The sequence below is a fragment of the Paraburkholderia dilworthii genome, assembly GCF_000472525.1.
In the GTDB taxonomy this organism is placed as follows: domain Bacteria; phylum Pseudomonadota; class Gammaproteobacteria; order Burkholderiales; family Burkholderiaceae; genus Paraburkholderia; species Paraburkholderia dilworthii.
Map to the genome: position 1 here is coordinate 112,299 of NZ_AWZT01000011.1, position 40,634 is coordinate 152,932.

General features: G+C 64.2%; 38 protein-coding genes. 25 read left to right on the plus strand and 13 right to left on the minus strand.

Going from position 1 to position 40,634, the window contains the following annotated elements; translation table 11 throughout:
• Positions 1-47 precede the first annotated feature (47 nt).
• Together F759_RS0112730 and F759_RS0112735 are read right to left on the minus strand one after the other, a co-directional pair.
• Positions 48-1,595, minus strand: coding sequence for a sensor histidine kinase (locus F759_RS0112730; RefSeq protein WP_027800199.1), 1,548 nt, complete (start codon positions 1,593-1,595; stop codon positions 48-50).
• A gap of 9 nt (positions 1,596-1,604) precedes the next feature.
• Entirely contained in the window at positions 1,605-2,384 is a 780-nt protein-coding gene (locus F759_RS0112735) for a response regulator transcription factor (RefSeq protein ID WP_027800200.1), read from the minus strand.
• Positions 2,385-2,618: 234 nt separating this feature from the next.
• Here F759_RS0112735 and recA point away from each other — a divergent pair, with 234 nt between their 5' ends.
• The 8 genes from recA (at position 2,619) to F759_RS0112775 (ending at position 11,235) form a co-directional block, all read left to right on the plus strand.
• Positions 2,619-3,695, plus strand: coding sequence for a recombinase RecA (gene recA / locus F759_RS0112740; RefSeq protein WP_027800201.1), 1,077 nt, complete (start codon positions 2,619-2,621; stop codon positions 3,693-3,695).
• A 7-nt stretch (positions 3,696-3,702) separates the two neighbouring features.
• Positions 3,703-4,479, plus strand: a complete 777-nt coding sequence (recX, locus tag F759_RS0112745) for a recombination regulator RecX (protein WP_027800202.1) — start codon at positions 3,703-3,705, stop codon at positions 4,477-4,479.
• Positions 4,480-4,638: 159 nt separating this feature from the next.
• Positions 4,639-5,376, plus strand: coding sequence for a DUF2889 domain-containing protein (locus F759_RS0112750; protein ID WP_027800203.1), 738 nt, complete (start codon positions 4,639-4,641; stop codon positions 5,374-5,376).
• Positions 5,373-6,542, plus strand: coding sequence for an ADP-forming succinate--CoA ligase subunit beta (gene sucC / locus F759_RS0112755; protein WP_020069250.1), 1,170 nt, complete (start codon positions 5,373-5,375; stop codon positions 6,540-6,542). Before F759_RS0112750 ends, sucC begins: the two co-directional genes overlap by 4 nt.
• A gap of 126 nt (positions 6,543-6,668) precedes the next feature.
• Positions 6,669-7,550 carry a succinate--CoA ligase subunit alpha gene (gene sucD / locus F759_RS0112760; RefSeq protein WP_008920420.1) on the plus strand — a complete coding sequence of 294 codons (882 nt, stop codon included), beginning with the start codon at positions 6,669-6,671 and terminating at the stop codon, positions 7,548-7,550.
• A 147-nt stretch (positions 7,551-7,697) separates the two neighbouring features.
• Positions 7,698-8,402 carry a TerC family protein gene (locus F759_RS0112765; RefSeq protein WP_027800204.1) on the plus strand — a complete coding sequence of 235 codons (705 nt, stop codon included), beginning with the start codon at positions 7,698-7,700 and terminating at the stop codon, positions 8,400-8,402.
• A 283-nt stretch (positions 8,403-8,685) separates the two neighbouring features.
• Positions 8,686-9,309 (plus strand): pilin, encoded by a 624-nt coding sequence (locus F759_RS0112770; protein WP_027800205.1) that lies wholly within the window; start codon positions 8,686-8,688, stop codon positions 9,307-9,309.
• 141 nt (positions 9,310-9,450) lie between these two features.
• On the plus strand, positions 9,451-11,235 hold the full coding sequence (locus F759_RS0112775; protein WP_027800206.1) for a PglL family O-oligosaccharyltransferase: 1,785 nt from the start codon (positions 9,451-9,453) through the stop codon (positions 11,233-11,235).
• 52 nt (positions 11,236-11,287) lie between these two features.
• On the opposite strand, the gene moaC is transcribed toward F759_RS0112775, so the two are convergent.
• Positions 11,288-11,764, minus strand: a complete 477-nt coding sequence (gene moaC / locus F759_RS0112780; RefSeq protein ID WP_027800207.1) for a cyclic pyranopterin monophosphate synthase MoaC — start codon at positions 11,762-11,764, stop codon at positions 11,288-11,290.
• Positions 11,765-11,937: 173 nt separating this feature from the next.
• Between moaC and F759_RS0112785 the strand changes: the two genes are divergently transcribed.
• Entirely contained in the window at positions 11,938-13,713 is a 1,776-nt protein-coding gene (locus tag F759_RS0112785) for a M48 family metalloprotease (RefSeq protein ID WP_027800208.1), read from the plus strand.
• A gap of 103 nt (positions 13,714-13,816) precedes the next feature.
• Here F759_RS0112785 and F759_RS0112790 read toward each other — a convergent pair whose 3' ends face one another.
• From F759_RS0112790 to F759_RS0112815, 6 genes are all read right to left on the minus strand, one after another.
• Entirely contained in the window at positions 13,817-14,389 is a 573-nt protein-coding gene (locus F759_RS0112790; RefSeq protein ID WP_027800209.1) for a DUF2946 family protein, read from the minus strand.
• Positions 14,382-15,494 (minus strand): YheT family hydrolase, encoded by a 1,113-nt coding sequence (locus F759_RS0112795; RefSeq protein WP_027800210.1) that lies wholly within the window; start codon positions 15,492-15,494, stop codon positions 14,382-14,384. The genes F759_RS0112790 and F759_RS0112795 overlap by 8 nt, the downstream gene beginning before the upstream one ends.
• A gap of 40 nt (positions 15,495-15,534) precedes the next feature.
• A complete protein-coding gene (locus tag F759_RS0112800) occupies positions 15,535-15,981 on the minus strand; it encodes a nuclear transport factor 2 family protein (RefSeq protein WP_027800211.1) in 447 nt (148 codons plus the stop codon).
• A 168-nt stretch (positions 15,982-16,149) separates the two neighbouring features.
• Positions 16,150-17,175, minus strand: a complete 1,026-nt coding sequence (gene waaF, locus F759_RS0112805; protein ID WP_027800212.1) for a lipopolysaccharide heptosyltransferase II — start codon at positions 17,173-17,175, stop codon at positions 16,150-16,152.
• Between the two features lie 292 nt (positions 17,176-17,467).
• Entirely contained in the window at positions 17,468-17,662 is a 195-nt protein-coding gene (locus tag F759_RS0112810; protein ID WP_020069238.1) for a zinc-finger domain-containing protein, read from the minus strand.
• A gap of 89 nt (positions 17,663-17,751) precedes the next feature.
• Positions 17,752-18,675: a branched-chain amino acid transaminase gene (locus tag F759_RS0112815; RefSeq protein WP_020069237.1), complete on the minus strand. Its 924-nt coding sequence runs from the start codon at positions 18,673-18,675 to the stop codon at positions 17,752-17,754.
• A gap of 283 nt (positions 18,676-18,958) precedes the next feature.
• On the opposite strand from F759_RS0112815, the gene F759_RS0112825 reads away from it, so the two are divergent.
• The 9 genes from F759_RS0112825 (at position 18,959) to F759_RS0112865 (ending at position 29,000) form a co-directional block, all read left to right on the plus strand.
• Positions 18,959-19,705 carry an AzlC family ABC transporter permease gene (locus tag F759_RS0112825; protein WP_027800213.1) on the plus strand — a complete coding sequence of 249 codons (747 nt, stop codon included), beginning with the start codon at positions 18,959-18,961 and terminating at the stop codon, positions 19,703-19,705.
• Positions 19,702-20,025, plus strand: a complete 324-nt coding sequence (locus F759_RS0112830) for an AzlD domain-containing protein (protein WP_027800214.1) — start codon at positions 19,702-19,704, stop codon at positions 20,023-20,025. Before F759_RS0112825 ends, F759_RS0112830 begins: the two co-directional genes overlap by 4 nt.
• A gap of 270 nt (positions 20,026-20,295) precedes the next feature.
• The gene (locus tag F759_RS0112835; protein ID WP_027800215.1) at positions 20,296-21,489 is read left to right on the plus strand and encodes a phosphoglycerate kinase; all 1,194 of its coding nucleotides are present in this window, start codon (positions 20,296-20,298) and stop codon (positions 21,487-21,489) included.
• Between the two features lie 496 nt (positions 21,490-21,985).
• The gene (gene pyk / locus F759_RS0112840; protein WP_027800216.1) at positions 21,986-23,422 is read left to right on the plus strand and encodes a pyruvate kinase; all 1,437 of its coding nucleotides are present in this window, start codon (positions 21,986-21,988) and stop codon (positions 23,420-23,422) included.
• 347 nt (positions 23,423-23,769) lie between these two features.
• Complete coding sequence (fba, locus tag F759_RS0112845) at positions 23,770-24,834, plus strand: class II fructose-bisphosphate aldolase (RefSeq protein ID WP_006049976.1); 1,065 nt, start codon at positions 23,770-23,772, stop codon at positions 24,832-24,834.
• Between the two features lie 142 nt (positions 24,835-24,976).
• Positions 24,977-25,867, plus strand: coding sequence for a phosphoribosylaminoimidazolesuccinocarboxamide synthase (locus tag F759_RS0112850; RefSeq protein ID WP_006049977.1), 891 nt, complete (start codon positions 24,977-24,979; stop codon positions 25,865-25,867).
• 36 nt (positions 25,868-25,903) lie between these two features.
• The gene (gene purE, locus F759_RS0112855) at positions 25,904-26,422 is read left to right on the plus strand and encodes a 5-(carboxyamino)imidazole ribonucleotide mutase (protein WP_027800217.1); all 519 of its coding nucleotides are present in this window, start codon (positions 25,904-25,906) and stop codon (positions 26,420-26,422) included.
• 306 nt (positions 26,423-26,728) lie between these two features.
• Positions 26,729-27,925, plus strand: a complete 1,197-nt coding sequence (locus F759_RS0112860) for a 5-(carboxyamino)imidazole ribonucleotide synthase (protein ID WP_027800218.1) — start codon at positions 26,729-26,731, stop codon at positions 27,923-27,925.
• A 10-nt stretch (positions 27,926-27,935) separates the two neighbouring features.
• Positions 27,936-29,000: an L-threonylcarbamoyladenylate synthase gene (locus F759_RS0112865; RefSeq protein ID WP_027800219.1), complete on the plus strand. Its 1,065-nt coding sequence runs from the start codon at positions 27,936-27,938 to the stop codon at positions 28,998-29,000.
• Between the two features lie 151 nt (positions 29,001-29,151).
• Here the strand turns inward: F759_RS0112865 and F759_RS0112870 are convergent, their stop codons facing one another.
• The 3 genes from F759_RS0112870 to dacB form a co-directional block, all read right to left on the minus strand.
• Positions 29,152-30,399 (minus strand): SGNH/GDSL hydrolase family protein, encoded by a 1,248-nt coding sequence (locus F759_RS0112870; protein WP_027800220.1) that lies wholly within the window; start codon positions 30,397-30,399, stop codon positions 29,152-29,154.
• Positions 30,400-30,493: 94 nt separating this feature from the next.
• A complete protein-coding gene (locus tag F759_RS0112875; protein ID WP_027800221.1) occupies positions 30,494-31,447 on the minus strand; it encodes a sterol desaturase family protein in 954 nt (317 codons plus the stop codon).
• Positions 31,448-31,596: 149 nt separating this feature from the next.
• Positions 31,597-33,294: a D-alanyl-D-alanine carboxypeptidase/D-alanyl-D-alanine endopeptidase gene (gene dacB / locus F759_RS0112880; protein WP_027800222.1), complete on the minus strand. Its 1,698-nt coding sequence runs from the start codon at positions 33,292-33,294 to the stop codon at positions 31,597-31,599.
• 345 nt (positions 33,295-33,639) lie between these two features.
• On the opposite strand from dacB, the gene F759_RS0112890 reads away from it, so the two are divergent.
• From F759_RS0112890 to F759_RS0112915, 6 genes are all read left to right on the plus strand, one after another.
• Positions 33,640-34,302 (plus strand): response regulator, encoded by a 663-nt coding sequence (locus F759_RS0112890; protein WP_027800224.1) that lies wholly within the window; start codon positions 33,640-33,642, stop codon positions 34,300-34,302.
• Between the two features lie 4 nt (positions 34,303-34,306).
• Positions 34,307-35,608 carry an ATP-binding protein gene (locus F759_RS0112895; protein ID WP_027800225.1) on the plus strand — a complete coding sequence of 434 codons (1,302 nt, stop codon included), beginning with the start codon at positions 34,307-34,309 and terminating at the stop codon, positions 35,606-35,608.
• A 141-nt stretch (positions 35,609-35,749) separates the two neighbouring features.
• Entirely contained in the window at positions 35,750-37,261 is a 1,512-nt protein-coding gene (locus F759_RS0112900; protein ID WP_027800226.1) for a DegQ family serine endoprotease, read from the plus strand.
• Between the two features lie 265 nt (positions 37,262-37,526).
• Positions 37,527-38,024 carry a hypothetical protein gene (locus tag F759_RS0112905; protein WP_027800227.1) on the plus strand — a complete coding sequence of 166 codons (498 nt, stop codon included), beginning with the start codon at positions 37,527-37,529 and terminating at the stop codon, positions 38,022-38,024.
• Between the two features lie 128 nt (positions 38,025-38,152).
• Positions 38,153-38,545, plus strand: coding sequence for a DUF427 domain-containing protein (locus F759_RS0112910; RefSeq protein ID WP_027800228.1), 393 nt, complete (start codon positions 38,153-38,155; stop codon positions 38,543-38,545).
• Between the two features lie 31 nt (positions 38,546-38,576).
• On the plus strand, positions 38,577-39,311 hold the full coding sequence (locus F759_RS0112915; RefSeq protein WP_027800229.1) for a CoxG family protein: 735 nt from the start codon (positions 38,577-38,579) through the stop codon (positions 39,309-39,311).
• 225 nt (positions 39,312-39,536) lie between these two features.
• Here the strand turns inward: F759_RS0112915 and F759_RS0112920 are convergent, their stop codons facing one another.
• Positions 39,537-40,481 (minus strand): helix-turn-helix domain-containing protein, encoded by a 945-nt coding sequence (locus F759_RS0112920; protein ID WP_051377228.1) that lies wholly within the window; start codon positions 40,479-40,481, stop codon positions 39,537-39,539.
• Between F759_RS0112920 and F759_RS43630 the strand changes: the two genes are divergently transcribed.
• A partial coding sequence (locus F759_RS43630) for a hypothetical protein (protein ID WP_152530622.1) occupies positions 40,453-40,634 on the plus strand: 182 nt, incomplete at its 3' end. The two genes, F759_RS0112920 and F759_RS43630, sit on opposite strands and share 29 nt — an antisense overlap.

The following is a 40,634-nucleotide window of genomic DNA, read 5'->3' on the forward strand; positions in this document are numbered from 1 at the left end:
AATTCACCGCGAACGGCGTCTATCACGGTATGCGTTCGGAGTCGCCCTCAGTCCGCGTTAGGGTAAGTCCCGCCCCGCTCCAGCACATGCAAACTGACGCGCACAAGCGTTCCCGCGAGCCGCGGCGAGCTCTGATAGACGTTGTCGTCGATAGTCAGATTGCCGCCGTGCATCGTCGCGATTTCGCGGACGATTGCGAGCCCGAGTCCGCTGCCGTCGCCCTCGCGGCCCAGAATCCGGTAAAAGCGCTCGATCACCCGCGAACGTTCGGCCGCTGGAATGCCCAAGCCGGTATCTTCCACCTCCAGATGCACGAGCCGCGCGGCGGTGTCTTGCCTCACCCTGACCGTGATACGGCCGCCCGCCGGCGTATAGCGAATTGCGTTGTCGATCAGATTCGACAGCATTTCGCGCAGCATGACCGGATTACCTTCGACTTCAACTGGCTCTTCCGGCGCTTCGTAGCCCAAGTCCATCTGCTTGGCGAACGCGGCCTGCACCCAGTCGCGCACGGCGCTGCGTGCGACTTCCGTCACTTCGACCGGCGTGAAAATCTGGCCGGACATGCGGTTTTCCGCGCGAGCCAACGCCAGCAACTGCGTGACGAGGCGCGCGGCATGTTCGGAACTCGTCGCGATCTGTTCCAGCGAGCGGTGCACCTCTGCCGACGCGTCCTGCCGCAGCGCCAGCTCCGCCTGGGTGCGTAGGCCGGCAAGCGGCGTTTTCATCTGATGCGCGGCGTCGGCGATGAAGCGCTTTTGCAGCTCCATATTCTGTTCGAGGCGCGTCAGCAGATCGTTGAACGACGTCACGAGCGGCTCGATTTCCGGCGGCGCGCGACGCGCTTCGAGCGGCGACAGGTCGTCGGGGCGCCGCGCGCGAATGTGGGCCTGGAGCGCGTGCAGTGGCGCGAGACCGCGCGACAGACCGAACCACACGAGCAGGATGGCGAGAGGCAGGATTACGAACTGCGGCAGGATCACGCCTTTGATGATGTCGTTGGCGAGCTGGCTGCGTTTATCGAGCGTCTCGGCGACCTGCACGAGCACGGGCTCCGCGCCCGGCGTCTGCGGAAACTCGACCGTCGTATAAGCCACGCGGATGTCGTTGCCGCGCAGCATGTCGTCGCGGAACGCGACGAGCCCCGGTTGCGGCCGGTCGTCCTCGTGCGGCAGCGGCATGTCGCGCTCGCCCGCCACCAGTTCGCCCCGCGTGCCGAGCACCTGATAGAAAACACTGTCCACGTTATCGGTGCGCAGAAAGTCGCGCGTGGAATCGGGCAGCGTCAACTCAGCCACGCCGTTGACCGGATGAATCTGGCGCGCGAGCACGTAAGCGTCGGTTTCGAGCGCGCGGTCAAACGGCCCGTTCGCAATCGACTTCGCGACCAGATAAGTGACCGCGAGGCTCATTGGCCAAAGCAGCAGCAGCGGCGCAAGCATCCAGTCGAGAATTTCCCCGAACAGCGAACGCGGGCGGGCCTGCGCGGCGGCTTCGGTTTCGTCGGGCGGGGCGAACGGATTGGCGTAGCGCTCGTCGCGCGCCTCGTCGAGATCCGCCGCGCGGGCCGTCGCGCGATCAGCGCGTGCGGACATGGATGTGCTCTATTTGTAGTGGTGGCTCGCCGGCATCCCGCCGGACTGCGGCGATGATGGCGGCTCGGATTCGGGCTCGGCGGGCGTTGGCGCGGCGGCATTCGCATTCGCGTTCGCCGGCGCCACCGCCTTCTCGAGGCAGTAGCCAAGTCCGCGCACGGTGATGATGCGCACGCCGCTCGGCTCGATCTTCTTACGCAGCCGGTGAACGTAGACCTCGATTGCGTTGTTGCTGACTTCCTCGCCCCATTCGCACAGATGATCGACCAGTTGCTCCTTCGAAACCAGCCGGCCGATTCGCTGCAGCAGCACTTCGAGCAACCCGAGTTCACGCGCCGAGAGCTCGATCACCTGTTCGTTGATATAGGCGATCCGGCCCACCTGATCGAACGACAGCGAACCGTGCCGCACGACCGTCGGGCCGCCGCCCGCGCCGCGCCGCGTCAGCGCGCGCACGCGGGCTTCGAGTTCGTTGAGCGCGAACGGCTTGGCCATGTAGTCGTCGGCGCCGAGATCGAGGCCTTTGACGCGTTCGTCGACGCTGTCCGCGGCGGTCAGGATCAGTACCGGCAGATTGGAATTGCGGGCGCGGAGGCGACGCAGCACCTCGAGTCCCGACATGCGCGGCAGGCCGAGATCGAGAATCAGCAGGTCGAAACTTTGCATGGACAGCGCGGTGTCGGCCTCGACTCCGCTCTTCACGTGATCGACGGCATAGGCCGATTGGCGGAGTGATCGAACCAGACCGTCCGCGAGTATGCTGTCGTCTTCGGCAATCAGAATTCGCATGGTGCGCCAGCTCAAGGCTTGGCCGGCACCTCGGGTGTCCCCGCGGCGCACAGCGGTCTCCGAAATTATTGTGGGTAGTTGGGCAGCGCGACGATAAAAATGCGCGTTCGCATGAGAATCGCGCTTGCCAAAACTACTGTTTTTTTATACAGTGTCTGGGTTTCGTGTGCTGTCCTTCAAAAGGTGGGCCGCACATCTGCCTCAGACGCCGTTCATCATAGCAAAGGACGATTCATGGAAGAAAGCAAGAAAGGCTCGGCTGGACTGACTGCTGAAAAGAGCAAGGCACTCGCTGCCGCCCTCGCGCAGATCGAAAAGCAGTTCGGCAAAGGGTCGGTCATGCGGCTCGGCGCAGGTGAGGTAGTCGAAGACATCCAGGTCGTTTCAACGGGATCGCTCGGCCTCGACATCGCACTTGGCGTCGGTGGTTTGCCGCGTGGCCGCGTGGTCGAAATTTACGGTCCGGAGTCGTCGGGTAAGACCACGCTGACACTGCAAGTCATCGCCGAAATGCAGAAGCTTGGCGGCACGGCAGCGTTTATCGACGCGGAACACGCGCTGGACATCCAGTACGCGGGCAAGCTCGGCGTGAACGTGAACGATCTGCTGGTTTCGCAACCGGACACGGGTGAACAGGCGTTGGAAATCGCTGACGCGCTGGTGCGTTCGGGCTCGATCGACATGATCGTGATCGACTCGGTCGCGGCGCTCGTGCCGAAGGCTGAAATCGAAGGCGAAATGGGCGACTCGCTGCCGGGTCTGCAAGCGCGTCTGATGTCGCAAGCGCTGCGCAAGCTCACCGGCACGATCAAGCGTACCAACTGCCTCGTGATCTTCATCAACCAGATCCGCATGAAGATCGGCGTGATGTTCGGCAATCCGGAAACCACCACGGGTGGTAACGCGCTGAAGTTCTACGCGTCGGTGCGCCTGGACATTCGCCGCATCGGTTCGATCAAGAAGAACGATGAAGTGATCGGTAACGAAACGCGTGTGAAGGTGGTCAAGAACAAGGTGTCGCCACCGTTCCGCGAGGCGATTTTCGACATCCTGTACGGCGAGGGTATTTCGCGTCAGGGCGAAGTCATCGACCTGGGCGTGCAGGCCAAGATCGTCGACAAGGCCGGCGCGTGGTACAGCTATAACGGTGAGCGTATCGGCCAAGGCAAGGACAACGCGCGCGAATTCCTGCGCGAAAATCCGGACATCGCTCGTGAAATCGAAAACCGTATCCGCGAATCGCTGGGCGTGAATGCAATGGCCGAGGCAGTGACCGGCGCAGGCGCAGAAGTCACGGGCGAAGAAGAGTAACCACTACGTGATACGCAAGGGCCGGCCATTGTCCGACACCGGACGCAACGCGGGCGGCCCGCGTAATGACGCGAACGATCCGTTCGATCCATCCGAATCGTTCGAAGCACATGATCGCGCTGCGGGCCGTCGCCCGCGGCGCACGCAGTTCAAAACACCGCAGTTCAAAACACCGCCTGCCGGCTGCGATCCTTTCGAGAATACTGAAAGTAGCGCTGCAGCCACTGAGCCTACCCAGCCCACCGAGCCTACCTACACGCGCTCACGCGACTCACGCCGCACATCCGGCGACGCGAAGCCCGGGCAAAACGAAGCAAAAAAATCTCAACGTCCCGCACGTTCGCTTAAAGGTCGCGCGATGGGCTATCTATCGCGTCGCGAATACAGTCGCAGCGAACTCGCGCGCAAGCTGAAGCCGTTCGTCGAAGAAACCGATTCGCTCGATACGCTGCTCGACACGCTACAAGCCGAGAACTGGCTGTCCGATTCGCGCTTCACTGAAAGCCTGATCCATCGCCGCTCGTCGCGATTGGGCGCGAGCCGGATCGTCGGCGAATTGAAGCAGCATTCGGTCGACCAGACGCTCGTCGAAGAGGCAAGTGCTCAATTGCGTGAAACGGAACTCGCGCGAGCCCAAGCCGTGTGGCGCAAGAAATTCGGCCAGCTTCCCGAGACGCCGGCCGAGCGCGCCAAGCAGGCACGGTTTCTGGCTTCACGCGGTTTTTCGGGCGCCACGATCGGCAAGATTCTTAAAGGCATCGACGAAGAGTGGGGCGGCGAATAGCGGCACGCAGGGTGCTTGTCAGCGGCTCGCGAGCAATCCGGCTGCGATCGCAAAACCGGCTCGGAGCGGCGCGCAGGCCGTCCCGCCGCATTCCGGGCTGTCTCAAATACCCAGTATGCTAAAATTCACGCGTTTTCCAATTCGGCCTTTCCTTTCCGCATGCCGCTTTCCTCGCCAGTGCCCCGTCAATTGCGCCATCGCCGCGCAATCAGAGCGGAAGCTTATGAGCGAGCCGATGGCCTGTGGGATGTGGAAGCGTGCCTGACCGACGAAAAGCCACGCGATGTGGTCCTTGCGTCGGGCGTCCGGCCCAATGGTCAACCGATCCATGAACTCTGGCTTCGCATCACCATCGATCGCAAGCTCAATGTCGTCGACGCCGAGGCGTCGTCCGACTGGGTGCCCTATCCTGGGCTATGCCAAGCCAGCAATCCCGCCTACCGTGCCCTCATCGGGCTCAATCTTTTCCACAACTTCCGTCGCGATGCTGCCCGTGTGCTGGCAGGCACGGCTGGTTGCACGCATCTCACCGAGTTGTGCGCGATCCTGCCGACCGCCGCGATCCAGGCGTTCGCCGGTGACGTGTGGGATACCGGTGACAAGGCGGCAGGCGCGAGCGCCAGTTCCGAAAACGAGTCGGCTGACGGTACCGCCGAACCTTTAAACGACAAACCGCCATTCCAGTTGGGACGCTGCCACGCGCTGCGTTTCGACGGGGAGGCAGTGCAGAAGTTTTACCCGCGCTGGTATGGCCATGCGCCACGCCCAGCTGACCGCCCGGCATCGCCAGACAACGGGGCGGCCCGCCACGAAGGCAGGGGCAATGCGCCCGGCATGTTGGACGGTAGCGGAAACGAAGTTCAATCCAACTCTCAGACTGAAGGGAATCACGCATGAAGATTCACGAGTACCAGGGTAAGGAAATCCTGCGGAAATTCGGCGTCGCGGTACCGCGCGGCAAGCCGGTCTTCTCGGTGGATGATGCGGTCAAGGCCGCGGAAGAGCTCGGCGGCCCGGTGTGGGTCGTGAAGGCTCAGATCCATGCGGGTGGCCGTGGCAAGGGTGGCGGCGTGAAGGTTGCCAAGTCGCTGGAACAGGTTCGCGAATACTCGAACCAGATCCTCGGCATGCAGCTCGTCACGCACCAGACTGGTCCGGAAGGCCAGAAGGTGAATCGCCTGTTGATCGAAGAAGGCGCAGACATCAAGAAGGAACTGTATGTCGGCCTCGTGATCGATCGTGTTTCGCAGAAGATCGTCGTGATGGCATCGAGCGAAGGCGGCATGGACGTTGAAGAAGTCGCGGAAAAGACGCCCGAGCTGATCCACAAGGTCGCAGTCGATCCGTCGACGGGCCTGAAGGACGCCGAAGCTGACGACCTCGCGAAGAAGATTGGCGTGCCCGACGCGTCTATCCCGCAAGCGCGCGCGATCCTGCAAGGCCTGTACAAGGCGTTCTGGGAAACCGACGCATCGCTCGCCGAAATCAACCCGCTGATCCTGACGGGCGACGGCAAGGTCATCGCGCTCGACGCCAAGTTCAACTTCGATTCGAACGCACTGTTCCGTCATCCGGAAATCGTCGCGTATCGCGATCTGGACGAAGAAGATCCGGCTGAAGTCGAAGCGTCGAAGTTCGATCTCGCGTACATCTCGCTCGACGGCAACATCGGCTGTCTGGTGAACGGCGCGGGCCTCGCGATGGCAACGATGGACACCATCAAGCTGTTCGGCGGCGAACCGGCGAACTTCCTCGACGTGGGCGGTGGCGCCACGACCGAGAAGGTCACGGAAGCGTTCAAGATCATGCTGAAGAACCCGAACCTGACGGCGATTCTGGTCAACATCTTCGGCGGCATCATGCGCTGCGACGTGATCGCGGAAGGCGTGATCGCGGCGTCGAAGGCTGTGTCACTGAAGGTGCCGCTCGTGGTGCGCATGAAGGGCACGAACGAAGACCTGGGCAAGAAGATGCTCGCTGAATCCGGTCTGCCGATCATCGCGGCTGACAGCATGGAAGAAGCGGCTCAGAAGGTCGTCGCGGCCGCTTCGGGCAAGGCGTAAGCCTAGTCCACAGCGCGTTCACCAGGATTAACCAGGATTACGAATGGCGGCGCGTGAGCGACGCTGGCGAAGAACATTTCGTCCAGTGGCGCCACCGCGCGACGCCAAACGAACAGAGGTCAATACATGTCGATTCTGATTAACAAAGACACCAAGGTCATCACGCAGGGCATTACCGGCAAAACCGGTCAGTTCCACACGCGTGCTTGCCGTGAATACGCAAACGGCCGCGAAGCGTACGTGGCAGGCGTGAACCCGAAGCGTGCCGGCGAAGACTTCGAAGGCATTCCTATCTACGCAAGCGTCGCTGAAGCCAAGGCTGAAACGGGCGCGACCGTGTCGGTGATTTACGTTCCGCCGGCAGGCGCTGCTGCTGCAATCTGGGAAGCAGTCGAAGCCGATCTGGATCTCGCCATCTGCATCACGGAAGGCATTCCTGTTCGCGACATGATCGAGATCAAGGACCGTATGCGTCGCGAGAACCGCAAGACGCTGCTGCTTGGACCGAATTGCCCGGGCACGATCACGCCGGACGAGCTGAAGATCGGCATCATGCCGGGTCACATTCACCGCAAGGGCCGCATCGGCGTCGTGTCGCGTTCGGGCACGCTGACGTATGAAGCAGTCGGCCAGTTGACGGCGATCGGCCTCGGCCAGTCGTCGGCAGTCGGTATCGGCGGCGACCCGATCAACGGTCTGAAGCACATCGACGTGATGAAGATGTTCAACGACGATCCGGATACGGACGCCGTCATCATGATCGGCGAGATCGGCGGTCCGGACGAAGCGAATGCTGCTGAGTGGATCAAGGGCAACATGAAGAAGCCGGTGGTTGGCTTCATCGCTGGTGTGACGGCGCCTCCGGGCAAGCGCATGGGCCACGCCGGCGCGCTGATCTCGGGCGGTGCCGATACGGCAGAAGCGAAGCTCGAAATCATGGACGCTTGCGGCATCAAGGTCACGAAGAACCCGTCGGAAATGGCGCGTCTTCTGAAGGCCATGCTGTAAATCGAAACTGGCGCCCAGTCCGGGCGCCTTTTTTGATACGCTTACGAGATCCTTTCGTTAGCGCGCGGTTCCAAAGCGGGGGAGTTAAACACTCCTCCGCTTTTTTGTTGGCCGTGCATCTCGTTCCCCCCTTCTATTCTTTCGCTCATGTTCGAGTTCCTCGCCACGCTCCATTGGGGCGCAGTCATCCAGATCATCGTCATCGACATTCTGCTGGGTGGCGACAATGCCGTCGTGATCGCGCTTGCCTGCCGCAACCTGCCGCCCGCACAGCGCACGAAGGGCGTGCTCTGGGGCACCGCGGGTGCCATCCTGCTTCGTGTCGTCCTGATTGCGTTCGCGGTCGCGCTACTCGACGTGCCGTTGCTGAAGTTCGCGGGCGGGCTGTTGCTGCTGTGGATCGGCGTACGCCTGATGGCGCCGGCGCACGACGCGCATGAGAACGTGAAGCCCGCCGACAAACTGATTTCGGCGATCAAAACGATCATCGTTGCGGACGCGGTCATGAGTCTCGACAACGTGATCGCCATTGCGGGCGCGGCCGAAGCCGCCGATCCGGAGCATCGCCTCGCGCTTGTGATCTTCGGTCTGGTGGTGAGCATTCCCTTGATCGTGTGGGGCAGCCAGTTGGTGCTCAAACTGCTGGACCGTTTCCCGATCGTGATTACGCTCGGCGCGGCGTTGCTGGGCTGGATCGCGGGCGGGCTGATCATCAACGATCCGGCCGGAGACCGTTGGCCGGTCCTCGATACGCCGGCCGCCGAATATGGGATGAGCATCGCCGGTGCGCTGTTCGTCGTGATCCTGGGTTATGTGATCAAGCGCCGCAACGCGAATCGAGCGGCGGCGTGAGCCACGCACAAGAGGTTGGCGAAGCGGCGTGCAAGCGGCCATGAACACGGTCCGATGCGCCGTTAGCGGGACCATCCACGCGCCATCCATGCACCGCCAACACGCCACCTGCGGGCCACTTTTTCGCCACCAGCGCACCGCGCTCATACCACCCACGCGCAACAGGCAGTGCGGCTCAACGTTGGCCATTCGGCTGACTGTGTGACACGAGCGCCGCTCGCTACGATGGAAGCGCCTGTTCCCGATCCGTGGAGCAGGCGCTTTTCGTTTCAGGAGCCTGCCGATGATCGTCACTTTGCCTTATTCCCCCTATTCTCAGTCCGCACTGGCTGCATCATCGCGTTTTGCGCGAGCGCGCTGGTCAGCAACGCTCGCGCGAGCGTGCCAGCGCCTCGGCCTGGGCTTCACGCTGATCGAACTGATGATCGTGCTCGCGATTGTCGGCGTGATCGCGGCCTACGCGATTCCCGCGTATCAGGACTATCTGGCGCGCAGCCGCGTGGGCGAGGGCTTGTCGCTCGCGGCGTCGGCGAGACTTGCTGTGTCGGAAAACGCAGCGAGCGGCAACGCGTTCAGCGGCGGCTATGCGTCGCCGCCCGCGACGCGCAACGTGGAGTCCATCCGGGTCGACGACGACACCGGTCAGATCACCGTCGCCTTCACGACGCGAGTGGCGCCGGCCGGTTCCAACACGATCACGCTCGTGCCGTCGGTGCCGGACAACGTCGATGCGCCCACTGCACGCGTCGCGCTGGCGAAAGGTTCGGTGCAGGCAGGCGCGCTCGCATGGGAATGTTTCGCTGGGGGTAAAACGGCGTCGTCGTTACCCGCACCGGGCGCGGGGCCGGCTCCTGCGCAGGCGTCCACGTTGCCGTCGAACCTTGCACCGCCCGAGTGCCGTACTTAATGCAGGATGGCACGATGACCGAACGAACGGTAGTGGTTCGAGCGTAAATCGCTGATTTTCGGGATATTTCAGCGGGGCCGGCGCACAGCACAAGGATTTTTTTGTATAGTGCGCCGGTTGCCGACGCCCTCCGCTTACTCGATGCCCACCCCATTCGCGCGCTATCTTTCTCTCTTTCTGTTGGCTCTCGCGTTGGTGCTGCCTTATGCAGTCGTCAACCATACGTATCCGATCCCGACGTTCTACGCGGAATTCACCGCACTCGCGTTGTACCTGTTGACGGGCGCTGGCGTCGTCTTCCTGATCGCGAACTCGCGGCCGCGTGTCGGTTTTGCATCGCCCGTCGTGGCGCTCGTGCCGTTGCTGTTCGGCTTGCTGCTGGTCGCGCAATCGGTGTTGCTGCCGGTTACCCAGCCGTCGATGAACTGGCTCGGCGGCGGCTTCCTGCTCGCCGCTTTCATGGCGACGCATGCGGGCTACGGCTTTGCGCGCGCGAAGCTCAGTGAAACGGCACTTCGTTGGGCTGCCTCCGCGCTGATTATCGGCGGTCTCTATGCGGTGTTCTGCCAGGTCATTCAGCTTTTTCATCTCGAGGCGCGAGTGTCGCCGCTGGTCGTCGCGTATAACGTGACCATCGAGCGCCGGCCGTTCGGCAACATGGCGCAGGCGAACCACCTCGCCACTTATATCGCGTTCGCGATGGCGGGCGCGCTGTTCCTCGTGCAGACGCGCCGGATCGCTGTCGCGATCTGGGCGTTGGTGTCGACGATTTTCGCGGTCGGACTCGCGCTGACTGTCTCGCGCGGTCCGTGGCTGCAAATGGGCGTGATTGTCGTGGCCGGCTTCTGGATGGCGTTCGCGCAGACGCGCGCCGAACCGCAGATGCGCCGCAGCCATAGTCAGTGGCTTGTTCCCATCGCGCTCGCGGTGCTGTTCTTCGTCGTGAACGCGCTGATTCGCTGGGCCAACGTGCGCTATCACCTCGAGTTGGGGCAATCCGCGGCCGATCGTTTCAAGGACGCCGGCCAGATCGCGCCGCGGCTCGCGTTGTGGAAATACGGCTGGACCATGTTCAGGACGCATCCGCTGATGGGCGTCGGCTGGGGCGAGTTTCCGAGCTTCCAGTATCAGTTTGCGAAGACGCTTGGCGGCGTGGAGATTGCCAACAACTCGCACGACATCTTTATCGATCTGCTTGCAAAGACTGGCTTGATCGGGCTCGCGATCGTGCTGTTCGGTCTGATTACCTGGCTCGTGCGCGTGGTGCGCGCACCGCAAAGCGCCGCGCGTGTCTTCGGCATTGCGCTGATTGGCGTGCTCGTCATGCATGCGCTCGTGGAATATCCGCAGCAGTACATGTTCTTCCTGCTGCCGGCTGTGTTCGTCTTCGGCCTGCTGGAGACGCGCCCGCTGCGCCTCGTGCCTGCGCGTCTGTCGTTCGGCGTGTTCGCGGCGATCGTGTTCGGCGGCATTGCCGCGCTGTATCCGGTGTACCGCGATTACGCGCGCGCCGAGGTGCTGTACTACGGCTCGCGTCCGGCCGAGCAATATCGCGCGGATCCGTCGTTCCTGTTCCGCGCGTGGGGCGAGTACGGAATGGCGACGTTACTGCCGATGAACTCGATGGACCTGCAACACAAGCTTGCGATGCATCGTCAGGCGATGGCGCTGTTGCCGGGCGAGACCGTGCTGCGTCGCTATGCGGTATTGCAGGCGCTGAGCGGCGATACGGCCGCGGCATTCGATACAGTCGAGCGACTGAAGATTTTCGCCGAGGAACTGAAAGACTGGCCGTCGCAATTGAGTTATCTGTACCAGCTCTGCGATGAGCAGAAGACGCTCGCCGGCTTCAAGGCGGAACTGGTCAAACGCTACGGCATGCCGCCGGGCGACGTCGCGCAGGACGACGACAGCGACGAGGAATGAGCCTCGCCGCCGTTTGAGAATGTTCCGAAAAGGGGACGATGCGAGCGGGCAGTCAGCCCGCCACCCAATCCCCCGACTTCCCGCCGTGCTTTTCAAGCACCTTTACATCGGTGATCGTCATTCCGCGATCCACCGCCTTGCACATGTCGTACACGGTCAGCAGTCCAACCTGTACGGCGGTTAGCGCTTCCATCTCCACTCCGGTCCTGCCGAGTGTTTCCACCTGCACGGTGCAATGCACGCCGGGCAGTGTGTCGTCGAGCTCGAAATCCACTTTGACGCGCGTCAGCGCGAGCGGATGGCACAGCGGAATCAGATCGGCGGTACGCTTCGAGCCTTGAATCGCGGCGATCCGTGCGATGCCGATCACGTCGCCCTTTTTGGCGTTGCCGTCGCGGATCAGTGCGAACGTTTCCGGCAGCATGCGGATCGAACCGCGCGCGATCGCAATGCGCCTGGTTTCCTGCTTGCCGCCGACGTCCACCATATGCGCCTTGCCGGCGGCGTCGAAATGAGTGAGTTCGGGCATGGTTGGCTCCTTCAGAGGGCGCCTATCATAGCAGTGCGCCGCGGACGTCCGGCTTCCACGAGCGAGCCGGAATCGCGCGACGACTGATTACAATTGCGCCATGCCCGCTCATCTTAGACCGCTTGTGCCGGAGCGGCGGGCGTCGCTTTTCGACTCCGTCATACGAACTCGCAATGCGTCCGAAACGGTTTCTTGCTGCGTTGCTGTGCGTCGCGCTCGCGGCGCCGCCCGATGCGCTCGCGCAAGCGCGGGCCGCGTCCGGCGTCGCGCAGGGCACGCAATCGCAGTCCGCTGAGCCGCCGCTTGTGAGCGGGCCGGTGGAGTCGTACGCCGATCCGGTTTTGCCGCCCGCCATCGCGCAAGGTGTATTCGGCGTGTACGGCGGCGCGCAAAGCCGCTTTTCCGGCAACTCGGGCGTGAACCGCGGTGCGAACCATGCGGCCAACAGCGCGAGCAACGGCGGGACCAGCAACGGAACCAACGGCGGTTGGCGCGCACCGATTGTCGCGCAGCAATTACCCGATCTCGGCAGCGGTGGCTCGGGTTCGCTCACGCCGCAAGCCGAGCGCAAGCTCGGCGAACGCGTGATGCGCGAATTGCGCCGTGACCCGGACTATCTGGATGACTGGCTGGTACACGACTACCTGAACTCAGTCGCGGCAAAGCTCGCCGCGGCGGCCAACGCGCTCTATATCGGCGGCTATCGCCCCGATTTCGATCTGTTCGCCGTGCGCGACGCGCAGATCAACGCGTTCTCGCTGCCCGGGGGTTTTATCGGCGTGAACACGGGGCTAATCGTCGCCACGCAAACCGAGTCCGAACTCGCGTCCGTGCTCGGCCACGAGATGGGCCACGTCCTGCAGCGCCATATTTCGCGGATGATCACCGCCGGCGAGCGCAGCACCTATGCCGCTCTGGCCGGCATGCTGTTCGGCGTTCTCGCGGGCGTGCTCGCGCATAGCGGCGACCTGGGCAGCGCGATTGCGATCGGCGGCCAGGCTTATGCAGTCGACAACCAGCTGCGCTTCTCGCGTTCCGCTGAGCATGAGGCTGACCGCGTCGGCTTTCTGCTGCTCGCCGGCGCCGGCTACGATCCTTACGCGATGACCTCGTTTTTCGGCCGGCTCGACCGTGCGGCGATGAGCGACACCGGCATACCCGCGTACGCGCGCACGCACCCGCTGACCGGCGAGCGGATTGCCGACATGGAGGACCGCGCGCGCCGCGCGCCCTACCGGCAGCCTCATCAGGCGGCCGAATACGGTTTCGTGCGAGCGCGAGCGCGTCTGTTGCAGGACCGCTCCCGCAGCGAGTATGCGGACGAAATCTCGCGCATGCGCTCGGAGATCGAAGACCGGACCGCGCTGAACATCGCCGCGAACTGGTACGGCATTGCGTACGGTCAGATGCTGCTCGAACGTTACGCTGACGCGGCGGCGTCGCTCGCGTCGTCGCGCGCCGCGTTTTCCGCCGCTGCGCAGGTGGACGGCGACGCAGCGCGCAGTTCGCCCAGCCTCGACGTGCTGGCCGCCGACATCGAGCGGCGCGCCGGCCACGACGAGGAGGCTGTCCGTCTCGCCGACCTCGCGCAAAAGCGCTGGCCGCAGTCGAATGCCGCCATCGATATGCACATACGCACGTTGCTGACCTTGCGGCGATTTACCGAAGCCCAGGCGCTAGCGCAAAAAGAGACGCAGGCGCAGCCCGATCAGCCCGCGTGGTGGTTGTTTCTCGCGCAGGCAAGCGCGGGCAGTGGCGACGCGCTCACGCGCCGTCGCGCGCTGGCCGAGAAGTTCGCGCTCGAAGGTGCGTGGCCGTCGGCGATCCGGCAACTGAAGGACGCGCGCGACATGAAGACGATTGGCTATTACGATCTCGCCACCGTCGACGCGAGGCTGCACGAGATGGAGAACCGCTACAAGGAAGAGCGGCCCGACGAGAAGAGCTAGGGGCGGGGTTGAGCGACACCGCGCCGCGCATGCAGGGTGGAAGCGCGACGGTTAATCCAATGCCGGAAACGTTTGTTCGAGACATTGCCCTGCGGCTGCAGTCTCAAGTATTTGCCGCGGGACTTTGCACAAACCGGAAGCGCGAAGCGATATCCGCCCGACGCACCGGCTCCAACGGCAACTTCACGCCGTCGTTCCAGCGAAATTCGCCGCTCAGCGAATCGTCGGCGAGTGCTGCGTGATCAGCGAAAACTTCCAGATCGTGATCGTGCAACACGGCGACCCTCGGCGGCGTGGACGCATCGGCGAACAGAATGCCGCCCTCGTCGTCGGCGAATACGGCCGACGGTTCCAAATTGTTGCCCGCCTGGTCTTTCAACGCAAGCATGCCGCCGGCCTCGACCGACAAACGCACGACCCAAGGCGTGTAGCCCAGTTCGACATACACGCGCTGCGGTCCGTTCTGAAAGAACCACTGTCCGCGTTCATCGCACTCGTAATTCCGGTTGATGAAGCCGAGCAACGCCTCATGCCGGATCGGCACACCGGGCGAGCCGCTTGCCTGCGCGGCCTCGTCGCGCATGCGCCAGTTGCCGCGCCGGTCGAGCATCAGCCAGCCGGTGCAACTCGGTACGTTTGGCCACTTGGCCAAAGCCTGCCTGACGATGTCATCCATGATCGACGTGCTGCTCCAGATAGCCGAACACGCGTCGCGACAGCCAGTCGATGCGGCCCGGAAACGGTCCGGTCATGAAGCCGGCATGGCCGCCGTGCCTCGGCTGGTCGAGCTCCACCGCCGCCGACACCTCATGCCGCGACGGCAACGCCTCGGCCGGCAGAAACGGATCGTTGCGCGCGTTCAGCACGAGCGTGGGCACCTGAATGTGCGGCAGCAACGGCCGCGTGGTCGCCACGCTCCAGTACTCGTCGGTATTGCGAAAGCCGTGCAGCGGCGCGGTGACCACGTTGTCGAACTCGTACATCGTGCGGCTTGCGAGCATCGCGTCTCGGTCGAAGAGGCCAGGAAACTGCACCAGCTTCTGCGCGGCTTTCTGCTTGAGCGTCTTCAGGAAGCTGCGCGTATAGACGAGGCCAAAGCCTCGCGACAACGCATGTCCGCCAGCGTGCACGTCGATGGGTGTGGAGATCGCGGCGGCGGCGGAGATCACCGACGCCGCGTCCTCGCGCCGTTCGCCGAGCCAGTGCAACAGTACATTGCCGCCGAGCGACACGCCTGCGGCCAGGATCGGCCCCTGATGCGCGGCGCGCAGGCGTCGCAAGACCCAGTCGACTTCGTTGCTATCGGCCAGATGATAGAAGCGCGGCAAGCGGTTCAGCGCGCCGCTGCAACTACGGAAGTGCGGCACCACGCCGTGCCAGCCGTACTCGCGCGCGGCCGCCATCAACGTGGATGCGTAGTGTGATGCGGAACTGCCTTCGAGGCCGTGAAACAGAACGAGCAAAGGCGCGTCGGCGGGGGGCGTTGCGGCTGCCGTGTCGGTTGCAAGCACCGAGGCGGGTTCGCTGTCGTGCACGACCCAGTCGAGGTCGATGAAATCGCCATCAGGCGTATCCCAGCGCTCGCGGCGAAACGACACCACCGGCCGGCGCCCGAACAGCGACGGCACGATGGTCTGCACATGCTTGTTCGGCAGCCAGAGCGGCGCGCGGTAGAGCAAGTCGATGGTCGCCTCGACGGCGGCCTCGGCGCGCGCGGCGCCCGAGGGCGGGCGTTTGTCTTGTGTCGTCCCCCACGGGGACTTGCTGCGAGGCGTGCTCATGCCGGTCTTGGAGCGAAAATATGGCGACGCAGGTCGTGCGTCAGTGGAGCGACCCCTGGCCGTGCCGCATCTTGGTGGCGAACTGGCTGGCTGCTTCATTCGGCATCGGGCTCGCGTGAATGTGCGCGATGCGCCACTCGCCGCGTTCGTGAACCATCACGTAGGTGGTAAAGACCATTGCAGGCAAGGCTTTCGGATCGACCGGACGATGCGCTTCCGCAATCGCGTAAACGACCGTGCCGAGGCTGTCGTACACGCGGATGTCGAGCGGTTCGATCGAGACCGGCGCGGTTTCCAACTGGATCTGCAAGCCGGTCCGGATGCTCTCGAGGCCATGCAGGTGCGAACCGTCGGCGCAGATGCAACTCACGAACTCTTCATCGATCCACAAGCCCATCAGGCTGTCGATATTGACCTCGGCGACGGCCTGGTAATAGGCGTTGAGGGTATCGGCGGCGGCTTCGAAGATGTGGGCAAAACGTGGCATGGCTCGTCAGTCTCTTGTGCGCGGCGCGCGGTTGCGGGGCAGCGGTCAGCGGGACAGTCCGGCGCACCGGACAATCGCACCCGAGCGTCAGAATGCCCGCGCCGCAAGGCGTGAACGTGACGCGACGCTCTCAGGGGCGTGCGGTGTTGCGTGCAAGTATCAGCCGGCTCAGCGATGCGCGAGCAACATGCCACGCAGATCGCCGAAAACCTGCTCAGCGCTCAACTGCTTAAGACAGTTCAGATGACCAAGCGGACATTCGCGCTGAAAACAGGGGCTGCATTCGAGATGAAGCCATTGTACCTTCGCAAGCTCCGACAAGGGCGGCGTGTGGCGCGGATCGGTCGAACCGTAGACGGCCACGAGCGGTCGGCGCAGCGCGGCGGCGACGTGCATCAGTCCCGAATCGTTCGTGACGACCGCATTGGCCCGCGAGATCAGCGCGCATGCTTCGCCAAGCGCCGTCTGTCCGCACAGATTGCGCACGTTCGGCGCTTTGTCGGCGATGGCCTGCGCAAGCGGCGCGTCTTTCGGCGAGCCGAGCGCGACGATCTGCGTGTACGGGAAAGACTGGCCGACCATTTGCGCGAGCGCCGCGAAGTGCTCGGGCGGCCAGCGCTTGGCGGGACCGTACTCGGCGCCGGGACAAAACACGAGCAGCGGCACGCGCGTATCGAGATTGAAGCGCGCCGATACGCGCGACGCTTCGTTCGGGTCGGCGTCGAGCCGCGGCATCGGCAGATCGTCGGGGATCTTGGCGCCGGGTGCATAGGCGAGGGCGGCGTAATGGCCGACCATCGGCGGACGCTCGTCCTTGCGCGGATTCGCGTGACGCACGTTCAGCAGGCCAAAACGGCTTTCGCCGGTGTAGCCGATGCGCAGCCGGATACCCGCCATCCACGGAATCAGCGCCGACTTGAGCGAGTTCGGCAGCACGTACGCGGCGTCGTAGCCGACGTCGCGCAAGTCGCTAGCGAGCTGCCAGCGGCGCAGCATTTGCAACTTGCCGTGCGCGAGGTCGGTCGCGTAGACGTCGTGAATCTCGGGCATGCGTTCGAGCACAGGCGCGACCCACGAGGGCGCGACCGCGTCGATCGCGATGCGGGGGTGCAGTTTCACGAGGCGCGCAAACAGCGGCTGCGCCATCAATGCGTCACCGATCCAGTTCGGTGCGATAACCAACGCGCGACGCATCAGAGTGATTGTCCGGTGTCGAAACGAAGCGCTGCGCGCGATGCGTGGCGCTTCGGATAGGTAAAAGTAAAGGGAAAAGACTGTCAGCCGTGCGGCGCAATGCCTTCATGGCCAACGCGTCCGGTTGGCTGTTCTGCTCGCTGCCGCGCGCGTTCTTGCGTTATTGCGGACTCTGCCCGGCAAGGCATCGCGCAACACGCTCGGCGCCGCCTTCGGCGAAAGCATGCATTGCAAGCCCAGGCAATCAGTCAGTCAGCCGATGCCGCGGGCGAACAGCGTTCAGGGAACGGATTCAGTGGCCTTTGATCACTTCGCCGTCGCGCAGCTTGTAACGCGTGCTGCAATAGGGGCAGCGCGCTTCGCCATGCGTGACGTCGATAAAGACACGCGGATGCGCGCTCCAGCGCGGCATGGCCGGATTCGGGCAGTACGCCGGGAGGTCTTTTGCCGTCAGTTCGACCAGCGGCATTTCCTTGATATCGCTCATGAGACTTTCTCGTTGTATGCAGGGTGCGTGCGGTGCGCCGTGTCGGGCCGTCGTCAAACGGACGCGCCCGAAAGTTGGCGCAGCGTGCGTTAGATCTTGGTCAGCCAGTGCGCGTACTTCTCGCTCTTGCCGTTGACGATGTCGAAGAAGCCGGACTGTAGCTTCTCGGTGATCGGGCCGCGCGCGCCCGCGCCGATGGTGCGGTTGTCCAGTTCGCGGATTGGCGTGACTTCTGCGGCGGTGCCGGTGAAGAACGCTTCGTCGCAGGTGTAGACCTCGTCGCGGGTGATGCGCTTCTCGATCACCGGAATGCCCATGTCGCGCGCGAGCGTGATGACCGTGTCGCGCGTGATGCCGTCGAGGCACGACGACAGGTCCGGCGTGTACAGCTTGCCGTTGTTCACGAGGAAGAAGTTTTCGCCCGAGCCTTCCGACACGTAGCCGTCGACGTCGAGCAGCAGCGCTTCGTCGTAGCCGTCGGCGATGGCTTCCTGGTTGGCGAGGATCGAGTTCACGTACCAGCCCGACGCCTTCGCGCGGACCATCGACACATTCACGTGATGCCGCGTGAACGACGAAGTCTTGACGCGGATGCCCTTGGCGATCCCGTCTTCACCGAGGTAAGCGCCCCACGGCCACGCCGCGATCGCCACGTGGATGGTGTTGCCCTTGGCCGAGACGCCGAGCTTTTCCGAACCGACCCAGATGATGGGGCGCAGATAGCACGACTCGAGCTTGTTTTCGCGCACCACTTCGCGTTGCGCGGCAGCGAGCGTTTCGTGGTCGAACGGCACGTCCATCTGGAAAATCTTGGCCGAGTTCAGGAGACGCTTGGTGTGTTCCTGCAAACGGAAGATCGCGGTGCCCCCGTCTGCCGTCTTGTAGGCGCGCACGCCTTCGAAAACGCCCATGCCGTAATGCAGCGTGTGGGTCAGGACGTGGATCTTGGCATCGCGCCAGTCGATCAGCTTGCCATCCATCCAGATCTTGCCGTCGCGGTCGGCCATTGACATACGATTCTCCAGCAGGTGCGTGTTTATCTGAGCCCCCAGGCCCGCCGCCTTGCGTCAGGCCCCCGAGGGGGCGGGAAAGCCGGTATGTGCCGGCGCTTTCCGGTGGGGTGCAGCGAAGAGCGTCATTTTAGCGTCTTTTGCACACGGAACGGGCATTCGGACGCAGTTCCGGCGCTATAATTCGGCGCACGCATAATTCACATCCGGATGCGCCAGCGGGTGCTCGACGACCTGGCGCCGATTTCCCTCATCGCGGCCTTCTGCGCCGGCGCTTTTTCGCCTCATGCTCTCTCGTCTGTCAGATATCGATCGCCGCGCCTTCCGTGAGGGCGCGCGCGACTATTCGCCCACGCTCATGGCGATCTGCTCGTGGGGCCTCGTCACCGGCATCGCGATGAGCAAGTCCGTGCTTACGCTGCCGCAGGCGCTCGCCATGTCGCTGCTGTGCTACGCCGGTTCGTCGCAGCTGGCGGTGCTGCCGCTCCTCGCCGCCAAGCTGCCGATCTGGACCGTGCTGCTCACCGCAGCGATGGTCAATATGCGTTTCGTGATCTTCAGCGTCGGCCTCGCGCCGCACTTTTCCTATCTGTCGATGTGGCGGCGCATCCTGCTCGGCTACTTCAACGGCGACGTGATCTATCTGCTGTTCGTGAAGAAGAACTTCCCCACCGGCTACGTGCCCGGCAAGGAGGCGTACTTCTGGGGGATGGCGGTGAGCAGCTGGTTGTCGTGGCAGGTCGCGTCGATCGTGGGCATCCTGCTCGCGAGCCTGATTCCCGACAACTGGGGGCTCGCGCTCGCCGGCACGCTCGCGCTGCTGCCGATCATGGTGGCGGCAATCGCGACGCGCTCCACGCTAGTGGCGGTCAGCATCGCGGGCATCGTTTCGCTGCTCGCGTTCGATCTTCCGTACCGGCTCGGGCTGCCGCTGGCGGTGATCGCCGCGATCATCGCCGGCAGCGCGGCCGATCTGATGATCGAGCGCGCCGACTTGCGGCGCATCCGCAGCGGTGCGGGAGATTCCCGATGACATCCACCGAAGTCTGGCTGGCTATTCTCGGCATGACCTTCGTCACCGCAGTGACACGCGCGATGTTTCTAATCGGCGGCGAGCGCACGGTTTTGCCCGCGCGCGTTCAGCGGATGCTGCGCTACGCGCCCGCCGCGGCGCTGGCGGCAGTGGTGCTGCCCGACGTGCTGGCGACGCCGGAAGGGCTGTCGTTCGCGCCGTCCAACCACGAGTTCTACGCGACGCTCGCGGGCCTCGGGTGGTTTTTGTGGCGCCGCACCATGCTTGGGACAATCGTCGTCGGAATGATCGTGTTCACGATATTGCGTCTCTTCATGTAATTCCAGTTGCGCCGATGCTGCGCTGCGGCATGCGGCGCGTCGCATTCGAATACGGGACATTCGCCCGTTCGCGGGTCTGAAGGCAGTTCGGATAAGTTAAAATGCCGCTTTCCGGGATGACCGCGCCGATGCCTGGCGCCTGTGCCGCGGCCTTGCCGCCGGCCCCCGACTTTGTGGAGCCGCCGTGCCGAGGCGCTGAAGTTCACCGCGCTCAAAGCCCCGTGCGCCGTCCGCCGCCGCCTTCCCATCAACTCGCATGCACAAGAGCCCATGAACAAGGTATTGCGTCTCTCCGATCTGATCGCCGAAGGCAAGCTATCCGGCAAACGAGTGTTCATCCGCGCCGATCTGAACGTGCCGCAGGACGATCAAGGCAACATCACCGAAGACACCCGCATCCGCGCGTCGGTGCCGGCCGTCAAGGCAGCGCTCGACGCGGGCGCGGCCGTAATGGTCACGTCGCACCTAGGCCGCCCGACCGAGGGCGATTTCAAGCCGGAAGATTCGCTCGCGCCGGTCGCAAAGCGTTTCGCCGAACTGCTCGGCCGCGACGTGCCGCTCGTCGCGAACTGGGTCGAAAACGGCGTGAACGTCGCGCCGGGCCAGGTCGTGCTGCTGGAAAACTGCCGCGTCAACAAGGGCGAAAAGAAAGATTCCGACGAGCTCGCGCAGAAAATGGCGAAGCTCTGCGACATCTATGTGAATGACGCGTTCGGCACCGCGCACCGCGCTGAAGCGACCACGCACGGCATCGCGAAATATGCGCCGTTGGCTTGCGCCGGCCCGCTGCTGGCCGCCGAGCTTGAAGCGCTCGGCAAGGCGCTCGGCGCGCCGAAGCGTCCGCTGGTGGCAATCGTCGCGGGTTCGAAGGTGTCGACCAAGCTCACCATTCTGAAGTCGCTGGCAGAGAAGGTCGATCAGCTGATCGTGGGCGGCGGCATCGCCAATACGTTCATGCTGGCCGCGGGCCTGAAGATCGGCAGGTCGCTGGCGGAAGCGGATCTGGTGAACGAAGCCAAAGCCATCATCGACGCGGCGAAAGCGCGCGGCGCCTCGGTGCCGATTCCGACCGACGTTGTGACGGCCAAGGAGTTTTCGCCGACCGCCAAGGCTGAAATCAAGGCCGTCGCCGATGTGGAAGACGACGATCTGATCCTCGACATCGGACCGGAAACCTCGAAGGTGCTCGCCGCGCAACTGGAAAAGGCCGGCACCATCGTGTGGAACGGTCCGGTCGGCGTGTTCGAATTCGATCAGTTCGGCAACGGCACGAAGACGCTGGCTGACGCGATCGCGAGATCGTCCGCGTTCTCGATTGCGGGCGGCGGCGATACGCTTGCTGCGATCGCCAAGTACGGCATCCACGACAAGGTCAGCTATATCTCAACGGGCGGCGGCGCCTTCCTCGAGTTCCTCGAAGGCAAAAAGCTGCCGGCGGTCGAAGTTCTGGAATCGCGGGCTTAACGTGGCGACGCGCTCCCCCACGGCGAAGTCTGCAAAAGCGAACGGTCAGCGCGGCAAGCCGCGCGACACCGCGGCAGCAGCGGCAGGGGAGCGTGCAGCGCGCTCCGACGCCGCAACGGCGGCGCAGGAATCCGCGCTTGCCGACACAGTTGCCACAGCGCTGGCGGCTGTCGGCGAAGCCACCCAGGCAGTCGGCCAGCCAGAAGCATCCGGGCCGCCTTCCGCGCCCGTGGAGTCGACCACTGCGGGCGACACAGAGGAATCGTCCAGCGTCATAGCTCACGAATCCGCCGTGCCGCCGGCAGAACTCCCGGACGCCGAAGTCACGCTTGCACCCCCGCCGGCGCCCCGCGTGCCGGTTTCGAATACCGCATCACCCCATAAAGCGACGCTGGTTTCAACCGGCGCGCAGCCCCCGGCAGCATCCTTCGGTGCGCAGCCTCCGCATCCGACTCGCAGCGCTCTTTCCAGCGATCCTATCCAGACGAGGAGACTCATGCATCGCGCCACCAAGATTGTCGCTACCATCGGACCGGCTTCCAGCACGCCGGAGATCCTGCTGCAAATGATTCAGGCAGGCGCCGACGTGGTGCGGCTCAATTTCTCGCACGGCACCGCCGACGACCACCGCCAGCGCGCCGAATTCGTGCGCGAGGCGGCTCGCCAGGCCGGCCGCGAGGTCGCCATCATGGCGGACCTGCAAGGCCCGAAAATCCGGGTCGGCAAATTCGAAAACGGCAAGGTCACGCTCGTCTCCGGCGAGCCGTTCATTCTCGACGCCGACTGCGAACTCGGCAACGAGGAACGCGCCGGTCTCGACTACAAGGACCTGCCGCGCGATCTGAAGCCGGGCGACGTGCTGCTGCTCAACGACGGCCTCATCGTGCTGAACGTGCAACGCGTGATCGGCAACGAAATTCATACGGTCGTGAAGATCGGCGGCGACCTGTCGAACAACAAGGGCATCAACCGCCAGGGCGGCGGTCTGTCCGCGCCCGCGCTGACTGCCAAAGACATGGAAGACATCCGCACGGCGATGTCGCTCGGCGTCGATTTTGTCGCGGTATCGTTTCCGAAGAACGCGACCGACATGGAAATGGCTCGCCAACTGGCCAACATCGCCGGCGCGCCTTACGGCATCAAGCCGAAGATGATCGCCAAGATTGAGCGCGCGGAAGCCATTCCGGCGCTGCAAGGCATTCTGGACGCATCGGACGGCATCATGGTCGCGCGCGGCGATCTGGCCGTGGAAGTGGGGAATGCCGCAGTCCCCGCGCTGCAAAAGCGGATGATTCGTATGGCGCGCGAGTCGAACAAGTTCGTGATCACCGCCACGCAGATGATGGAGTCGATGATCTACGCGCCGGTGCCGACCCGCGCCGAAGTGTCGGACGTCGCGAACGCGGTGTTGGACGGCACCGACGCGGTGATGCTGTCGGCGGAATCGGCGGCGGGCAAGTATCCGGTGCAGACCATCGAGACGATGGCCGCAATCTGCGTCGAAGCCGAAAAGTCTGAACAGTCGGAGCTGGACCGCGATTTTCTCGACCGCACGTTCACGCGTATCGACCAGTCGATCGCGATGGGCGCGCTCTTCACCGCCTATCACCTGGGCGCGAAGGCGATTGTGGCGTTGACCGAATCCGGTTCGACCGCGCTGTGGATGTCGCGTCACTGGACGCACGTGCCGATTTTCGCGCTCACGCCGCGCGTCGGCAGCGAGCGGGCAATGGCGCTGTACCGCAACGTGACGTCGCTGCATCTCGACACCAACACCGACCGCGACACGGCGTTGCAACAGGCGTTGGAGACGGTGGTCGGCAAGGGTTATGCGTCGCGTGGCGACATGGTCGTGCTGACCGTCGGCGAGCCGATGGGGCAGGCGGGCGGCACGAACACGCTGAAGATCGTGCGGGTCGGCGAGCCGTATTGACCTGCAGCGACGGCGTTGCATGCGACCGGGGCAGGGGCTTTTGCCGACCTCGGTCGACAACTTTTTTTGCATGAGACCGGAGTAACTGCTTTGCATGGGACCAGAGTACGGCGCAAAGCGCCCACTGTGGTCGACAGCAGACTGCTCGACCGGCACAGGCTTGATTGAGCGAACCTGGCTGTCATGCCCCGCGAGAGGCGGCGCACCGGCTCAGCTTGCGCGCGTGGCTTGAAGGAACGCCCCGCACTTTAGCGACGGTGCCTGCGGGGTATGCGGCTTGCTTCGCGAGAAGATCGCCCACAAGATGCCGGCGGCAAAGAATTCGTTTCAATCTAAGGAGTTACAGCATGCCTCTCGTATCAATGCGTCAACTGCTGGACCATGCCGCTGAAAACGGCTACGGGCTTCCGGCATTCAACGTGAACAACCTGGAGCAGGTGCAGGCGATCATGGCGGCGGCCGACAAGGTCAACGCACCGGTCATCATGCAGGCTTCGGCCGGTGCCCGTAAGTACGCGGGCGAAGCGTTCCTGCGTCATCTGATCGAAGCGGCGGTCGAGTCCTATCCGCACATTCCGGTCGTGATGCACCAGGACCACGGCCAGTCGCCGGCGGTCTGCATGGCAGCGATCCGCAGCGGCTTCACCAGCGTGATGATGGACGGCTCGCTGGAAGCCGACGGCAAGACTGTCGCTTCTTACGAGTACAACGTCGAGGTGTCGCGCAAGGTGGTCGAGGCCGCGCACTCGATCGGCGTGACGGTCGAAGCGGAACTGGGCGTGCTGGGTTCGCTGGAAACCATGAAGGGCGACAAGGAAGACGGCCACGGCGCGGAAGGCACGATGACGCGCGAGCAGCTGCTGACCGATCCGGAGCAGGCCGCCGACTTCGTCAAGCTGACGCAATGCGACGCGTTGGCGATCGCGATAGGCACGTCGCACGGCGCGTACAAGTTCAGCAAGAAGCCGACGGGCGACATTCTGTCGATCCAGCGCATCAAGGAAATTCACCAGCGCATTCCGAACACGCACCTGGTGATGCACGGTTCGTCGTCGGTGCCGCAGGAACTGCTCGCGGAAATCCGCGAATTCGGCGGCGACATGAAGGAAACCTACGGCGTGCCGGTCGAGGAAATCCAGGAAGGCATCAAGCACGGCGTGCGCAAGGTCAATATCGATACGGACCTGCGCCTCGCGATCACCGGCGCGATCCGCCGCTACATGGCGACCAATCCGGGCAAGTTCGATCCGCGCGATTATCTGAAGCCGGCGCGTGAAGCCGCGATGAAGATTTGCATCGAGCGTTACACGCAATTCGGCTGCGAAGGCCAGGCCGGCAAGATCAAGCCGGTTTCGCTTGATAAAATCGCGGAGAAGTACAAGTCGGGCGAACTCGCACAAGTCGTTCGTTAAGCGGTATTTGCGTCAGCGTTTGAGTCTGTACCTGGCCGTTTGGCCAGGTTGTCGTTAGATCGCCGTTCCCGCATCATCCGGGGAACGGCGTTTCCCTTTTGTTCCGGTCACACTTTTGCCTCACTTTTAGCGAACCACGACGATGTCTACCCTTTACGAATCCACGCTCCGCTCGCTGCCGCTGCTCGGCCGCGGTAAAGTCCGCGACAACTATGCGGTGGGCAACGACCAGTTGCTGATCGTGACAACCGACCGTCTGTCGGCGTTCGACGTCATCATGGGCGAGCCGATTCCGAATAAGGGACGCGTGCTCAACGAAATGGCGAATTTTTGGTTCGAGAAGCTGAAGCACGTGGTGCCGAATCACCTGACGGGCGTGGCGCCTGAATCTGTCGTGGCGGCGGACGAGGTCGAGCAGGTCAAGGGCCGCGCGGTGGTCGTGAAGCGTCTCGAGCCGATCCTCGTGGAAGCCGTGGTGCGAGGCTATCTGGCCGGCAGCGGCTGGAAAGACTACCAGGCCACTGGTTCGGTGTGCGGCGTCGAATTGCCGCCGGGTCTGCAAAACGCGCAGAAGTTGCCCGAGCCGATCTTCACTCCGGCAGCCAAGGCCGAAATGGGCCATCACGACGAAAACATCACCTACAACGAGATGGAACGCCGCATCGGCACCGAACTGTCGGCCACGATTCGCGACATCTCGATCAGGCTGTACAAGGAAGCTGCGGATTACGCGGCCACGCGCGGCATCATCATCGCGGATACGAAGTTCGAATTCGGTCTGGACAATCACGGCAAGCTGTATCTGATGGACGAGGCGCTTACCGCCGATTCGTCGCGCTTCTGGCCGGCCGACCAGTATCAGGTCGGCACCAATCCGCCGTCGTTCGACAAGCAGTTCGTGCGCGACTGGCTCGAAACGCAGGACTGGGCGAAAGAGCCGCCCGCTCCGAAGCTGCCGGACGACGTAGTCCAGAAGACGGGCGAGAAGTACCAGGAAGCGCTCGAACGCCTGACCGGGCACAAGCTCGCCTGATCAGATCCGCGCCGTTCGAGAAAAGGAAGCCGCAAGATGAGTGAAGCACAGACCGCCCATACGCATGGCGCGCCAGTTATCGGCGTGCTGATGGGCTCCAGTTCCGACTGGGAAGTAATGAAAAACGCCGTGGCGATTCTGCAGGAATTCGGCGTGCCGTACGAGGCGAAGGTGGTCTCCGCGCACCGCATGCCGGACGAAATGTTCGCCTATGCTGAAAGCGCGCGTGAACGCGGTATCCGCGCGATCATCGCGGGCGCGGGCGGCGCGGCGCATCTGCCGGGCATGCTGGCGGCCAAGACCACGGTGCCGGTGCTCGGCGTGCCGGTGGCGAGCAAATATCTGAAGGGCGTCGATTCGTTGCATTCGATCGTGCAGATGCCCAAGGGCGTGCCCGTCGCGACGTTTGCGATCGGCGAAGCGGGCGCGGCGAATGCGGCGCTGTTCGCTGTGTCGATTCTGAGCGGCACGAGCGCTGAATATGCAGAGAAGCTCGCGGCATTTCGCGTGCGCCAGAACGAGGCGGCGCATGCGATGGTGTTGCCGGCGCTGTGAACGCGTGGGCTGACTGATGGCTCACGCGCGGGCCGATCACGCGCCAATGAAAGACCATGAAGGCCCGACGAACGCACGGACAAACGCACCAACAAACGGACCACCAAACGCACCAACAAACGGACCGAAAAACGAGCTCACACACGAGCTAACGCACGAGCTCGCAAACGGACCTGATTGACAGTTGATTGATACCAGCACGACCACTGTCTGACCTACCGGCCGGACGCTTGCCCTTGCGGGAGTTGCAGAAATTGCAGCAGTTGTATAACCGCAGGCGAGCCCCGGCCGCGACCGACCACTAAGATGAATCCAGACAACACACCGGTTTCACCGATTCTGCCCGGCGCATGGCTTGGCATGGTCGGTGGCGGCCAGCTCGGCCGCATGTTCTGCTTTGCCGCTCAGGCAATGGGCTACCGCGTCGCCGTGCTCGATCCGGACGAAAACAGTCCGGCGGGCTCGGTCGCCGACCGCCACCTGCGCGCCGCATATGACGACGAAGCGTCGCTGACCGAACTGGCGCGGCTGTGCGCGGCGGTGTCGACCGAATTCGAGAACGTGCCGGCCGCGAGCCTCGACTTTCTCGCGAAGACCACCTTCGTGAGCCCGGCCGGCCGTTGCGTCGCCGTGGCCCAGGATCGCATCGCCGAAAAGCGCTTTATCGCGTCGTCGGGCGTGACGGTCGCGCCGCATGTCGTGATTGAATCGTCGGACGCGCTCGCCGCAATCGACGATGCGAAGCTCGAAGCCGTGCTGCCCGGCATCCTCAAAACAGCCCGCATGGGCTACGACGGCAAAGGCCAGATTCGCGTACGCAACGCCGAGGAAGTGCGCGAGGCGCATGCATCGCTCGCTGGCGTGCCGTGCGTGCTGGAAAAGCGTTTGCCGCTCAAGTTCGAAGTCTCCGCGCTGATCGCACGCGCGGCCAACGGCGCGTCCGTTGTGTACCCGCTCGCGCAGAACACCCATCGCGACGGCGTGCTGTCGCACACCATCGTTCCGGCGCCGGACGCGAGCCCGACGCTCGTCGAGCAGGCGCAGCAGGCCGCGCTGCAAATCGCCGACAAGCTCGGTTATGTCGGCGTGCTGTGCGTCGAATTCTTCATTCTCGAAGACGGCTCGCTCGTCGCCAATGAAATGGCGCCGCGTCCGCACAACTCCGGGCATTACACCGTCGACGCCTGCGCGACCAGCCAGTTCGAACAGCAGGTGCGCGCCATGACCGGCATGCCGCTTGGCGACGCGCGTCAGCATTCGCCGGCAGTCATGCTGAACATTCTCGGCGACGTGTGGTTCCCGAACGGCCCGAAGGGCGCGTCGGTCACGCCGCCCTGGCACGAGGTCGCGGCGATGCCGGCGGCGCGTCTGCATCTGTACGGCAAGGAAGAGGCGCGTTGCGGCCGCAAGATGGGCCACGTGAACTTCACGGCCGCGACGCTCGAAGAAGCCCGCACGGCGGCGCGCGATTGTGCGCGGCTCTTGCATATCGCCACGAGCTGACGCGCGCGCCATGCCCGATCAGCAGAANCCCGCCGGACCTGGCGAAGCCGCCGAAAATGCGCTGCCTGTCAGCGCCGCCCAGATCGAGCACGCGGCGGCGCTGCTTGACGCGGGCGGTCTCGTCGCGTTTCCCACGGAGACGGTCTACGGCCTCGGCGGCGACGCGGAGAACCCGGACGCGGTCGCGCGCATCTATGCGGCGAAGGGCCGTCCGGCGAATCATCCGGTGATCGTGCATCTGGCGCCGCAGGGCGATCCGAACTACTGGGTCGAGCATTTGCCGCAAGAGGCGCAGCGTCTGATCGACGCGTTCTGGCCTGGGCCGCTTACGTTGATCCTGAAGCGTGCAGCGCGCATACCGTCGGCGGTTAGCGGCGGGCAGGACTCCGTTGGGCTGCGCTGTCCGTCGCATCCGGTGGCGCAAGCGTTGCTCGAGGCGTTCAGCACGTTGCGCGACGGACATGGCGGCGTCGCGGCGCCGTCCGCGAACCGGTTTGGGCACGTAAGTCCGACCACCGCGCAGCATGTTCGCGAGGAGTTCGGCAGCGCGATTCATGTGCTCGACGGCGGCGCGTCCGACGTCGGCATCGAATCGACCATTGTCGATCTGTCGCGCGGCTTTCCGGCGCTGCTGCGGCCAGGCCGCGTCACGCCGCAAGATATCGCCGACGTGCTCGGTGAAGCGCCGCGCCTTCCCGACGGCTCGGACGCAACCGCGCCGCGTGCGTCGGGCACGTTGAAGGCGCATTACGCGCCTCGCACCCCGTTGGCCCTGTTGCCATTCACCGCACTCGAACCGTTGCTGGCCGCTCGGGAACCAGGCGAGCGCGTCGCGCTGGTCGCGCGTGCTTCCCGCGCCGGACATTGGGCCGACGCAGAAGGCGTGCATTTCATTGCGGCCCCCGAAGATCCGCATGTGTATGCACGCGAACTGTACGGCTTGCTGAGAGCGCTCGATCGTGCCAACGTCACGCGCATATTGATCGAGAAGTTGCCGGACACGATCGAATGGATTGCGGTCAATGACCGTCTGGGCCGCGCCGCTGCCGCTTTCGAAGCGCAAAGCCACGCCTGAGCGCTCGCTCCCCGCGACGTGCTTCGGGGTGCCGGGCAAGCGCCCAACAAAAAAACGCCTAGCCGCAATCGACAGAATCGATGGGCCAGGCGTTTTTCATTCCGTCCTTCGCAGCAAAAGACCGCGTCACGCGCGGTCTTTTGAACTCCGCTTATTTACCGAGCCCGGTAGCCGCGATCTGCTGCTGGACGTACTGCGCGAACAACGCGTGCATGTGCGTGCTCGGGTGGACCGTGTCCGCGAACATGTAAGTCTGGTCGGCGCCGGCCACCGTGTAGGTTTGCGGCGAGCAGAAGAGCGAAGAGGCGAACTGGCTGCCGTACTGCTCCGGAGTCAGGCCGTTGGTTGCGGCCGGATTGGCCCGGGCGTAAGCCGTTGCGTTGGCCTGCATCGCGCTCAGGTTACACGCTGTGTCGGTGTTGGACACCGTGAAGCCGAGCGCCTTGTAGTTCGGCAACTGCTGATCCTGCCACGCGAACGCGTCGACCACGATCACTTTGCCCGTACCTACGAGGCCGAGGGCCGTGAGGTTCTGAACGAAGAGATAGTTATACGCGGCGGCGATTCCCGACAGCAGCGCGGCCGAACCCGGCGTCTTCGCGTTGGCTGCGACGCCGAGCGGCGTATTGCCGATGTCCGGCACCGTCGACACCACCACGTGGGTCGCACCCGCGCCGACAATCGTCTTGACTTGCGCGGCCAGCTGGGCAGCGGCTTGGGCGACCTGCGGGTTAGCCAGCTGTTGCAGGTAGCCGACGATAAACGCGACCTGGCCTGCCTGCGTGTTCGGCAACTGGCCCGCTTGCACCAGCAACGGGTATTGCGTCTGTAGCGCGGTGCCGAGCGCTGTCAGGTTTGCGGTGTTTTCCGCGAACTGGAAGATGTCGTTCGCGCCGCCGTTCACGAGCACGAGCTGGTTCGAGTTGAAGCTCGTGTGGGAGCCGAGGTAGTTCGCGACCTGACTTACGATCGGCACCGTCGTGGCCGCCATGTTATTCGGTGCCCAACCTTTGCCTTGAGCGTTGACGACGTCCGAGCCGCCCTGCGCATAACCGTAGCCGCCCGCCGCGACCAGCGGCTGGCCGAAGCCGCCCAGGTACGCCGGCTTCAGGGTGTCGCCGTAATACTCGGCCACTTTCTGCGTCCACACTTCACCCGGATTGGTCGTGAAGCGGCCGCCGCCGAAGCTCGCCTGAATCACCGGCGCATACGTGCCGACGTCCGACAGGCTGTCGCCGAACGACACAACCTGCAATTTGACGCCGCCCGCAGGTGTGTTGCTGGCGTTGTTGTTGTCGCCGCCGCCACCGCCACAAGCGGCGAGCAGCGTGAACGCCGTGCTCGCGATGGCAGTCTGCGTGACGCGCAACCAATGTTTCCTCGATGCTGTTTGCTTCATGTTGGCTACATCTCCTCGTATGTTTGGCCCTTGCGCCATATATTGCAGGCCGCGTCCGCCGCGTCGGCGGCGTGACGACAGCTTACAGAATCTTCTACGGTCTGCGTCTTGCGGAAAACGCGGCCATGTCGTTGTTGTCGTTGATGCTGGCTTGCGCATGCGCGGCCGTTGAGCCGGCCCCGCGGCGCGCGTGATAATCGGCGGCCCATGCGGGCGGTGCGAACAGTGCGCGCAACTTGTTGCGCACGCCGCGCACGCTCGCGAAGTCGCGCGCCATCGACGCCCATTCGTGGAACGTCGCCTTCAGCGGGTTATAGGTATGGAGCGGCTCGACGATGCCGTACTCCGGCGGCTCGCGCGGATCTTCGTCGACGTAGCTGCCGAAGAGCCGGTCCCAGATCACGAGCACGCCGGCATAGTTGCGGTCGATATAGCGGTCGTTGCGCGCATGATGCACGCGATGAATGGACGGCGTGTTGAACGCGTACTCGAGCCAGCCGAGCTTGCCGCCGAATTTACCGATCACCTGCGTATGCACGAAAAACTGGAAACCCAGGTTGATCAGCACGATCGCGACAATCTGCTTCGGCGGAAAGCCGAGCACGGCAAGCGGAATCCAGAAGAGCCACATGCCCGCGACCGGATACATCAGGCTCTGACGGAACGCGGTCGAAAAATTCATCCGCTCCGACGAGTGATGCACGACATGCGCGGCCCACAGCCAGCGCACGCGATGGCTGCAACGGTGGAACACGTAGTACAGCAGATCCTGCGCGACGAACAGCACAGCAAACGAGAGCCAGCCCGCGCGCCAGGTGTGTACGCGGTAGTTGTCGTAGAAAAACGCATAGACGGGGACGATGGCGAGCCACGCGAGCTTGTCGGCGGCTTGCTGCATGAGCGCGAGCGCTGCATTGCACAGCGTGTCGCGCCAGCTGTAGAGCTGCGCGCCGGGGCGCGTTCGCCGCAGATGCCACGCCTCCCAGCCGATACATGCGAGAAAGACTGGCGCCAGGGCGAGCAGCAGCAATTCGGCATCGAATTGCATGGTGTCTTCCTCCGTGGTCCCTTGTCGCCGCGTGCCATGCCGCGGTGTTTTGTCGTGTTGCTGTGCGAGCGTGCCGCGCGTGTCGAACACTGCCCGACAGCGTACACGCTTAAGGTCTTAGCGCGCGCCGCCTTCGCTAGAAGGAATCCTCAATGGGCGCCGCGCTTGCGCGGGTTTTTCCTGGGCTTGCCGCGCGGGGTCACGCTGGCTGGTTCGGCGGCAGACGCCGACACTTTGCTAAAGCCCGCGGTCGGTCCTTGATACACCCATTCAAGCAGCGCGTCGTGCGCGGCGCGCGCGGCTTCGGAATGCGGATCGTTGATGAAGCTCACCACGACATAGCTGTTGCCGTCCGCCGAGGCCACGTAGCCCGCGATCGCCCGCACGTCGCGCAACGTGCCGGTCTTGATCTGTGCGTTGCCGCCTGCGCCCTGGTTGGTCAGGCGGTTGCGCATGGTGCCGTCGACTCCCGCGATCGGCAGAGACTGCACGAACACCTGGGCGACCGGACTCGCATTGGCGCGTTGCAGCAGGTCGGCGAGCGACAGCGCGGTGATGTGCTCGTCGCGCGAGAGGCCCGAGCCGTTGTCGAGCGTCAGATATTCCATGTCGATGCTGTCGCGCCGCAGGAAGGCCTCGATTGCGCGAGCCGACTTGGCGGGTGTCGCCGGCGCCTTTTCTTCTGCCGCGCCGATCGACAGAAACAGGTTGCGCGCCATCGTGTTGTTGCTGAACTTGTTGATGTCGCGAACGATGTCCGACAGCACCGGCCCCTGATGCGTGGCCACCAGTTTTGCGCCGAGCGGCACCGCGCCTTCGCGCGTCGCGCCGCTGAAGGTGCCGCCCGTCTGCTGCCACAGAGCAAGGAAGCCGCCCGCGAAGAACGCCGAGTGATCGAGCACGGCGACGTTGACCGTGCGCGGGCCGCAGCGCACCGAATAGTCGCCTGCGAACGAGGCGACGACGGTGCCGCTCGGCGTCGCCGTGACGGTGGGCGATACGGCTGCGGCATCGCCGCGGCACGGGCCGTTGACCGCGCGCATCTGATTGTCGATCTGCAACTGCGCGAGGGCGGGCAGCACGTCGATCGCCACCGTGCCGTCCGATGACGGCGTCAGCGTGAACGACAGCGATTTGAATGCGTACAGCAGCGGATCGGGGCCGACGTTGTACGGCGCGCTCGCGTCGTCGTCGAACGGCGGCAGATCGCGCGTCGACGGATCGAAGTAGCGCTTGTCGAGCACGAGCGTGCCGTCGATGCCGCGAATCCCCGCTTTGTGGATCTTCTGCACCAGGTCGATCAGTTCCTCGGGCACGAGCTTGGGGTCGCCCGTGCCTTGAATGTAGAGATTGCCGTGCAGCACGCCGTTGGCGTCGACTGTGCCGTCGGCGTAGGCGTTGGTGCGCCAGCGGTAGTCGGGGCCCAGAATCGACAGACCGGAGTAAGTGGTGACGAGCTTCATCGTCGAGGCGGGCATCATCGGCTTGCCTGCGTTCAGCGCGACGATGGGCGTGCGGTCGCCGACTTTTTCGACGACCACGCTGATCGACGACAACGGCACGTGCGCGCGCTGCAAGCCGATCATCACCGATTGCGGCAGCACGGTGCTGACGTTGACGCTCGGATGTGTCGTCCTGACGCGCGCCTGTGCGGCAAGCGGCAGCGACGTGCCGCCGGCGAGCGCCGCGCAGATGAGCAGCGACGCGCCCGCGCGCGGCGCCAGGCGGCGCGGCGACACGAAAACAGCGGAGGCAAAGAACGATGCGGTGAAAGCGGACGTCAAATTTGAGCGCAGCGTTGCATGACGAAGATAGCGTGCGGCGAAAGACAGGAAAGCGTGCGTCATGGACGGGCGAGAAAGCAAAATGTCAGGGCGTGGAGCACGCGGCAATTCAAAACGTGAAGAAGCATGGCGCGAAGGTGCGCAGAGCGGTTGCATGATGCGCCGCTGCTCATGCGGCGTTGGCCGTTCGTGCTGGCGCGCAGCGGAACTCGACGCAGCACCGACTCAACCGACGCAGCACGAATAGCTCGCGTACCACGGTGAGCTAAACCTTTGAAACCGCCACGCGACGCAAAGCGCCCATTGTAGTGACATGCCGTCGGCCTGCGGTGAAAAAAGCGTCACAGGGTGCGCATGTCGGGGCGAGCGCTAGAATGCGGCATCATCGAATGTTGAGGAAACGTGACCATGCGCATCTTGCTAGTCGAAGACGACCGGATGATCGCCGAGGGCGTGCGCAAGGCGCTGCGCGGCGAAGGCTTCGCGGTCGACTGGGTGGAAGACGGCGAAGCGGCGCTCAGCGCGGCGGGCAGTCAGCCTTATGACCTCGTGCTGCTAGACCTCGGCCTGCCCAGGCGCGACGGCCTCGACGTATTGCGCACGCTGCGCGCGCGGGGCCACGCATTGCCGGTGCTGATCGTCACGGCGCGCGACGCGGTGGCCGACCGCGTGAAGGGCCTCGATGCCGGCGCTGACGATTATCTCGTCAAGCCATTCGATCTCGACGAACTCGGCGCGCGCATGCGGGCGCTGATCCGCCGTCAATCCGGCCGCAGCGATTCGACGATCCGCCACGGCAACCTCACGCTCGATCCGGCTTCGCATCAGGTCACGCTCGACGGCGCGCCGGTCGCCTTGTCGGCGCGCGAGTTTGCGCTGCTCGAAGCGCTGCTCGCGCGGCCGGGCGCGGTGCTTTCGAAGAGTCAGCTGGAAGAAAAAATGTACGGCTGGGGCGAGGAAATCGGCAGTAATACCGTCGAGGTCTACATTCACGCGCTGCGCAAGAAGCTCGGCGCGGACCTCATCCGTAATGTCCGCGGCCTCGGCTACATGATCGCGAAGGAAGCCTGAGCCCATGCGATCGATTCGCCGTCAATTGCTGGTGTGGCTGCTCGCGCTCGTGCTGCTCGGCGTCGGCATCGCGGGCTGGCTGATTTACCGCCAGGCCCTTGCCGAAGCCAACGAACTGTTCGATTACCAGCTGGAGCAGATCGCGGCGGCGCTGCCGTCCGAACCGTTCTCACAAGTGCTCGGCTCGCGCGATACCGGCGACGAAGGCATCGTGCTGCAAATCTGGAATCGCAACGGCGTGCTCATGTACTACTCGCGGCCGCGCGCGCCGCTCGCGCCGCGCGCCGAACTCGGCTTCTCGACCGAGCATACTGATCGCGGCGACTGGCGCGTGTACGGTGCGATCGTCGGCGATAACGTCGTGCAGTTGGCGCAGCCGCTGTCCGTGCGCAACCGCCTCGCCGCCGACGTCGCATTACGCACGTTGTGGCCGTTGATCGTGCTGCTGCCGGCGCTCGGGCTTGCAGTGTGGGTGATCATCGGACGCGGGTTGCGACCTTTGCGGCGCGTGACGAGCGCGCTCGACACACGTCATCCGGAGGCGCTCGATCCGTTGCCCGATCAGCGCTTGCCGCTAGAAGTGCAGCCGCTCGTGCGCGCGCTGAACGGCCTGTTGCAACGGCTCGCCACCGCGCTCGACATCCAGAAGGCGTTCGTCGCCGATGCCGCGCATGAGTTGCGCACGCCGCTTGCCGCGGTCCAGATTCAATCGCAACTGGTGGCGCGCGCAAAAGACGACGCGGCGCGCAGCGAAGCGCTTGCCGATCTGCAAGCGGGCGTGACCCGCGCGACACGTCTTGCCGAGCAACTGCTCGCGCTCGCGCGCTCGGAACCCGACGGCCTCGCCGCGACCGATGCCGTCGACTTGCGCGCGTTGCTGCAAGACTGCGTGCTGGCATATGCGCCGCTTGCTCAGGATCGCGGCGTCGATCTCGGCATCGAGGCGAGCGAGGCGGCCACCGTGATCGGCGATCCCGAGTCGCTGCGCGTGATGTTCAACAATCTCGTCGATAACGCGACCAAGTACACGCCTCGAGGCGGGCGCGTCGATGTGAGTCTGCATGTTGAAGGTGGTCATCCACTCGTGCGTATCGCCGACAGCGGACCGGGCATCGAGCCGGCCGAGCGCGAGCGCGTGTTCGACCGCTTTTACCGCGCGGGGGCGGGCGAAAATCGCATGCGTACCGACGTGGCCGGCAGCGGACTCGGCCTTGCGATCGTGCGCCGCATCGCTACGCAACATCACGCGGCGGTGTCGCTCGACGAATCGCCGGCGGGCGGCTTGCAGGTCACCGTGCGTTTCTGAGCGTGAGCTTTCAATTCGCTTGACGACGAAAAATGCCTGAAACAAGGCTTAAACACGATCTGTCGCTGCTTAAGACTCTTTTAAGCGATGCCCCGTACGCTTCCTGACATCCGAGTTTCTTTCTCCAGTCAGGAGTACACGATGAACGCGAAAACCTTGTCCCGCAGCGCTGTTGCAGCGGCTGTCGCCGTGGCGCTGTCCGCCGGCTATGTGGCGGGCCATCGCGATGTGCCCGCGCCGCAGGTCATCACGCCGGCGCAAGCCGCGATGATGCCCGCCGAAGCCGCCGCGAAAACCGGCATTCCCGATTTCTCCGGTCTCGTCGAAACGTACGGGCCGGCCGTCGTCAACATCAGCGCGAAGCATGTCGTCAAGCGCACGGCTTTGCGCGGCAACGGCGGCGCGGGCGGCGGCAATCAGTTGCCGATCGATCCTAGCGATCCGTTCTACCAGTTCTACAAACACTTTTTCGGCGGCATGCCGGGCATGCAGGGCGGCGACGGCGGCGATGCACCCGACCAGCCGAGCGCGAGCCTCGGTTCCGGGTTTATCGTCAGCAGCGACGGCTATATCCTGACCAACGCGCATGTGGTGGACGGCGCAAACATTGTCACGGTGAAGCTCACCGACAAGCGCGAATTCAAGGCAAAAGTAGTCGGCGCCGACAAGCAGTCCGACGTCGCGGTGCTGAAGATCGACGCAAGCAATCTGCCGACCGTGAAGATCGGCGACCCGCGCCAGAGCAAGGTCGGCCAGTGGGTCGTGGCGATCGGCTCGCCGTACGGTTTCGACAATACGGTGACCTCGGGCATCATCAGCGCGAAGTCGCGTTCGCTGCCGAACGAGAACTACACGCCGTTCATTCAGACCGACGTGCCGGTGAATCCGGGCAACTCCGGCGGGCCGCTGTTCAATCTGCAAGGCGAGGTAATCGGCATCAATTCGATGATCTACTCGCAGACCGGCGGCTTCCAGGGGCTTTCGTTCGCAATCCCGATCAATGAAGCGATCAAGGTCAAGGACGACATCGTCAAGACCGGTCACGTGAACCGCGGGCGTCTGGGCGTCGCGGTGCAAGGCATGAATCAGACGCTGGCGAATTCGTTCGGCATGCAAAAGCCGCAAGGCGCGCTCGTCAGCTCCGTCGATCCGGGCGGCCCGGCCGCGAAGGCTGGCTTGCAGCCGGGCGACGTGATTCTTTCGGTGAACGGCGAGCCGGTGAGCGATTCGTCGGCGCTGCCCTCGCAGATCGCGGGTCTCGCTCCTGGCAGCACGGCGACGGTGCAGGTGTGGCGCGACAAGGGCACGAAGGATCTGAAGGTGACGATCGGCTCGTTGTCGGATACGAAGCTTGCCTCGGACAAAGCCGATCAGCCGGCGCAATTACAAGGCCGGCTCGGCGTGGCCGTGCGCCCGCTGACGCCGGAAGAGAAGAGCAGTGCTTCGATCTCGCACGGTCTTCTCGTGCAGCAGTCGGGCGGCGCGGCGGAAAGCGCGGGCATCCAGCCGGGCGACGTGATTCTCGCGGTCAATGGCCGGCCGGTGACGAGCGTCGACCAGTTAAAGCAGATGATCTCCGGCGCGGGTAATAGCATCGCTTTGCTGATCCAGCGGGACAACGCACAGATTTTCGTGCCGGTCGACCTGGGTTGACCGGCGGCCCGCCTGGCGTCCCGATTTCGCGTCACATCGCGCGCAACATATGAAGTAACCCCTGCCGGTCTGTTTGCACTTACTGCAGACAGCCCGGCTTTTTCTTGGTCCGTCCGAAATTGCAAGCGAGGCGCCTGGCGGCATGGGGCGTGCGAAGCAGCGGTTTCCCGACTGCCCGGGCGGCTGCGTGGCACGCCGGTTGCGTCATCCTGAATCCGGTCCCATCGACGGGCACCGGATAAGGACGTCAATAAGGAGCAAATCGATGAAAAACCAACGCACTCAGCGAAAGATCGTAGCCGCCGCGGCCAGCGTGGCGCTCACTCTCGGTCTGGTGGGCGGCGCGTACGCGCAGCAGGCGAGCGAAGTAACCGGCGGGACTACCGCCGACCAGACGAGCGCAGGCAACGCCAACGGCGGAGGTCTGCCGCAGATCCAGCAACAAGGCGACGTTTCGTTCGTCTCGGGCGGCGTCGGTCTGGACGAGTCCAAGGCGCTGCAGCAGGCGCAGAACCAGTGGCCGCTGTCACTGCGCTTTACGGGTCCGGGCTCGGACTACCTGGCCGACGTCCACGTGCGAATCGTCGATGCACACAACGGCGAGGTGCTGAGCACCACGTCGCGCGGGCCGTACATGCTCGTGAAACTGCGCCCCGGCCGCTACACGGTGCATGCGGCATACAAGGACCGCGACCAGTCGAAGGCGTTGACGGTGCCGGCAAAAGGCACGGCGAAAGCGGCGTTCTACTGGAACACGCAGTAAACGCGGGGCTGGTCGGCATGCAGCATCGAGGCCGCACAATCGCGGGGAGTTTGACCGATAATGAAGCCACGGGCTTGGTCCCGTGGCTTTGCTGTTTGCACGACTGCACACCTTCACGGAGCCGAGACATGAGCGATGCCTTGACACCTCACGCAAGCCCGGGCAAGTCCACCGGCGGGCACGCCATCGCGATAACGGGCAATCATCACCGGGTGCGGGTGATACACGGCGGCGTGACGATGGCCGACACGCACGCGGCGCTCACGCTTGCCGAAACCGGTCTGCCCGACGTGTTTTATTTCCCGCGCGAAGACGTGAACATGGCGCGGCTCGAACGCTCGGCGCACACGTCGCACTGTCCGTTCAAGGGCGAGGCGTCGTACTTCCATCTGCGCACCGAGGACGGCCTGATCGAAAACGCCGTATGGACTTACGAGACACCGTTCGAACAGGCCGCCCGCATCAAAGGGTATCTGGCGTTTTACTCATCGCGCGTCGACCGCATCGATCAGACATCCTGATCCGCAGTCGCGCGTTTGTCGGGAGGCTGGGATGGAACTGAACGACGCGTTACGGATTCCACTTGCGCCGTCCGATGTCTGGGACGCGTTGCAAGATCTCGCGCTCCTGCGCGCCAGCCTCGACAATTGCGAGTCGTTCACACGCCTTTCGCACGGCGAATACGCGCTTGCCATGACGGTGCCGCTCGGGCCGTTGCGCGCACGTTACGAAGCACGCGCGCACGTCGCCGGCCAGGATTCCGGCCCGGCCGATGCAGAGCGCCGCACCATCAATTTCAAGGCGCGCGCCGAAGGTATCGGCTCACTGCGCGGACAGATCGAAGTGCGCCTGCGCGCGGAAGAGGGCGCGTTTGCCGGCGCCGAGCGTGGTACGCGGATCGACTACACGATCTGGGCGACATCCTCCGGGCCGCTTGCGGAATTGCCGACGCGTCAGCTGGAAAACGCGCTTCACCATCTCGCCGACGATTTCTTCGCCGAATTCAGCGCGGTCGTGCGTGCAAAGCATGGGCAGGGTCCGAACCGCGCGCGCGGCTCGGCGGCGCGCCGCCAGCATGTGTTTTTGCGGCCCATCGCGCCTGGCGGCGTTGCGCGGCGCACTCGTGCCGAGCACGGCAACGCGCTCGGCGGACGAGCGGCGAGTGTGTCGCATGGCGTATCGCACCCTGAGCCCACACCGCACGCCGTGCCCAACTGGGCTTGGGCGGCGATGATTTTTCTCGTCGCGCTTCTGCTGTATGTGGCGCGCTGGATCAGCGAGCGCTGACAGAACCACTGGTGGCCTGGCCACCGCGCGATCGCGCCGCGCGATCGGCACAAGCACAAAGGCGCAGCGTGCGAGCCGAATGTCGTGCCGGCGCCACTACGAAATCGCGGTGACCGACTACGAAATGGCGTCGCTTCGCACACCGCATTTGCTTCATCGCTCCGACGCCGTGCACCCGCGGCTTCGCCTCGAGTGTGTCACGCGGCACCTCCTGTCCCACACGCGTCACGCGCCGCGAAACTCTCTTCGCCATGCCGAAGGCGACGTGCGAAAGGCGTCCGCGAAATGTTGACGCAATGACGCCGCCGACCCAAAGCCGGCGATGCCCGCAATCGCCTCCACCGACTCGTCCGAACTCTCCAGCAACTGCTGCGCGCGTGCGAGACGCTGCGCGAGCAGCCATGCGCCGACCGTCGTGCCGGTGGCGAGCCTGAAGCGTCGCGTGAACGTGCGCCGGCTCATCAGTGCGCGCGCGGCGAGGCTGTCGAGCGTATGGGGCGCGTCGAGGTTGCCGCACACCCAGTCGAGCAGACCCGACAGCCGGTCTTCGCGGACGTTCGGCGGCACCGGCTGCTGGATGTATTGCGCCTGGCCGCCTTGCCGGTGCGGCGACACCACCAGCCGCCGCGCGACAAAGTTCGCCACCTCCGCGCCACACATCTTGCGCAACACGTGCAGGCAGCAATCGAGCCCGGCAGCCGTGCCCGCCGATGTCAGCACGTTGCCGTCGTCGATATAGAGGACGTCGCGATCGAGCTTGGCGCGCGGGTAGCGGCGCGCGAAGTCGTCGGCCCACGCCCAGTGCGTGGACGCCGGGCGGTCGTTGAGTATCCCGGCGGCAGCCAGCACGAACGCGCCGAGACATAGGCCGACGAGTTGCGCGCCGCGCGCGTGGGCCGCGCGCAACGCGTCGAGCAATGCGACCGGCGGCGGCTCGGCGGGATCGCGCCAACTTGGCACGATGATCGTATGGGCTTCGGCGAGCGCTTCGAGTCCATGAGTGACGGCAATCGAGAATCCTGCGGTCGTCGTCAGTGGGCCGGGTTCGGCTGCGCAGACGCGGAAATCGAAGCTAGGGACGCCGCCGCCGCTGCGGTCCTCGCCGAAGACCACGCACGGCACCGAAAGATGAAATGGGCTGATGCGGTCAAAAGCGACCACAGCGACGATGTGCGGGCGGTGTTCGCTGGGCTTTGCGGCGGCTGAGGCGGCTGAGGCGGCTGAGGCGGACGCGGCAGAAACGGCAGAAACGGCAGAAACGGCAGAAACGGCAGAAACGGCAGAAACGGCAGAAACGGCAGAAACGGCAGAAACGGCAGAAAC

Bases quoted from the DNA above. Each gene is read 5' to 3' on its own strand.
- F759_RS0112890 (WP_027800224.1), top strand. From the start codon at position 33,640: ATGCGCATCTTGCTAGTCGAAGACGACCGGATGATCGCCGAGGGCGTG.
- F759_RS0112730 (WP_027800199.1), bottom strand. From the start codon at position 1,595: ATGTCCGCACGCGCTGATCGCGCGACGGCCCGCGCGGCGGATCTCGAC.
- F759_RS0112810 (WP_020069238.1), bottom strand. From the start codon at position 17,662: ATGAGCGATATCAAGGAAATGCCGCTGGTCGAACTGACGGCAAAAGAC.
- F759_RS0112910 (WP_027800228.1), top strand. From the start codon at position 38,153: ATGAGCGATGCCTTGACACCTCACGCAAGCCCGGGCAAGTCCACCGGC.
- F759_RS0112895 (WP_027800225.1), top strand. From the start codon at position 34,307: ATGCGATCGATTCGCCGTCAATTGCTGGTGTGGCTGCTCGCGCTCGTG.
- F759_RS0112850 (WP_006049977.1), top strand. From the start codon at position 24,977: ATGTCTACCCTTTACGAATCCACGCTCCGCTCGCTGCCGCTGCTCGGC.
- F759_RS0112735 (WP_027800200.1), bottom strand. From the start codon at position 2,384: ATGCGAATTCTGATTGCCGAAGACGACAGCATACTCGCGGACGGTCTG.
- recA (WP_027800201.1), top strand. From the start codon at position 2,619: ATGGAAGAAAGCAAGAAAGGCTCGGCTGGACTGACTGCTGAAAAGAGC.
- F759_RS0112835 (WP_027800215.1), top strand. From the start codon at position 20,296: ATGAACAAGGTATTGCGTCTCTCCGATCTGATCGCCGAAGGCAAGCTA.
- F759_RS0112800 (WP_027800211.1), bottom strand. From the start codon at position 15,981: ATGCCACGTTTTGCCCACATCTTCGAAGCCGCCGCCGATACCCTCAAC.
- F759_RS0112790 (WP_027800209.1), bottom strand. From the start codon at position 14,389: ATGGATGACATCGTCAGGCAGGCTTTGGCCAAGTGGCCAAACGTACCG.
- F759_RS0112860 (WP_027800218.1), top strand. From the start codon at position 26,729: ATGAATCCAGACAACACACCGGTTTCACCGATTCTGCCCGGCGCATGG.
- F759_RS0112815 (WP_020069237.1), bottom strand. From the start codon at position 18,675: ATGTCAATGGCCGACCGCGACGGCAAGATCTGGATGGATGGCAAGCTG.
- F759_RS0112900 (WP_027800226.1), top strand. From the start codon at position 35,750: ATGAACGCGAAAACCTTGTCCCGCAGCGCTGTTGCAGCGGCTGTCGCC.
- sucC (WP_020069250.1), top strand. From the start codon at position 5,373: ATGAAGATTCACGAGTACCAGGGTAAGGAAATCCTGCGGAAATTCGGC.
- pyk (WP_027800216.1), top strand. From the start codon at position 21,986: ATGCATCGCGCCACCAAGATTGTCGCTACCATCGGACCGGCTTCCAGC.
- F759_RS0112870 (WP_027800220.1), bottom strand. From the start codon at position 30,399: ATGAAGCAAACAGCATCGAGGAAACATTGGTTGCGCGTCACGCAGACT.
- F759_RS0112765 (WP_027800204.1), top strand. From the start codon at position 7,698: ATGTTCGAGTTCCTCGCCACGCTCCATTGGGGCGCAGTCATCCAGATC.
- F759_RS0112905 (WP_027800227.1), top strand. From the start codon at position 37,527: ATGAAAAACCAACGCACTCAGCGAAAGATCGTAGCCGCCGCGGCCAGC.
- F759_RS0112825 (WP_027800213.1), top strand. From the start codon at position 18,959: ATGCTCTCTCGTCTGTCAGATATCGATCGCCGCGCCTTCCGTGAGGGC.
- F759_RS0112775 (WP_027800206.1), top strand. From the start codon at position 9,451: ATGCCCACCCCATTCGCGCGCTATCTTTCTCTCTTTCTGTTGGCTCTC.
- waaF (WP_027800212.1), bottom strand. From the start codon at position 17,175: ATGCGTCGCGCGTTGGTTATCGCACCGAACTGGATCGGTGACGCATTG.
- fba (WP_006049976.1), top strand. From the start codon at position 23,770: ATGCCTCTCGTATCAATGCGTCAACTGCTGGACCATGCCGCTGAAAAC.
- F759_RS0112915 (WP_027800229.1), top strand. From the start codon at position 38,577: ATGGAACTGAACGACGCGTTACGGATTCCACTTGCGCCGTCCGATGTC.
- F759_RS0112785 (WP_027800208.1), top strand. From the start codon at position 11,938: ATGCGTCCGAAACGGTTTCTTGCTGCGTTGCTGTGCGTCGCGCTCGCG.
- F759_RS0112795 (WP_027800210.1), bottom strand. From the start codon at position 15,494: ATGAGCACGCCTCGCAGCAAGTCCCCGTGGGGGACGACACAAGACAAA.
- F759_RS0112750 (WP_027800203.1), top strand. From the start codon at position 4,639: ATGCCGCTTTCCTCGCCAGTGCCCCGTCAATTGCGCCATCGCCGCGCA.
- dacB (WP_027800222.1), bottom strand. From the start codon at position 33,294: ATGACGCACGCTTTCCTGTCTTTCGCCGCACGCTATCTTCGTCATGCA.
- F759_RS0112875 (WP_027800221.1), bottom strand. From the start codon at position 31,447: ATGCAATTCGATGCCGAATTGCTGCTGCTCGCCCTGGCGCCAGTCTTT.
- moaC (WP_027800207.1), bottom strand. From the start codon at position 11,764: ATGCCCGAACTCACTCATTTCGACGCCGCCGGCAAGGCGCATATGGTG.
- sucD (WP_008920420.1), top strand. From the start codon at position 6,669: ATGTCGATTCTGATTAACAAAGACACCAAGGTCATCACGCAGGGCATT.
- F759_RS0112770 (WP_027800205.1), top strand. From the start codon at position 8,686: ATGATCGTCACTTTGCCTTATTCCCCCTATTCTCAGTCCGCACTGGCT.
- F759_RS0112830 (WP_027800214.1), top strand. From the start codon at position 19,702: ATGACATCCACCGAAGTCTGGCTGGCTATTCTCGGCATGACCTTCGTC.
- purE (WP_027800217.1), top strand. From the start codon at position 25,904: ATGAGTGAAGCACAGACCGCCCATACGCATGGCGCGCCAGTTATCGGC.